The organism is Enorma phocaeensis, from assembly GCF_016901575.1.
GTDB classification, from domain to species: domain Bacteria; phylum Actinomycetota; class Coriobacteriia; order Coriobacteriales; family Coriobacteriaceae; genus Limicola; species Limicola phocaeensis_A.
The window spans coordinates 115,344-173,014 of record NZ_JACJKQ010000001.1 but is presented as its reverse complement, the minus strand read 5'-3'; the positions used below and the strand labels follow the sequence as shown (position 1 = coordinate 173,014).

The following is a 57,671-nucleotide window of genomic DNA, read 5'->3' as shown; positions in this document are numbered from 1 at the left end:
GTCGTCGGTAAAGCTGAGCTCGTTGTCCTCCGATGCATAGCGATCGATGATCGACGGCGCATCCTCTCCCTCGGACGAGCCGGTTCCCTCAAGGGGCACCGAGCTGTAGGCAGAAGAGGACTCCATGGCCTCGAGCACTTCGTCGACCGAAGCGTCAAGATAGTCTGCGACCTCTTCGATGGTCGGAGAGCGCTGCAGCTGGGTCGTAAGCGTGTCGGTAGCCTGGTTCACCTTCGCGGAAAGCTCCTGAAGGCGTCTCGGCACTCGCACGCTCCACCCCTTGTCACGGAAGTGGCGCTTGATCTCGCCCAAGATGGTCGGCGTGGCATACGTGGTGAACTCAAGGCCCCTGCTCGGGTCAAAGCGATCGATCGCCTTGAGCAGGCCCAGATAGCCGACCTGAACCAAATCGTCGATCGGCTCGCCGCGATTCTTAAACTTGTTTGCCAAAAACCGCACCAGGTTAAGGTGGGACATGACGAGCTTCTCGCGCGCGTCCATGTCTCCCTCTTCCTTATACCTGCGGAAGAGCTCTCGCGTCTTCTCCTTGTCCCAGGCGGTTTTCGTGGACTGTGTTCGTTCAGCCATATCACACATCCGCCTTGAGTTCGAGGTGCAATCTCGTGGGATTCTCATCTTTCGCATACGAGTCGCACACGGCAGTAAGGATAAGGTCGGCGTAAGCGGCCTCGGGGGCCCCGTCTACAGAGGCCAGGTCGACCTCACCGAGATCGAAATCCATCGAGACGTGCTCGGCATCAACGTCAAAGGCTATGCGAATAGCCTCGTCGGGCTCAACCGTGCAAGCATAGATGAAAGCCTCTTCCGCAGCCATGCGGAGGTCCTCGATGCGATCGACCGACATGGACGAAAGTGCCGCGACATTCGCCGCCGTCATGCGCACAAGGCGAGCGAGGCGCGGCTCGCAGCGGACCTCAAGCTGAATGCGCTCCGCAGAAGCATTAGGCATGGGAGTTCTCCTTTACATCGGCGGTCGGCTCGGCGCCGGTCGCAGGGGCGTCATCGGTGGCAGCATAGGTGAAATATCGATCCGGTTGCGACGGCTTTGGCGTCTCAGAAGGCTCAACTGAAACCTCCCGTGGCCCCGCGGGGGCATGCGATGCGGCGGGAGCAGGGTTAATTGGCTCCTCGAGAGCGGGCGTCTCTTCATCACGCGGCTTGAACTTGCCGATAATACGGTTCACCACGCCCGTGGCGGAGTCGGTAATGCCCGAAACGGCATTTCCAGCACTCGCCGCGGCGCCCGTCACCGCAGAGACGTCCCGTACAACGCCTTCGACCTCAACAAGATTTGCGGAGAGGGCGTCGACAGCGACGGTGGCGGACTTGAGCAAGGGCTCAAGCTGCGCAGCAGCAGGCTGCAGCTCGCCAGCCGCATCATCAAGATGGGCGATGACGGGACGCGCCTCGACGATGGCCTCGTCAAGGTGCCTCAGCACGGGCTGGGCATCGGCGGCGACCTGCTTGAGCTCGACCACCACATCATCGACGCCGTCCATGGTCTTATCCATGCGACCGACGGCACGGTCGACCTCGTCAAAGGTGCCGCGCGACCGGCGAACCGTGAGCGCCACTTCAATAACCGCCCAGATGGCGACAAGCGCCAGGACAATGAGAGCGATCTGCAGCGGATCCATGCTGCCTCCCCTACAAAAAGCGGCGATTCATCGCCGCGACCTCAACACAACTGAGCTAATACTACCCCATGCGTCGACTTTGAGTCGTTCGGGCAAGCTCGCCCATGCCTTCCGCAGACCATACCACTCGACCGAATAGTCATCCTCCGCCTTTTGAGATCCGGCATGTCTACCGATGTCTACCGTGAAGGGGCTCCCTTCCCCCGAGGCGCCTGCTCGAAGCGCCACTGCTCCCAGCCGCGCCCCGCTGGCTTCCAAAACGCCCCACGCTCCAAACCCTCTGGAAGATAACGCTGCTCGACCCATCCCTCGGGATAATCGTGCGGATAGAGGTAGTCGCCATACTCCTCCGAGCCGGGACGGTGCCGGTCACGCAGATAGCTCGGGACCTCGCGCTGCCCGCTCGTACGCACGTCTTCGAGCGCAGCGTCTATGGCCGCCTCGCAGGCATTGGACTTGGGTGCGAGCGCATTGTAGATCGCCGCCTGGGCAAGGTTGATGCGGCATTCGGGGTATCCGATCACCTCGGCCGCCTTGAATGCGGCCTCAGCAACGAGAAGGGCCTGGGGGTCGGCGTTGCCGATATCCTCTGATGCCTGGATCATGATGCGTCGCGCGATGAACTTTGGATCCTCACCTGCATCGATCATGCGTGCAAGCCAATATACCGCGGCATCCGGGTCGCTGCCACGCATGGACTTTATGAACGCGGAGATGATGTCGTAATGCATATCCCCGGCCTTGTCATATGAGAGTCCTCGGCGCGGATTCGCGGTCGTCACGTCATCGAGTAAGATCGGCACCGCCTCGCCGGCTTCGCGAAGCGCATCCGACTCAGGACGCAGAATGGCGACCTCGCTTGCAAGCTCGAGCGTGGTCAGAGCGCTGCGTGCATCTCCTGCAGCAAGGCGGCAGATTGCAGAGACGACCTCTTCGTCAGCGCAAAACGCCCCCGCAAGACCGCGCTCGTCCGCGAGCGCCCTCCGAACGAGCACCGCAACGTCATCATCTGACAGATAGCCCAGCTCCACCACGCGGCTGCGCGAGAGCAGCGCCGAGTTAACCTCGAAGTACGGGTTTTCGGTCGTCGCGCCGATCATGACGACGGTGCGGTTCTCGACGGCATGAAGCAATGCATCCTGTTGCGAGCGAGAAAACCGATGGATCTCGTCAATGAAGAGAATGGTTCTCCGGTCGAAGGCCATAAGGCGGCGCTGCGCCTCGTCGATTTCGCGGCGCAGATCTTTCACCGTACCGGTCACGGCTGAGACCTCGACAAACTCGCTGCGCGTATGCTGGGCGATGATATGCGCAAGCGTCGTCTTTCCGGTTCCGGCTGGGCCATAGAGTATCACGCTCGACAATACATCGTGTTCGATTGCCCGCCGGAGCCATGACTCGGGTCCGACCGCTTTCTTCTGACCAACGTATTCGTCGAGCGATTCAGGACGCATGCGCACGGCGAGCGGGGCATATCGGTTGCGCTTCTCCTGCTCGCCAGCGCTGAACAAGGTTTCCATGTACGACGGTCCACTCTCTTTCTCAACACTACGGTCTGCACCGCGATATCAACGCTCGTTGATATAGGTGCGACGCGGGAATCTGATCTCAGGGAACAGCTTTGTCGCAAGCTCGGCAAAATATCCGTCGCTCATGCTTGCGATATAGTCCACCACGGTCTGGTGGGGATCTCGTTCCCACTCATAGGTTCTCCCGTAGTGCGCAAGATGCTGCTCGATGCGAAGAATATGGTGCCGATAGATATAACTCGACTCGTCACGATCGAGAAGGTCGGCGAGGCAGCGCTCATACATGAGCTCGAATGCACGTGCCAAAACCGCCGCGCTCTCCCCTTCTATGCCGCTTGCCCGATAGATTTTTGCATAGTTTTCCGCTTTGGCGCGACGAATCTCCTCAAACAGCTCCTCGCTCATCTCGATGCGATCGCGCCCATAGCTATGCTCGATGATATCCGCCGAGGCATGGGAGAGAATCCAGGAGTTATAGGCCCCGCCGAGGCCATCTTCAAAAGCGTCCTCGTCAAGCAGGCCTGCAGCGATCGCATCCTGCCGATCGCGCCCCACATAGGCGATGATGTCGGAGATGCGCACCACGCAGCCCTCGAGCGTCATGGGCCTCAGGTGGCCGACGGCGATGTCTCCATCTCGATAACACGCCTCGACCGTACGATCGAATTCGTCAAAGCCCGATAGGCCCGACAGCTCGAACACGCGCTGCTCGTACTCCCCGTTATGGGTGAGCGCCCCGTCAAGCGTCTGAAGGGTCAGGTTGCGTCCGTACAGGACGTCGAGAACCCTGACCGAGTGGACGTTGTGGAAGAACCAACGACCCGTATGCGCATGGTAGACGTCGTTCAGGCAACGCTCCCCCGCATGTCCAAACGGCGTATGGCCAAGATCGTGCCCAAGGCCGATCGCCTCGATCAAGTCACAGTTCAAGCCGAGTGCGTATCCGATGTCGCGGGCGATGCGGGCAACGAGCTGAACATGGAGGCCCCGTCGCGAGAGGTCGTCATTGCTGCGAAAGCTGAACACCTGCGTCTTGCCTGCATAGCGATTATAGGCAGGGGTGTGGAGGATCTTCTCGACGTCGCGCACGTAGGCGGGCCGCCATATGCTGGCCCGGTCGCCCTCACGATCCTCACGCCGTATGGCATCGGCGTCTTCTGCCCTAAAGGGGTTGACCCAACCATGGGCGCGATCGTGAGCCATTCGCTCGACAAGCTCGTCAGACAAGACTTCAGGAATGCGCGCCATGCGGCCACGCAGCTCCGTGCGGGATACATGAGAATCAGATGACATGGCAGCTCCTTCCTGTCGTCACGACCCATCTTCGCATATCGTACGGACAACAGCCCCGGCGGCGCGGGAAACGCCGGCCTTTTTGCCGCAGTCGGCAGGACGCTCCGGCCTGCCGCCGCTATGGATAAACACCCGCCGCCTAGCCCATAGCACCCATGACCATCCAGACGATGAAGATGAATGGCAGAAGCGGAAGCGCGCGTCGTCCCATGATCACGCCTGAGACCGCCATCGCAAACAGCGAGAAGGCAAAGGTGAAGAGACCGCCCCATGGGTCGAGCAGCATAAGGGAAAACAGCGCCTTGAGGTCGCCCATGCCCAGGCCCGCCTCATGGTTTGCCCGTCTCCAACCAAGCTCAAAACCGAAAAGCGCGCCACAGACTGCAAGCGCCATGAGCGCATGCACGAGGAGCGTCTGCCACCCCGCCGTCAAATAGGAGAGCGCTGCAGCCGCGCAAGCAATGACAGCCGCAAGTGCGTTCGGCAGGCGGCGCTCTCGAAGATCTAGCAACGCGGCGACCGCGAGGGGCACCGCGAGAACGGCCCAAGCCGGCACACCCAAGGCTACGGCTGCGTCCATGTCAGTCAACCACGAGACAGCCCATGTTGAGCCGCCCGGCGAACTCGCCGATGACGGCCGCCTGCCCGCACCGCGTGAACACGCCGCCAAACCGGTTGCGGAACAAGAAGAGCCCTTCCATGTCCATATAGGGTTCGGCCCGTCTCCCCACACCAGCGACGCCGCCCTCGACGTTGGGCGTCGCGAAAGGCGTCACATACTCCTGCACCGTGCCGCCCGTCGCCGCCATCTCGTGCAAGACGTCCGACCACTCGGCGTCCGTGCAATCCTGTCCAGCTCGAACGCCAACGCTGTTGTATCCGTCACGCGGCTTGGCGATCCACAGCTCGCGCTCGGAAAACCGTGAAAGATCGCTCGACTCGTCAAGCATATACGTAGCAGGAACGTGTTCACGAACGAACGCGAGCTCATCGGCAGAAAGGAAGCGTTCTGCGATGGGGTCATGCAGGACGGCAAACACCGTCTTGGTGGCGCAGGGCCACGTTCGAAATCCGCCGACGACAGGAACGGCGCCCTCGCGCACGCATGTCATGAAGGCGTCAGCGCCGGCGCAGGGCTTCTCAAGCATCTCTGAAATCACCACGCGACGCCACACGCCGTCGAGAGGGCCCTGCGCGTCATACAAGACGCCGTCCACATAGCGCAAGTCGCGGATGTCGGCAAATCGAAGCGTTGCCCCGCGCTCGGCAAAGACGCGTTTGAATTCCTCTATCTCTTCCGCCACGATGCTCTCGGAATAATCGACAGCCGCAACGACCGGAGCCTCCTTCTCGCCTGATGCCTCGGCAATGCACCCGAGCACCGCATCGGCACATCCCCCATAGACATCAAAGGTCGCTACGTCATGGCGAGCCGCAAATCGCCTACCCGTCTCGGTCAGCAGGTTGGCACGGGTCACCTCCTCGGTCACCAGCATGCCCGAGGAGCCATCGGTGTTCAGCTCGCAAAACGTAAAGGCGCCTGTCCGCTCGTCAAGGAATATGTCGACACGCGCGATGGGGATATCCGTCGAATACGGTACGGGGCAGCATGCCAGCTCTTCGACGCGGGGGTCGAACCCGAATCTCTGCCGAAGCTCCGCATCCTCGATGAACTGGCGGGTGAGCTTCTGCATGATGTCGCCCATGGTCTCGGCAATCCAAGATAGGTAGGTCAGGTCACGCCTTGAGAACACTTTCGGCACGAAGCTCCATTGGACCGGCCCGCCGTGATAGAGCGCGTTCGTGCCAGCAAGGTAGGCATCCCCTGCCTCATGAGAGGCGTCGTCACCCGAAAGACCTTCGGCAAGCTCGAGATATTCCGCCTCGAGCGACAACGAATCGAGCGGGACGGCAATGGGTCCGCCGGAAGACAAGCTGTCAGAAACCGTCAAGCGTGCGTTGGTATCCATGCAACCTCCATGTCAGAGTATCGGCGTCGAAACGATAGCGCCGGCGTCATAACACCTTGATACTACCCACAGAGGAGCCCCTAGCTTCGCGCCCCATCGAAGAACGTGTGAGACCGGCACAATCCGACGAAGGCCGCCTGAGGGTCGACCATGGTATGATGGGCCGAAGCATTCGGCACCAGGGCTTCAATGCCCACCATCACGCACGACTCAAGAACAAGGACTGGCATGAGCAATCAAACCGACAGCTCCATCGTGAGCCAACAGCCAACTCGCCCCGTCGAGAGCGCGAGCGCCTCGACGGCATGCCAGACCAATGATTCCAAGTTCTGCTATGTGGTGACTGGCATCGTGCTCGGCGTGGTAGCCCTCATCGCCCTAGCAGCCACCCTCCTTGTGTTTGGTGCGCTCGGATATATGGGGACGCTGGCATCAAGCGGCTATGACTATGGCGATGTATACGTTGACCCCCATGACGGCTACGCATGGGGCGACCTCGACGATGCCTGGAGCGGCTACGAAGGCTTCGGCGCGCCGGACGGAGATACCTGGGCGTAGCGGATGCGCCCATACGGCGCAGCACGGCCCCGCCTATACGCATCCCTTATTTTGCGCCGTCAATGACCTGGTCAAGGGTGACCGAGACATTGTGGGGCGTAGGCACCCAGTCGACCTTCAAGAACAACGCCGCGACCGTCAGGGGAATATAGGAGAACATAAAGAATGGGAAGGTGAGCAAGTTCGTCAGCACGCGCCAACGCTGTGGGGAGTGAATGTGCTTTCGCTCGAGAATCGTCGTCGTGAAACCCATGAGGAAAAACGTCGAATACATGGACACAAACGTCATGATGAGCGACGCCGCACACGTCTCGAGCTCATAATTTGTCGCCAAGAACCCGTGGCTCAACATGCCGACGATCATAAAGGTGCCGTTTGCAAGAAGAGAGAGCAGCGACAGCAGCATGCCGGGCGCGATGGTCATAAGTAGATCGTAGGCGGCAAAGCGACGATATACCGTCATCGATTTCACCAACTGTTTGCCATAGGTGAAAAAGACCTGGTAAAACCCTTTGGTCCAACGCATGCGCTGACGCCAGGAAGCGACAAAGGTCACGGGCTGCTCGTCGTAAAACTCAGCCGGAGCGTACGCGATGCGCACGCCATGGACCGCACAGAAGGTAGAGAACTGGATGTCTTCGGTGAGGGTATGGAAATGCCATCCCTGCATCCCTTCGACGATCTTGGATGAGATGAGGTATCCCGAACCAGAGACGGCGCAGGAGGTGCCGCAGAACATGCGCGCATTGTTAAGGAAGCGCGCCTCGCGCAAGAACCAGATGGCGTTTGCGGAAGAGATCCACGAGCTGCCGAAGTTTTTCGAGTTGCGATAGCTGGTTACCGCCATGTAGCCCTGGTCAAAGGCATCATTCATGATGCGCACGTAGTCGGGAGAGATGAGGTTGTCGGCATCGAAGATGAAGAATCCTTCGTAAACGCCGGGATACTCATTCAAAATTCGCTTGAAGCCATAGTCCATGACCCAGCTCTTGCCTTTGCGTGCGAGGTCGTTGCGCTCATAGACGATAGCTCCGGCATCACGCGCCGCGTTGGCGGTGTTGTCGGTGCACGCATCGGCGACGACGAAGACGTCGATGAGCTCGGAGGGATACCTCTGGCTCTTGATCGAGGTCACAAGGTTGGCGATGACCGCCTCCTCGTTATGAGCCGCAATGAAGAACGCGTAGCGATGCAGCTTCTTCGCCTTGGGATAGCGATACTCGCCGCGCAGGAACCCCACGAGAAAAAAGATGAACTGGTAGAAGAAGCAGCAGGAAAAAAGCACCATGATGATGAGGTTGAACACCACCATCGGGGTGATTTGCCCAGGAAGCCAGAAGTCGAGGTTGAGCATGCATGCGCTCCGGTCTAGACGGGAAATACAGGCTTATGCCGCACAGAAGTGTACCGTAGCGCACGGCCCCCGCCTGCGGCGTCCACGTGGTCTGCGCAGGCTTTCCACGGTAGAGGGCTCAGCCCTCCCAAAGGCCGAGTTGCGGAACGATCTCGTCGCCGACCTCGGTGCGGCCGAGCGATGCCGGAGCAAGCTCTTCGAGCACGGCGGAAAGATCCCAGGGAAGCTCGTCGCGGCACTCAATGGTCTCCCCCGTCACCGGGTGATCGAATCGAACGCGCCAAGAGTGCAGGAATTGGCGCGTAAGCCCCCGGTCAGCCCGCTCGTTGCCCCGTCCGTAGAGGGGGTCGCCCACGCAAGGATGGTTGATGTGGCGCATATGCACGCGGATCTGATGGGTTCGCCCGGTGTAGAGATGGCACTCGAGCAGCGTATAGCCGTCGTCTCCGCGAGAAGCGTCGAAGCGCTCGAGTACGCGGAAGGTGGTGATGGCCTGGCGGGCAAAGGGGTCATCGGATACCGCCATCTTGACGCGGTCGCGCGTCGAGCGGGCAATGCCCGTATTGATAGTCCCCTCGTCATGGGCAACATATCCATGGACGAGCGTGATGTAGCGTCGATCGAGCGTGCGGAGACGGATGAGGTCCTGCAGGGCGCGCTGCGTGTCGTCATCCTTCGCGGCGAGCATGAGCCCAGAGGTATCGCGGTCGAGTCGGTGGACGATGCCGGGGCGGTCCTCCCCCTGCAGGGTCCCGAGATGGTCCGCACCGCAATGGTAGACGAGCGCGTTCGCAAGCGTACCGGAAGCATGGCCATGGGCAGGATGGCACACGAGTCCGCGCTGCTTGGAAAGAACGATCAGATAGTCGTCTTCATAGCGGATATCGAGCGGGATGTTCTGAGGAACCACGACGCCTGGCTCTTCCTCTTCCGGAAGCTCGATCGAAATGCGATCCCCGACGGAGACGATCTGCTTCTTGGAAAGGCAGGTCTCCCCGTTCAGCGCCACCGCACCCGCCTCGATGAGATGGGCGCATGCGGAGCGAGACGGGCAGCCATCCAGGCTGCCCAGCAGGGCGTCGAGACGTTTTCCCGCCTGGGCGTCGGACACAAGAATATGAATGTCGCCCGCCATCGATCAGCGCCCCTTGCGCGTGTCGTCGACCTTTTTGGAGTCGGAGCGCCGAGCAAGCCGCTCAGCTCGGTCTTCCTCGGCGCGACGCTTTGCCTCGGCGTTTGCCGGAGAGAACAGAAAACCGACGAATGCGATGACGACGCCGACTGTGATCCCGATATCGGCAACATTGAACACTGGGAAGTTGATGAACTCGGTCGCGATGAAATCGGTCACGAATCCAAACACAAGGCGATCGACGGCATTGCCGATGGCGCCGCCCGCGAGCATGCCGAGGCCGACGGCCTCGAGCCTTGAAATGAGGGGGGCACGCCACAGGTAGGCGATGCTCACGACGACGACCACGGCGGCGAGCAACACAAAGGTATAGCCATAGCCGCTCGCCATGCCAAAGGCGACGCCGGTGTTCTCGACGTACTCAAAACCGATGATGCCGGGGATCAGCTGGACGCCCACCGTGCCAGATCCAAGCGTTGCACGAACAAGCACCTTGGTTAGCTGGTCCACCGCAAGAAAGGCGACCGCGAAAGCGGCGGCGACGGCAAGGCGCCACGCGCGAGGCGGCTTCACATCCTGGGTTTTCCTATCCACTGGGCATCCTTTCCCCGGCATCACGTTGCTATTCTCTCCTACTGCCCGAGGGCCTCTGCACAGCGAGCGCAAACATGCTCATGCTCGCCATGGACGCCGGTGCTCTCGCGATAGTTCCAGCAGCGCTCGCAGCACTCGCCATGCGCGGCCTCGACCTCGACGGAGAAGTCGTCACCTTCGTGGAGCTCAACCTCGGAAACAATGAAGAACTCCGCAAGGTCACAGGCTTTCTCGCCGGTCAACAGGGCAAAGCTCTCGTGCGGCACGGTCGCCACGACGCGGGTCTGCTGGCTCTTGGTGAAGGTTCCGTCGGCACGCGCGTCCTCGAGCGCCTTGGTCACCACGCCGCGAAGCTCGAGGGCGGCCTCGAGGACCGGCCGATACTCGTCGGCGACCTCGACCGAGATGGGCGAGCGATACCAGTCGAGCAGCGCGGCATACGTCTGGTGGTCGCGGCATCCAGCGGGAGCATACGCCATGACCTCGTCGCAGGTATAGGCAAGAATGGGCTGGAGGTCGCGCAGGAGCATCGACAGCAGCTCGGAGGTCACCGTCTGGGCGCTGCGACGGGCAAGGGAGCCGGGCTTCTCGCAGTACAGGCGATCCTTCAGGGCATCGAGGTAGACGTTCGAGAGCTCCGTCACCACGAAGTCGTAGAGCACGCGATACACGCGGTTGAACTCGTATGCGGCATAGGCCTCGTCAACCTCAGCCTGCACCTGGGTGAGGCGGGCAAGCATGAGCTTGTCGAGCGGAAGCAGCTCATCAAAGGCAACGGCCTCCGTCTCAGGGTCAAACTGGCCCTCAAGCTCGCCCAGCAGGAAGCGGAAGATGTTGCGGAAGCGACGATACGCATCAGAGGTGCGCGCCAGAATCTCATGGTCGATGGCAACGTCCGAAGACGTATCGACCGAAGACACCCACAGGCGGATGATGTCTGCACCCATCTCGTCGCAGACCTTGTTGGGATCGATCACGTTGCCGAGCGACTTGGACATCTTGCGGCCCTGGCCGTCAAGCGTGAAGCCCTGAGAGACGACCGCCTTGTACGGAGCGATGCCGTTGGCGCCGACGCTCGTCAGCAGCGAGCTCTGGAACCATCCGCGGTGCTGGTCGGAGCCCTCGAGATAGACATCGGCGGGATACTCGAGGTTTTCGCGAGCCTCGCACACGGCCTTCCAAGACACGCCGGAATCCCACCACACGTCGAGGATGTCGCGATCGGCCTTGAGGTGATGGCCGCCGCACTTGGGGCAAACGCACGCATCGCCCAGGTAGTCCTCAGGCGCGTCGGTAAACCAGGCGTCGGAGCCCTTCTCGTGGAAGAGCTTGATCACGGCATCGAGCGTATCGTCGTTCATGACCTTCTCGCCGCAGTCCGCGCAGGTGTAGCTGGGGATGGGGACGCCCCAGTTGCGCTGGCGCGAGATGCACCAGTCAGGACGGCCCTCCACCATCGCTCCGATACGGTTGGCGGCGCGCTCGGGATACCAGCGCACATTATTGCGAATCTGGTCGAGCGCCTGCTCGCGAAGGCCCGTCTCATCCATGGAGACAAACCATTGGTCGGTCGCGCGGAAGATGGTCGGGTTCTTGCAACGCCAGCAGTGCGGATAGCTGTGGTTGATCTTCTTCTCCGCAAGAAGCGTCCCGCGCTCACGCAGCCAAGCGATGATCTTGGGGTTCGCCTCATCGGTATCGAGGCCAGAGAAGGGGCCGCCCGTCCCATACTCCTCGCCCACATAGAAACGGCCATCGTCATCGACAGGCATGATGATGGGCAGGCCGCAGCGCATGCCGGTGTAGTAGTCGTCGACACCGTGGCCGGGAGCGGTATGGACGCACCCGGTACCGTCCTCGAGGGTGACGTAGTCCGCAGTCACCACTTTGCCGGTGACGCCCTCAAAGATCGGCTGCTTGTACGTGATGCCAACGAGGTCCTCGCCGTGCACGCACCAAGGCTCAGACTCGCCCGCGGGAACGAACAGGCGGGCGTCCTCGAGCTTCGCTGCGCCATGGAACACCTTTTCCCAAAGCGCCTTCGCCATGATGCCCAAGCGACCCTCGGCCTCGACCGCGACGTAATCGGCCTCGGCGGAAAGCGCGACACCGGAGTTCGCCGGCAGCGTCCAAGGGGTGGTGGTCCAAATGACGACGTCGACGGGCATGCCGGAGGCAGTGAGCGCCTCGGGGACATCGATGAGCTCGAAACGCACGAAGACAGACGGGCTCACCTCGTCGGCGTATTCAATCTCGGCCTCGGCGAGCGCCGTGTGGCAGTGCTTGCACCAGTGCACCGGCTTGCGGCCGCGGTAGATCATGCCCTTATCGAACATGGCCTTGAAGACCTCGATGTCGGCGGCATCGTGAACGTGATAGAGCGTGAGATAGGGATTGTCCCAGTCGCCGAGAACGCCCAGGCGACGGAAACCGGCCTTCTGAAGCTCGATATTCTCGACGGCAAACTCGTGGCACATCTCACGAATCTTGTCCGTCGGCGTATCGTTGAACTTCTTTGTACCGAGCTTCTCCTCGACCTTATGCTCGATAGGCTGGCCGTGGCAATCCCAACCGGGGACGTAAACGACCTCTTTCCCCTGCATCATCTGATAGCGGTTGATCATGTCTTTCGCGATCTTGTTCATCGCGTGACCGATATGGATGGGGCCGTTTGCATACGGAGGGCCATCATGCAGGACAAACTTGTCGTGTCCCTCGTTCTTCTTCAGCACCTGCTCATAGACATGGTTTTCGTTCCAGTCTGCCAGGCGCTTGGGCTCGGACTTCGCGAGCCCGGCGCGCATGGGGAACCCGGTCTTCGGCAGGTTCATAGTGCTGTTGTACTTGCTCTTCTCTTTCGCCATCTGCCCCTCCTTGGTGGCTGGGGCGCCTAGGCGTCGCGCCCCTCTGTCGCTGAGGCGCCCTATGAAAAAAGCGCCCGTCCCTCGAAGCTGGGACGAAGCGCTCTCGATGTCGCCAAGATTCTGACCTGGCGAACGGAAGCTCTCCGCTATACCACCCAGCTTAGGTGCCTGGGACACAGCCGGGAAAGATTTCCAACATCTGCATCCACACACCCGTACTCGGCCGACCACATCACGGCGGTCGTCCCGGCGACGCCTACTGGAACAACCATGGTTGGGACAAAACGGTATCGATCATCCCACAGCCGTTCGTTCGGGCCGCGGCTCCGGGGTGATATTCGCCAGGTGCGCTCGCAAGCTTCTCAGCAACGCCCGCTCTCTGTAGGGCGCATAGGCTGGCTACTCGTCCCCTTCACAGCCATTGCGCGGTATTGTAGCACACAACGCTACAAGCAAAACCCTACATGGAATCCCCCAAACAAGCTGTTTGAAGTAGAGATGGCCGACGTCTGTCAGGTGTGATTCACGGCACCCGACCAATCACCTCCCCGCCGTCACGATTGCGCGGGGGCGAGAACGGCCCCGCCTTACCTCAAACAGGTAAACGAAGAATCGCGGCATCCCACCGACGCATTCGGGGCATACGGTACTTGACGATGTCGGTCTAGGCTGCCGACAAAAGCATGAAAGGACGCCTATGGATATCCTTGCCATCGTGGGATCGCTGCGCGACGGCAGCATGAACCGAAAGCTCGCCGAGACGGCGAAACGCGAGATCGCATCGCTCGACCCCACCGCAACGTTTACCATCCTCGACTGGGCAGATGTTCCGCTCTTCAACGAAGACATCGAGCGCCCGGCGCCAAGCGCGGTGCAGCGTGTTCGCGAGCAGGTTCTCGCCGCCGACGGCATCTGGTTCTTTACGCCTGAATACAACCATTACTTCCCCGGGACGCTCAAGAACCTGCTCGACTGGCTCTCTCGCCCCGTCGACGCGCAGCAAGGCCAGGTGCTTGACAGAAAGCCCTGCGCCATCAGCGGCGTTTCTGCGGGAGGGTCCGGCACCGTTGTCGCGCAGGACCACCTCGTGACCCTCGTTTCACTTTTAAACATGAACATCATGAACAAGCCCCGCCTCACCATCCCCTTCGGATTCTCAAAGATGAAAGACGGGGCGCTCGAGCTGGGTGACTCCCTCCCCTACCTGCAGAGACAAGCGGAGGCGTTCCTCGCGTTCATTTCTTAGCGTTCAAGGTTCCACGCAAGGGACTTGCCATCCGGCGCGGCCGGCGTGCGGCGACACGGTCGCGCCAGGCGTCTCGAGGGAGGGGCACGGCACGCCATGGGCAGGGGTGTCGTGCGGGCGCCCTGAACAACACGCTCCGCTTTTCCGACATTTCGGGACAGTGCGGCGAGCAGGCAACGCTTCTGTCGCAATGAAGCCGCAGGTAGACGTGTCAGCGATTTCAGGTCTACTCGAGAGGTGCGCCCAAAATGTCGGAAAAGTGGAGCGAAAAACATCGCGACAAGACGCCGGAGAGCGTATGAGGACCTACAGACGCCTACGCGCCTCTTCCGGAGACAAGATCGTGACGCCCCGTTCCTCCAACAGAGCGGCAAAGACGCCCGAGCCGGCCACGAGGCGGCCCGAAAAGGTGCCATCGTAGACCTGCCCCGCGCCACACGATGGGCTTCGGGGCTGAAGCACGGCGACGTCGCAGCCCCCGGCATCATCGATTGCTTCAAGGGACATCCGCGCGCCAAGACGAAACGCAGCGTCCACGCTCTCCCCTGTTGCAGTGCGCACCTCGCCGCCAACGATCTCGGCAGGCGGACGAGGACATGGCAGGCCGCCCGCGACCTCGGGGCAGACGGGGATGACCTCGTGGCATCCTGCACGAAGCACATCGACAAGCTCCTCGCTCAAGTTGTCGCCGCCGTTGTATTTACACGCTTCACCTAACAGGCACGCACTCACCGCGATGCGCATGTCTAGTCCTGGTCGCGCACGCGCAGATAGATCTGGCGCTGGCCCGATGTGCCGTCGGGCTCGTCGAACTCATAGACGCCGAGAGACTTCAGGAACGGGCGGAGCTTCTTGAAGCCATAGTTGCGCACATCGAAGTCGGGCAGACGCTTTGGGAGCTCGTTGCCGATGCGGCCCAGGGAGACCCAGCCCTCGTCATCGGAGAACTTGTCCAAGATCGCGTTCACCGTCGAGCGGATCTTCTTCATATGGCGGCGCCTGTCCGCCTTGCTCATCTCACCGAACTCGACCTCGGATGCATCCACCTCGTCAAAGAGGTCCTCCGCGGCCACAAGGCGAGCCTCCCCGCCGGCGTCGCCAGGACGGCGGCCCGTGCGGTGGGACGTGTCTGCAACCTGCCTCTCGACGCTGGCGGGCTCGGCGGCGCCGGCGGCGTCAACATCAAGCGCCGGAGCGTCATCGTCGGACGAGCTGGAGCCCTTGCCCTTCGCAGCCGCCTTCTGCCCCTTCTTCTGCGCCTTCTTGCGGCGCTTCGGGCGAGGATCGGGATCCTCGACATCGGCGTCATCCTCGTCGACCTCTTCCGCCTTTCGTGCGGCGTAGAGCAGGTCGAGGTATTTGAACTGATTGCATGCCGAGATGAAGGGCTGAGGGGTCTTCTGCTCCCCCATGCCGATCACCTGCATCCCGCTTTCGCGCAGGCGCGCCGCGAGCCTCGTGAAATCCGAGTCAGAGCTCACGATGGCGAATCCGTCGACGTTTCCCGAATACAGAATGTCCATGGCATCGATGATCATGGCAGAGTCGGTAGAGCTCTTGCCGTAGGTGTAGCTGTATTGCTGCATGGGAATGATTGAATTCTCGAGCAGGACGCCTTTCCAAGAAGCCAAGCGCTGGCTCGTCCAGTCGCCATAGATGCGCTTGTACGTCGCAACGCCGGAGTTTGCGACCTCATCGAGAATAATCTTCATGTATTTATCCGAGATGTTGTCCGCATCGATGAGGATGGCGAACCGCAAATCGGAGGAATATGAGCTGGCCATAGGTGCCTTTCAATATAGATTGTTACTGTGTAATGGTACCCCGTTCAATGATAGGCATGCGCAGTCGGCATGCAATCCATGAGCCCCTCTGAAGCCGACAAATAATGGCGCTGGCCGGTGTTCCCCTCGGTGAATCCAGATATACGCTCGGGCATATCGCAGCGAACTCGCCACCCCATAGAGGTACAAGAATGCGCCCCGCATCACGACGGATGCGGGGCGCATTCACCATTAAGATCAGGGCATGTCAAGCAGGCTGAATGCCTCACACGCTACTACGCCTGGGGCTTCGGCGGCATAAGGGGGTTCTCGCGCTTGAGCAGCGTCATGAACTCCTCGCCGGTGATGGTCTCCTTCTTATACAGGTAGCGCGCAAGCTCATGGAGCTTGAACTTGTTCTCTTTGAGCACCTGAAGGGCGCGGGCGTGAGCGTCCTCGATGACCTTCTTTACCGCCTCGTCCACACGCTCAGCAGTGCCGGGGGCACAGGTGAGCGAAGCGTCTTGGTTGAGATAGGCGTTCTGAACCGTGCCGAGCGCCATCATGCCAAACTCGTCAGACATGCCAAAACGCGTGATCATATTGCGCGCGAGCTTGGTCGCCTGCTCGATATCGTTGGCGGCACCGGTGGTCATCTCTCCAAAGATGAGCTCCTCCGCGGCGCGTCCACCACAGTAGACCGCCAGCTTGTCGAGCACCTCCTGCTTGGTGGTAAGGAACTTCTCGTCCTCCTCGACCTGCATGGTGTAGCCAAGGGCGCCAGACGTGCGCGGCACGATGGTGATCTTCGTGACCGGGGCACCGCCCTTCATGTTCGCGGCAACGATGGCATGGCCGATCTCGTGATAGGAAACCACCTGCTTCTCGTGGTCGGAAAGCACAGTGGACTTACGCTTCTGTCCCGCGATAACGACCTCGACGGACTCCTCGAAATCCTCCTGTGTGGCACGCTTGCGCCCCATGCGAACAGCGCGCAGGGCACCCTCGTTGATGATGTTGGAGAGGTCTGCGCCCGAAGCACCGGGCGTGGCACGCGCGATCGCCGTCAGATCGATAGGAGGCTCGACCTTGACGTCTTTCGCGTGCAGCTCAAGAATCGCCTTGCGGCCTGTGAGGTCGGGCAGCTCGACGGGAATACGGCGATCGAAGCGGCCGGGACGCAGCAGCGCCGGATCGAGCGAATCGGGGCGGTTGGTCGCAGCGAGCACCACGATACCCTTATGGTTGTCAAAGCCGTCCATCTCGGTGAGCAGCTGGTTCAGCGTCTGCTCGCGCTCGTCATTAGAGGAAAGGCCCTGATCGCGACGCTTGCCAACCGCGTCGATCTCGTCGATAAAGACGATGCAGGGAGCCTTCTCGTTTGCCTGCTTGAACAGGTCGCGAACCTTGGCGGCACCGCGTCCCACGAACATCTCGACAAACTCCGAACCGGAGATGGAGAAGAACGGGACGCCTGCTTCTCCGGCGACCGCCTTGGCGAGAAGCGTCTTACCCGTGCCAGGAGGGCCGACGAGCAGGGCGCCGCGCGGCAGGCGAGCACCGATGTCTTCATAACGCTTGGGGTTCTCCAAGAAGTCGACGACCTCTTTGAGAGACTCCTTGGCCTCCTCCTGACCGGCGACATCCTTAAAGGTGACGCCGACATCTTTGGAAGCGACGATACGGGCACCGCTCTTGCCAAGGCCGCCTCCCATGCCTCCGAAGCCGCCACCGCCAAAGTTCATCGACGGGCCATCGTCGCCTGCAGCCTTCTTCATGCGTCGATTGAGCCAGACACCCAGAGCAAAGAAGATGATGAGGGGCAGGCCGTACATGAGCAGCATGTAGGTCCACAGGCTGTTGTCCTGCTGGACGCTGTTGGTCTGCTTAGCTCCGGACTCGCGAATGGCGGCCTCCAGGCTTTGCTGGGCACCAGACATCGCGGTCGTGGTGTAGACGGTGTTGTCCTCGCCCTTCTTAGAGTACGAGACGTCGAGCGAGCTGTTATCATATTTGATCTCGTTGACCTCTTCGTTCTCAAGGTCATCGAGAAGCTGCGTGTACGATACATCGACCACCTGCTGGCGCTGCGCTATGTTTGGAAACAGCAGCGTATTGAGCACGAGGTAGATCACGCACGCGATGAGCACGTAGAGGATCATATTCCTTCTACGCTTGTGGTCGTCCATCTCCATGGTGTGCATACTCCGTTTCGTCCATCGGCCGCGCGACACGCAGCCGCAATGGTAGAAGGATACCCAAAGCCCTGCTCGATAATCCTCCTTTGTTCCGTGAAACATACGTCGGCGCCTGCAAGCAGTGCATGCAGGCGCCGACGCAAGATGGTTCAGAACCGCTCTGAGTGGATGCTCAAACGCTACGCTCCCTCAATCCAGCGCATCATGATGGCAGCCGCCTGAGCGCGGGTGAGCAGGCCCGTTGGATCAAGCTCCCCTGTATTGTCGTAACCAGATAGCAGGCCCTCGCCCACTGCCCACTGCATGCCCTCAGCTGCCCAAGCGCTCGTCTCCCAGCCATCAGGGAACGAAGCGAGGTCTCCGGAACCGTCCGGCTCGCCGTTATTGCGCCAAATGACAACCGCCATCTGCTCGCGAGTAATCTTGTCGTTCGGGCCGAAGCGTCCCGTACCATCAGAGTAGCCGGCGAAAACGCCTGATTGTGCCGTCCAGGTCACCGCGGCATCGTACCACTCGCCCGCATGGCAATCGCTAAACAGCTTCGAGGATTCCGGAACTACATCAGGTTTGCCCGCCATGTTGTATAGAATCTGCGCCGCCTGCGCACGCGTGAGGTTGCCGTTCGGATCGAAACGACCGGAGCCGTCGGAGTAGCCGCCCATCACGTCGTGCTCATAAGCCCAACGCACGGCATCGATATACCAAGCGCTCTGGTCGATGTCCACAAACGGAAGGGGCTCCTCATCAGAAGCTTTATCGATTACACCGTCAACACTGATCTTGCCCTCAGGCATTATGAACGTCCAGGTATTATTACCCGCTGGCGTTAACGACAGCTTCCTCCCATCTTCGTCAACAACTGCAATTTCCTTCACTTCATAGCCTTTATCAACGGCAACGGTTAGCGTAACCTGCTCGCCAGGCATTGCGCTTGGCTTATTAATGTGTGCGGATCCGTTTGAAAAAAGCTTAACCTCATAGTCAACATTTGAATATGCCGAACACTCAAGAGAAACAGGACTATCAGGCATGGTGAAGTAATAGTAATCATTCCCGTCTGTGGTTAACGAGATGTCGGACCCATCTTTGGCGTATGCACGTACAGAGCTACTTCTGAAATAGTATCCGTTCTTGGGACGGGCAAAGAAACTGACCGTCTCACCTGGCTCAGCTTGGTTTGGAGCCAGAACATCACAATTGCTCGATGTAAATTCTATCGGTTGAGCCGTTGCAGTCGGTCCAACCGTAATGTCAATAGCCACATCAGAAGCGGGCATCACGAACGACCATCTAAGCCCATCAGGAATAATCTCAGGTCCAGAAAGATCAACCGAACCAAAGGCGCTCGAAGCTTTAATTGAGGTAACCGAGTAGCCTCTCTCACAATCAACGGTAACCGTGGGATTTGAACCTTCAGCCCATTTATAGAAGTAGTAGACCTCCGCGTGTTCGGGCTTATTTGCACTCACGCGGTACTCGTTGTTTTTAATAAATGTTGCCGAAACCGTGACATCGCTGTCAGGCATATACAATTCCCATGTTGTGTTCGCTGTCTGGGCAAGCTCCCAAGTGCGTCCGTAGCCATCTGTTGCAGAAACAGAATCAACTCGATAGCCTTGATAGGGCGTTGCGTAGATTTTGACCATCTCTCCCTTTTGTGCCCGATTACTTGAAGCCGATAGCGTGCCGCCCCCATTTGGCTTCAACAAAGTGACATACCAAGACCGCTCAGCAGCATCTTCCTCTATCACCTCAAGCTTCGCCGAGACAGTGACCGTTCCCTCAGGCATTGTAAAGGTCATTGTTTTCGAAGACCCTATCACTGACTTAATCAAGAAACCGTTCCTCAATACGCTAATAGAGGCCACCTGAAATCCCTCATCAGGCGAAACGGTTACCGTCACCGTTTCACCAGAGGCAGCTAAACTTGGGCTGACCGATATCTCACCGTGATCTGGCTTATCAATCTTCACCTGAAACTTCTCTGGCTCAGGATTTCCCGATGCATAACGAGTTATTCCATACGTAAAACCATTCTGGACGCTCGACCATGACAAGGTACGTCCCCAATAAATCGAGCTATTGATATTGCCTTCGGCAACCGTGACGCCCGAACTCCTGACGTTGAGGACCACGACCGAATGCGAATCGTTATTGATGCGCAGGATATCGCCCACGCGGACCGTCGATTCATTCGCTTGATAGTATCGGGTCGCAGGGTTGTTGCCAAACGCGGCGTCGGAGAGGATGTAGGAGAACCCCGCGCATCCATATCCTCCACCGAGTACCGGAGAGTAATAGTATTGGTCGTTCGTCCACCGCATACCATTGGGATACTGCGACTTGAGCGCAACGATCTTAGAATATGCTTGCGTTTCGGAAACATTGGTCGCCAGCGTCTCCACCAAAGCTTCCTGCACAGGTTCTGCGTAGGACATCTTTGCAGGAGCAAGCGCAACCATCGTCGCAGCAGCGACGACCACGGCGCCGCGCAGCAGGGCACGTATCTTCATCGGTCCTCCCATTCCTCCGAACAACACGTCACGCCAAACGTTACCTTGCAGGCAAGTGAAAGAGTTGCGCAACTAATCCGCAGCAGGAGGAAGAAGACAGGCCGAAAGACCACGACAGACCTAAACCGGCAACCGAAGACGGCCCTTGCGTCTTCTACGAATACAGACCAGGTCGATAACGATAGCTATTCGACGCATGGGGACAGAGCTGCCAGAAGGCGACCGCCGAAGCCGCGGCGACGTTGAGCGAATCAACCCCGTGCGCCATGGGAATACGAACCGCAAGGTCGCAGCCCTTGATGGTCTTATGGGTGAGGCCCGCGCCCTCGGTACCCATAAAAAGCGCCAGGCGCTCGATGTTGCCGAGCTCCGGCTCGTCAAGCGAGACGGAGTCGTCGGCCAAGGCCATGGCAGCGCAGGTAAAGCCGGCATCATGCAGCACGTCGAGACCGTCATGCGGCCAGAGGCGAGCCTCGCTGCCGATGCGACACCACGGCACCTGGAACACCGTCCCCATGGATACCCGAATGGCCCTACGATAGAGGGGGTCGCAGCACGTGGGGCTCACCAGGATGCCGTCGACATTGAGCGCGGCGGCGGAACGAAAAATCGCGCCGACGTTGGTGTGGTCGACGATGCCCTCGAGGACGCACACCCTCGCAGGTCCTCCGTCTGCGTGCTCCACGATGTCCCTTAGGAAGCGGGCAGGCTCCGGAAGCCGCGGCCTTCGGCATGCGCACAGGGCGCCGCGGGTGACGGAAAAGCCCGTCAAGCTCTCCATGAGCTCCATTGATGCCACGAATACCGGAACTGGCTCGGGAGTATCGATGCGCGCAAGCAGGGGCGAGAGCATCTCGAGCCATCGCTCAGCCATGAGGAAGCTCACCGGCTGCATCCCCGCTTCGAGAGCCCGCTCGATCACCTTGGCGCTCTCGGCTATAAAAATGCCTTTCTCGGGCTCCAAGACGCAGCGCAGCTCCCGCTCGGTAAGGCGTGTGTAGGCGTCGAGGCGTTGATCCTCGAGCGTTTCGATTCGAATGACCTCGGGACTCATAGCGGCGACCGGCTAGCGCGTGAACTTGTTGAAGATCTTGTTGACCGTACGCTTGATGAGCATCAGCAGGCCGCCACGATGGATCTGCGCCTCCTGGGCGCGACGCTTGGCACGCTTTTGGAACTCGACCTCGATAGGCTCACCGTAGTCCTCGACCAGCTGGTCATAAAACGCAAGGGCGCCCTGGACCTCTTCGTCAGTCGGGTGGCCTTTTGCGACGCCGCCGCCGATCTTGAACGGACCCCAGGTGTCCCAGCCCGGGCAGCCATAGATGCGCAGCAGAACCGCCTGCTTCATACGGCAGATGCTGTCCAGGTCCTTGCCATACCATTTGTTCTGGCTTCCGTATGTCATGAGCGCGAAAACCATGTCGCCCTGCGTCAGGGCATTGGCAGCGACGCGCGTGAGGGCACGGTCGAACTCCGAATAATAGATGCCGGACGCAAGGCCGATCAGACGGTAGTCGGACAAGTCTGGCGTCTCGTCTTTGCCAAGTGCAGTGACGTCGATCAGGTCGACGTCATCGTGGGCGGCAGCGATCGCATCGACAAGACGCTTGGTGTTGCCGTGATGCTTGGAAACATAGAGGATAGCGGTCTTCATGATGACCTTTCCAGATACAAACCCTTGCCCGACGTCCGGGCTGTACATGAGACGTAATGATACCGCAGCGCATCGTTCTCGGCACGACCAGGCAGCCTTGAGACGGCAGGCCCCTAATCGTTGCGCACGTACGTCACAAAGGAGTAGACAACCCCCTCGTCGCCCTCCCCCGCCTCGATCGCCGCCTCGGGCGTGGCGACATCCACCCTCCAGGTCGGGTCGTCGTCAAGGTCGGGAAAGAAGGTGTCGGCAGGGCGGACACAGCGGTTTTTCGTCACGACGGCACGTGTGCAGTACGGAAGCATCTGACGATACACCTCAGCGCCGCCGACGACCCACGCCTCCTCATCGGGAGCAAGCATGGAGAGCGCATCTTCGACGGAACTCGCCGTCTCCACCCCGTCGCGGACAAAGGCGGCGTCGCGCGTCAGGACAATGTTGCGACGATCCTTCAGGGGGCGGCCGCCCGGAAAGCTATCCAAGGTCTTTCTTCCCATGATGACCGTATGCCCTTTCGTGCACGCCACAAAATGGCGCATGTCGGCACGATTGGAGACCACCATGTCTCCACCGAGCCCTATGCCCCAATCGTCACAGACCGCAACGATGGCGGCAATGTTCCCAGATGCCTTGTCCACGCGTCCACCCATCTCTTCGAAACCTTTGTATCTAAACGGCGATAGGAATGTTTTTCACCTGCGGCCCGTGCTCATAGCCCTCGACGATGAGGTCGTCGGTGGTGAAGTCATAGAAGTTGGTGACGTCGGGGTTGAGGGAGACCCTTGGAGCAGGATACTGCGGGCGAGAGATGAGCTCGCGGACGATATCCACATGGCGATCGTAGATATGGGCGTCCACAATAACATGAAGAAGCTCGCCTGCGACCATGCCGACCGACTGTGCGACCATCATGAGCAAGATGGCGTACTGGCACACATTCCAGTTGTTTGCCGCAAGGATATCCTGGCTGCGCTGCATGAGGCACATGTTGAGCGTGGGCCGCTCGTCTCCCGCCGCGTGCGTGACGTTGTACGTCACGCTGTAGGCGCACGGATACAGATGCATCTCAGAGAGGTCTGCAAAGGTGTACATGTTCGTCATGATGCGACGGGAATAGGGCGTATGGGTGAGGTCGTAGAGAACGCGATCCATCTGGTCGAAATCGCCCTCTGGATAATGCGACTTCTGCGCAATCTGATAACCGTACGCCTTGCCGATCGAGCCGGTCTCGTCGGCCCACTCGTCCCATATATGGCTCTTGAGGTCATGGATGTTGTTGGACTTCTTCTGGTAGATCCACAACACCTCGTCCATTGCAGACTTGAGAGCCGTTCGACGCAACGTGAGAGCCGGAAACTCCTCACGCAGGTCATAGCGAGCGGTGACGCCGAAGTTCTTGATGGTATATGCCGGCGTACCATCCTCCCAGCGGGGACGCACCTTCTCGCCCTCGGTAGTGGTGCCGTGGTCGAGAATGTCGGTGCACATCTTCACAAACAGCTGATCCGCCTTGCTCATATGGACGCCTCCCTGGCAACGGTGTACGAGTCCACCCATTGTAGGCCAAGCGGGACGGCGTCCGGCTTATCCCATGAAAGGGGCATGCAACCTACCCGCTCGCTAGACGCGGCCGTCCGCCGTCACATTGGATGCGGTCTCATCCCGATCGGAGCGCCCGAATCCCACGACGAAGTCGATAAGCGGCGATGAGACGAACACGGTGACGAGCGAGAACACGATATTGGCTGCAGGGATATAGCTGAGCGACAGCACGAGCACGGAGAGGTCCGTAAACAGGTAGCAACGAGCCAGCCGCCAGCCCGTCAACTTGTTGATGGAGAGCGCGAGCGCGTCGTCTCCACCGGCAGAGGCGCCGCAGCGCACCACAAGTCCGGCGCCCAGACCCACAAACACGCCTCCGAGGAGCGCGGCCACGAGCGGGAGGGCGGACAAGTCGGGAAGCATGTGCGGCAGGCTCTCCCACAAGGCATAAAAGAGCGCCAGAAACGCGCTGGCGACAGCCGACCATCCCAAAAAGCCCGCTCCGAGCAACACGAGGCCCACGGCGTAGCAGGCCATGTCAAGAAGGGGCGAGACGATCGACGTCGGGATGCCGAACCAATGGTTCAAAAGCAAAAGCCCGCCGATTACGCCGCCTTCCGTTATCCCGACGACCTGGTGGATGTTATGGATTCCGAACGTCATGATCCCTGCGCCGAGGGCAATCAACGCGACGCGACGTGCGTTTCGCACATTGGCAAGCCCGCGCATGCGTCCGCACACGTCCGCCGAGATGCCGCGAATCCCCTGCAACATCTTGCCGAAATCCATACCTATCCCCTACATTCCCTTCATTTCGTCCTCATGTCTACAAAGACGATAAACTTTGGTATGGTGCCAAGGTCAAGCAACGACGCGGAGGCCGCCATGAAATCTGCACGTCACAAGAGGCGCTACACCATAGGGGAGGTTTCCGAGCTGTTTGGAATCGGAACCGATTCGCTCAGATATTACGAGCGTCTCGGCGTCCTCACCCCGAAACGTGCCTCCAACGGCTACCGCCTGTTCGATTTGGAGGACATGTACAAGCTCTCCCTCATCAAAGGCCTTCGCTCTCTCGACGTCCCCCTTGCAGACATAAAAGAGCATTTCCGGGAACGCGATCTTCAAAAGACCGTCGACCTGCTCAACGATGAGGCGCGACGCATTCAACTGCGTATAGACGAGCTCGAGCAGACGCGGCGCGACCTGTTAGAGCGGGCAGCCAAGCTGCAGGCGGCCAAGGGGGCGGCCGTGGGAGAGCCAACGGTCGAACAGCGTGAGGAGCGCCGCTGCGTCGAGCTTGCCGCACGGATCGAGCTCGACGCCGAGATGGATCTCCTCATGCAGCGGCTCCACCGCTCGCATGAGGGCGAGCTCCCCGATTTGGGGATGCTCGAGGTAGGAGGCGCGCTCAACGTCGAGTCGCTCGCCGCAGGCCACGCAAACGTGTATGACGCCGTATTCTTTGTCCTGCGCAACCCTGCCGTCCCCTGCGACTTTGTGCTTCCCGCCGGGTACTACCTCACCCTGCGCTATCGAGGACCGTACGAGCAGAACGGAAAGCTATACCGTAGCATGGTCGAGTATGCGCAGGGAAAAGGGCTCGCCATCCATGACAAGCCCTTCGAGATCTTCGAGGTGGACAACAGGACCACCGACGACGAGCGCGAATTCCTCACGCGCATCGAGCTGCACGTGCGCCCCTAAGCGGGCGGGACCCCGCTAGAACTTATTGCCGCCCTTCATTTGGCGCTCCATCGCGCGCAGCATGTCCATGTCGCTTGAAGCGCCCGAGCCCATCCCGGCAAACGGGTTGCCTCCGCCCATGCCAGGCATGCCGCCCATACCGGGCATTCCGGGCATGCCAGGCATGCGCATCCGCTTGCCCTTCTTCCCCTTCTTGCCCTTCTTTCCGCCCATCTGCTGCGACATGGAGCGCATCTTACCCATCATCTTGTTCATCTCGCCCCACTGGCGCATGAGGTTGTTCACATCGGTGGGCGTCGTACCGGAACCGCGGGCGATGCGGGCGCGGCGCTGGCCGTTGATGATGGAGGGTTTCAAACGTTCTTCAGCGGTCATGGACATGATCATGGCCTCGATCTTGTCCATGACAGACTCGTCTATGTTGCCACCCATCTGGTTCAAGAGCTTCTGGCCTCCAGGCAACATGCCCAAGATGGACTTCATGCCGCCCATCTTCTTAAGCGCACGCATCTGTTCGAGCATGTCGTTCATGGTCAGGCCCTCGCGCAGCATGCGCTCGGCAGCCTCCATCTGCTCCTCGTCGGCGAGCTCCTGGGCCTTCTCGATGATGCCGACAACGTCGCCCATGCCGAGGATGCGCTTGGCCATGCGTTCGGGGCTGAAGACCTCGAGCGAATCGGGCTTCTCGCCCATGGAGACGAACTTGATGGGCTTGCCCGTGACCTCGCGAACCGAGAGGGCGCCGCCGCCTCGCGCGTCGCCGTCGAGCTTCGAGATGATCACGCCGTCGAAATCGGTGCGCTCGGCAAAGGTGGACACCACGTTGACGATGTCCTGGCCGGTCATGGCATCGACAACCATGAGCACCTGGTCGGGTTTCACCGCGCGCTTGATGTCCACGGCCTCCTGCATCATCTGCTCATCGATCTGCAGGCGTCCCGCCGTGTCGACGATCACGACGTCACGAAGGTGGTCGATGGCCTCGCGGACGGCCCCGGTTGCGATGTCGATGGGATGCTGCCCGTCACCCCTGAAGACCGGAACGCCGATCTCCCCGCCGAGAGTGGCAAGCTGGTCGGCGGCCGCGGGGCGATACACGTCACAGGCTGCAAGCAGCGGAGAGCGCCCCTGCTTCTTCAACATGTATGCGAGCTTCACCGCCGCGGTGGTCTTGCCCGATCCCTGAAGGCCCACAAGCATGATCACGTTGGGAATGCGGTTGGAGAGAACGAGCTTGCTCTCGGTTGAGCCCAAAAGCTCGATGAGCTCGTCAAGGACGATCTTGACGACGTTCTGCGCCGGGGTGAGCGAGTCCATCACCTCGGCCGTGAGGCAGCGCTCGCGCGTGCGGGCGACGAAGTCCTTGACGACTCGATAGTTGACGTCCGCCTCGAGCAGCGCCATGCGGATCTCGCGCATGGCGGCAGTGATATCAGCCTCGGTAAGCTTGCCTTTGCCGCGAAGGCGGTCGAACGTATCGGTGAGACGATCGGAAAGGCTGTTAAACATGAAGTCTCCTATCGTGGTGCTGCTCCCAGAGGGGATCTCGCTCATGAAGCACCCTCAACGAGCCATCCTTGCTCGCATTGTTCGCAATGGAGCCCGCAATGGGCCCTTTGTAAGGAATCCCGCGCTGCGACCGCATGCTCGCAAAGGTTATGAACGAAAAGGCTGCTCAGCAGAAACCATTACGTACCAATAACTCTACCACGCGGACGCGGGCAGATATATGCGGGGCACTGGCGCCGCTACTCCTCCCCCACAAGGGCTCGGCAGAAATCGTGCGCATCGAAGGGCTGGAGGTCTTCGATGTGCTCGCCTACGCCGACGCGGTAGATGGGGAGCTTGAGCTTCGAGGCGACCGCCATGGCGATGCCTCCCTTTGCCGTGCCGTCGAGCTTGGTCATGATGATGCCGTCGAGGCCGAGGGCATCGTTGAACTCGAGCGCCTGGTTCAGGCCGTTCTGCCCGGTCGCTGCGTCGATCACCAGGACAACGTAGACCGGCATAGCCCCCGCGCGGCACTTGGAGGCGCGCTTGCGCGTCACGTTGACGACCTTGGCGAGCTCGCGCATAAGCTCGGGCGACGTATGAAGTCGGCCCGCGGTGTCGATGAGGACAAGGTCGGAGGTCCGGCGATCGGCTTCGTCGAGCACGTCGTAGCAGACGCTCGCGGGATCGCTGCCGCGGTCGCGCTTCACCACGGGCACGCCAGCGCGCTGGCCCCAAACATCAAGCTGCTCGATGGCGGCGGCGCGGAAGGTGTCGGCAGACCCGATGACGACGTTTTTGCCCGCCTCGTGCGCGGCGCAGGCGATCTTGCCAACCGTGGTGGTCTTTCCCGCCCCGTTGATTCCCACGAACAGCACGCACGACGGCGTCTCGTCAAAGGGGTCATGCTCGGGCTTCACGAAGTTCTCGGCAAGCCGGTCGGCGAGCGCGGCGCGCAGCTGCGGAGCGGTCTTGAGGTTTTGCCGGGCGGCGAGGTCGCGCAGGTCATCGGTTACCTGCATGGAGATCTCGGCGCCCATGTCACCCATAACCAAGGTGTCCTCAAGATCCTCCCAGAAATCTTCCGTGACCTCTCCGCCGAAGTAGAAGATCTCATTCAAAGCCTCGCGGCTGCGCTTAAGCCCTCGCGAGAGAGCGTCGAAGAGTCCCATTATGCATTCACAACCTTTCCTGTCGTGCGATCAAGCCGCTGGCTCACGACGCGGCTCACGCCGTCAGCCTGCATGGATACGCCATATAGCACGTCTGCGTCCTCCATGGTACGGCGCTGGTGCGAGACCACCAGCAGCTGCGTGGACTTTCGCAAGACATCGATGGCGTCGAGCAGCTTCGAGAGATTCGAATCGTCGAGCGCCGCCTCGACCTCGTCGAGCACATAGAACGGAACCGTGCGCGTGCGGTAGACGGCAAACAGCAGCGCAAGCGCCGTCAAGCTCTTCTCCCCGCCGCTCATGAGCATCATCTTAGTGATGCGCTTGCCGCGCGGCTGAGCGACCACCTCGATGCCGGTCTCAGCGGGATGCTCGGGGTCGGTCATCTCAAGATGGGCCTGGCCGCCTGGGAAGAGCATGCCAAAGACCTCTCGGAAGTTGGCGTCGACCTTGTCGAAGGTGGTCAAGAAGGCATTGCGCATCTTGCGGTCGATGGCGGCAGTGATCTTAGTCAGCGCCTTGCGGGCCGCCTCGAGGTCGGCAAGCTGCGCGGCGATATAGTCGGCACGCTCGCGCAGCCGCTCGTACTCCTCCATGGCAACCTGGTTGACGGGGCCGAGGTTGTTGATTTGGCGCACCAAGTCGTTGAGCTCCCGCTCGGCGGCATCGCGGTCCTCAGGAGCGGGAAGCGCGAGTGCCTCCTCAAGAACCGTCTTGCCGTCAGCGGTGATCGCCTTGATGGCGTTCTCGACCTTGACCTCGAGCTTGCCGCGTTCGACCTGAAACGCATTCTGGGCGAGAGAGGCCTCGTCGACCTCGCGCTTCGCGGCGGCGACGTGAGATTTGGCTTCTTCGATGGTCGCCTTGAGGCTTGCGGAGTCGGCCTCCTCAAGTGAGGCCTGGTCGCGCAGGCGCGCCGCCCAATCCATCGCGCGCTCAAGCAAAGCGGAATAGCGGTCATGCAGCGGGTCGACGCGAAGACGAAGCACCTCGAGCGAGCGGGCCGCTTGGGTGGTGGCTCGAATACGGCGTTCGATGCCCTCAAGGCGGCGCTCAAGCTCGGGAATTCGACGATCAAGGCTCCGCTGGCGCTCGGATGCCTGCGCGCGGCGGACCTTCGCATCGCCCAGGCGCCCTGCCGCCTCGGCGTCCTCGCGACGCAGGCGGTCAAACTCATCGTTACGCTCGGCAAGCTCGGCAGCAATCTCGCCCACACGAGCACGGGCCTCGTCACGCGTGCGCGACAGCTCGTCCACCTGGGGCTGAGCCGCCCTAACCTGCTCTGCGGCCTTCTCGCGACGGCGCGAGAGCTGAGACTGGTCTGCCAGAGAAGACGACAGAGACTGCTCGAGTCGACCGATCTCGGCAAGGACCGAAGTCCGTTCACCTTCAAGGCGGGCGATCTCGCCTGCGACGTCGCCTTCAGAGGAACGCGCCTGCATCAATGCCGCGCGAGCCTCATCGACCTGCTGGCCTGCATGCTCAAAGGTGGCGGAGAGGTCGGGCTCAAGACCCGCGAGCTCACGGATGCGGCGCTTGCGCTCAAGCGCGCCCTGGGCGGCGTCGGCGCCCGTGCCCAGGCGAACCACGCCGCCGTCGCGCACGCGCGCGCCATCAGGGGTCACGTACAAGACGCCCGGGATCGCGGGCGCGGCGAGCGCCTCCTCCAAGCTGTCGACAAGCTGGATGCGGCCAAGAAGCGCGGCAACGACGGGGCCGAAGCCCTCGCGCACCTGCAGGCGCTCGACCAGGCGCTCGCCGGCAGCGCCTGACGCGGCATCCACGGGCAGCACGTTGCGCGAAACAAGGAGGGCCTCGCCTGACGCGTCCTCGGCATGCGCGGCGGCGCCTGCCGAGGCGAGGGCGGCGGTATCCGACACCACCAAAGCATCGATATCATCAGAAAGCAGGCGTTCTACCAGCGATTCGAGCTCCTTCGGCGCCTCGATAACATCGCCGAGGCGGGCCTCGACGCTGCCGGCGCACGCCGAGGCGAGACGCGCGGCGAGCGGCGATGAGGATGCCAGGCGCTCATCGAGCTTGCGCAGGCTCGAGAGCTCCGTACGCACCTCGCCCAAGCGATCGCGGGCCTGCGCCTCCTTGCCGGACAGCTCTGACAGAGCGGCTTCGGCAACGCTGATGGCACCCTCGGCGTCCTCTTTGGCACGACGCGCCTCGAGGAGGGCGGCCTCGAGCTCCTCGGCACGTCCCCGGCGGCTCTCCAACGACGCCTGCACCGTATCGATCGACTCAGCAAGCTGTTCCAGACGCGATGCAAAAAGGTCGTCCTCGATCTCTGCGTTGGCAAGGGTCTCCTTCACCTTGGCCAGCGCGAGCGCCGCCTCATCGGCCCGACGCTGCTCCTCGCGCTGCTCCCTGCCGAGGGCGCCGATCTCTTCATCAAGCTCGACGCGGCGAGCATGAATCCGGTCGGCGGCGGGCTCGAGCTCGGCCACGTCCGACTCGGCGACAGAAAGCTCGGCCCGGACCTCGTCCAGCTGCCCGCGAACCTGCTCGAGCTCTTCAGAAACACGCTTGCGCTGGTGCTCGGACCCCGAGAGGGTGCCGCGCATCTCTGAGAGGCGGGTCACCATGTTGTGACCCTTTTCCTCCAGAAGACGCATGTCGGAGCCCATGCGGCCGACCACATCCTGCACGCGGCGGCGTTGCTCGCCAAGGTCCCCGACGAAGAGGCCTTTTTCTTCAAGCATCACCTGGAGCTTTTCCAGCTCGCGCTCTTTCTCCGCAAGCCGATAACGCGCCACCTCGAGCGTGGCTTCCCCCTCTTTGGACCGGCTCTCGAGCTCGGACCACTCGGCCTGAAGACGACGGAGCTCGTCCACCGCGAGAATCTGCGTGAGACGGGTGGCCCGCGCCGAGAGGTCGCGATACTTCCGCGCACGGTCTACCTGGCGCTCGAGAGGGCGGAGCTGGCGAGTGACCTCGCGGCTCACGTCTCGGGCGCGGACGAGGTGCTCGTCCATGGACTTGATCTTCTTGGCGGCGCGCTCCTTGCGACGCTTGTGCTTGGAGATGCCCGCCGCCTCTTCGATGAGGGCGCGACGCTCCTCGGGACGGCTCTGCAAGATGGCGTCGAGCTTGCCCTGCGAGATGATGGAATGCGTATCCTTGCCCAGACCCGAATCATGCAGGATGTCCTGAATGTCCATAAGACGGCAGGGGCTCTGGTTGATGAGGTATTCGCTCTCGCCCGAACGATACATGCGTCGCGTGATGGCGACTTCGTCGAAGTCTACCGGCAACACATGGTCGGCGTTGTCGAGCACGAGCGTGACTTCGGCAACGCCGACGGGTTTTCGTGCGGAAGACCCGGAGAAGATGACATCCTCCATGGCCTGGCCGCGCAGCTGTTTGGCGCTCTGCTCGCCGAGGACCCACAAGATGGCGTCGGAGATATTAGATTTGCCCGAGCCGTTGGGGCCCACGATGACGGTGAGCCCCGGCTCGAACGTCATGTGGGCACGATCCGCAAACGACTTGAACCCCTTGAGGGTCAACGACTTCAGATACACGGCGCCCCCTACCCCAGCTTCTTCTGAAGAATCACGCCGCCCGTGGTGTATCCCAGGCGCTCGAGCGCGTCGAGCGCGGCAGCGGCCTCAGCCTCCTTCTTCGAAGAGCCGGTTCCACGGCCCATGCGAGCGCCTCCCACGATCACCACTGCGGTAAAGGTGGGCTCATGGGCAGGGCCGCTGGTGTCCACGAGCTTGTATACGGGCGGATCGCCGTGATCGCCCTGCACGCATTCCTGCAAGTACGATTTAGGATTCGTTGGATGCTCTGCGCGATCGGCAGCGAGATGGGGCTTGAGGGTGCGCGTGACGAAACGCTCCGCCACGTCCCAGCCCCCGTCGAGATAGAGGGCGCCCACGAGCGACTCATACACGTTCTCAAGCGCCGAGTGAAGCCCGCGTGCACCGGTACCCGTCTCAGAGGCACCGAAGATGATGCAGGAGTCGATGCCGAGCTCGAGGCCGACATCGGAAAGCGTCATGCCCGAGACGAGCGACACTTTGAGCCGGGTGAGCTTTCCCTCATCAAACGTGGGGTAATTTCGATACAGGGAGAGCGCGACGATGGAGCCCAAGATGGAATCGCCAAGGAACTCCAGACGCTCGTAGGATGCAGAAACAGGCTGCCCCTCGACCGCTGACGGATGCGTGATGGCGCAGCGGAGCAGTTTTTTGTCATGGAACTCGTATTCGCAGATCTCCTCGACCCGGGCGAGCTTTTCGGATACGGGCACGGACGTTAAGCCTCCTGAGTTGCCTCGATGGCATCGATGGCATCAGCGACGGAGCTGATGGACATGAGACGCTCTTCCTCGATCTCGATGTCGAACTCGTCCTCGAAAGCGGTGACGAGCTGCAGGCGATCGAGAGAGTCGGCGTCAAGATCGTCAAAGGTGGTCTGTTCGGTAATCTCATCGGGACTGATGCCCAACACGTCGCTGGCAACGTCAACGACCTTGTCAAAAATCTCGGTGCGCTCCATGGTTGACTCCTTTCGCGTGCCGGCAAGCGGCGACAATGAACCGTAACGATTCTACCCGCAAAGGCGGGGGCGCTCAACGACGCGTGGCGCGGGCGGCAGATTTGCCCGCACGAACGCCAGAGAAGCGAGAACCCCGAGCCGAAATCGGGGCATGGCATGTCACCAAAAAGGCTATTCCACCAAGCCGTCCATAGAGGCCGCCACCTTCTCGACGAGGCCTGCACGGATGGCGCGGGCGGTCGCGAGCGTGCCGTTCTTCACCGCCTCGACAGAGGTGGCGCCATGACCGATAAGCACCACGCCCTTGAGACCCAAAAGAATGGCGCCGCCGACGGCGTCGCCGGAAAGCTTCTCCTTAAGAGCGCTGAGCTTGCTCTTGATGAGCAGAGCCGCGATCTTTCCAGACAACGAGCTCAGAAGAGCGCCCTTGAGCTCGCTCATGATCATCTTGGCGGCACCTTCGGTGGCCTTCAGGGCAACGTTGCCGGCAAAGCCATCCGTCACCACCACGTCGACCGTTCCCGCAAGCAGGTCGGTGCCCTCGCAATTGCCGACAAAGCCCGGAACCGCGTCGCGCATCGCAGGGAAGCACGCCTTGGTAAAGTGGGAACCCTTCGTGTCCTCGGTGCCGTTTGACAGCAACCCGACCCGCGGGTGGGCAACGCCGCACACCAGCTGGGAGTACACGGCCCCCATCTGGCCAAAGCGCACCATGTCCTCGACCTCGACGTCTGGATTCGCGCCCATGTCGCACAGAACGGTCAAACCGCCCGCACGGTTGGGAACTGCCGTGGTGATGCAGGGACGAATCGGCTCTCGCTTACCGTCCGCCTCATAGCGAAACGGCGTGACATACGCGGTCGCCGCCGCGGTGATCGCGCCGGTAGCACCCGCCGAGAAGAAACCTTGGGCAGTACCCTTCTTGACGGCGCGGCAAGCGATGACGATGGATGACTTGCGCTTGGTCATGACGGCCTTGATGGGGTCGTCCTCCATGGTGATGACATCAGGGGCGACGAGCGCTTCGACGCGATCGCGCGAGGCGGCAAAAGGTTCGACCAGCTCGGCTGGACCGACCGCAAGCACTTCGAGCTCGCTATCGGCAGCGAGCGCTGCATCGATGCCGTCGAGAACGACCTGGGGCTCTTCGTCTCCGCCCATAACGTCAACACAGACACGGACCTTGCTCATGATTCATCACCTCAATAGCGAAATGGCCGACTCATGGAGCCGGCCATATATTCCCTAAGAATGTGCGGCGAGCGCACATGATAGTTTATCACCTTCAACGGGCATCATGCAGCGAGGGAAACCCCGCGAAAATGGCTACTCGGTGACGATGACCTCGCGGTCCTTGTAGAAACCGCAGTTGGGGCAAACGTGATGGGGAAGCTTCACGGCACCGCAACGAGGGCAAACGGAACGTGCGGGAGCCTCGATCTTCATGTTGGCGGAACGGCGGGAATGGGTTGCTCCGCGGCCCTTCTTTTGCTTTGGTACTGGCATGATGACCTTCCTTATGACCTAATGAACAGGCGTGAATACGCGCAAGTAGCGATACTACCACACAGAACTGCCGCGTGTACAGCAATTATTATCGCTCGTCACCGCTTGCCCACATTGTTTACGCGACGCATGCGATGGCCGTAGAATCGATGCGGAAAGCGAAACCTCAATGTCTACAAGCTAGTCGTCGAGCTTGAGGTTCTTGAGGGCGGCGAAGGGATTCTCGTCGCTCGTGACGTACTCCTCCTCGGCTCGGGCAGCGCAGTCGCACTGCTCGCGGTTGAGATTGCAGCCACACGTCGGGCACAGACCGGCGCAATCGGGGCGGCAGAGCACCACGAATGGCGTATCCATGACTACCGCGTCAGCGATGGGACCCGCAAGGTCTACCGAGCGATTCTCCCCCACCAACTCGAAGCCGTCCTCATATGTTTCGGCGTCCTCGGGCTCATGGAACAGGAAATACTCTTCGATCTCACCGGCGACGTCGAAATGGGCGGGATCCAGGCAGCGGTCGCACTCGCCTACCGCATGGGCGCGAACCAGCCCTGACACCAAGATCCCGTCGCCGGCGTTGGTGAGAACCACGTCGTAGGAGATGCCCCCGTCGAGCGCGAACTCCTTGTCGCCCACCTCATAGCTGGGGATATCGACCGTGCCCGAGACGGGCAAGCTCTCGCCCGGCGCTTCGAGACGGCCTTCGAGCTCGATAACGATAGGGTCGATGAACGCCATTACCAGCCACCGTTCTGAGCGTTGTTAGAGCTCTCGTTGAGCTGCTGGCGGCAGCGCGCCACGGTGGAGGTGAGGCTCTTGAGGTTCTCCTCGAGGTGCGTGAACACCTGCTCGGCATAATCCTCCGCAGCATAGCGGGTCTCGCGCTCATATTGCTGCGCGCGGTCGCGGATGTCATCGGCCTGCTGCTGGGCAAGGCGCACGATCTCCTGCTCGCCGGCAATGGTGAGAGCCTGCTGCTGCGCGTCAGCGATGATGGAGTCGGCCTGGGCGGTCGCCGAAGCGATGAGCTCGTCGCGCTCCTTCAAGATGCGACGAGACTTCTGCCACTCCTCGGGATAGCTCATGCGGATCTCATCGAGAATGTTGAAGAAGACGTCGGTCTCGATGACCTTGAACTGCGCATTCTTGCCGAAAGGCGGCTTGGCTTCTTCGATGATGCCCTCGAGCTCATCGACCAAGCTCTCGATCCTCTCGCCAGGGAAGTTGTCGCCCGGCATCCCGGTCTCCTTTCAACGGTTACATCTCATCTGGTCATAGTATCACATACGACAATACACAAATCAGCACTTGAAGCGTTCTTTGAGCGCCTTCACCACATTGTCGGGCACGAATTCCGAAACGTCCCCGCCGAAGGATGCGATCTGGCGAACGACCGACGAGGAAAGGTACCCGTATTCTGGCGAACTCATGACGAAGATGGACTCCACACCCGGGTCGAGGCGGTAGTTGAGGTCGGCCTGCTGCAGCTCGTATTCAAAATCGGTCATCGCGCGCAAGCCCTTGACCACGGCTCCAGCGCCGACCTCGTTAGCAAAGTCGACGAGCAGGCCCGTGAAGGGACGAACCTCGACGCCATCGATATCGCCCAGCGCCTCGCGCGCAAGCGACACGCGGTCTTGCAGCGAGAACGTGGGGCCTGTCCCGTTCTTGCCGAGCGACTCCGCCACGGCCACGGTGACATGCGGGAACAGCCGGCGAGCCCTTCGGACGACGTCGATGTGTCCGAACGTGATGGGATCAAACGTACCCGGCACCAGCACGTGCGTGATGGTCTGGTCGGTAAGGACATCGTGCATGATGTGCCTCCTTGGAAATCATGAGCCTGATAGGCGAAAGCGATATACCTATATGAGCCGCAAGAGGTCGACGGCGATCTTGCCATAGCTCTTCTCGCGAAGGACCTCGAAGCCCTCGGGTCGGGCACCCGGAGCATGCGCGTCATGCTCGTAGAGGGCCAGCGCCCCCGGCGCAAGAACCCCCGACGTGTCGAGGTTGTGCAGCAGTTCCTCCACCGTTTCTACCCCGAAGGCATACGGAGGGTCGAGCACCACGAGGTCGAAAGGGCCGCCCGGCACCCTGCCGCGACCGGCAGATAGCAGCACGTCGCCGGTGACCACCTTGTAACGCCCGCCTTTGCCAGCGAGAGACTCGACGTTGCTTCGCACGAGCGCCGAGGCCTTGCGATCGATCTCGAAGAAGGTGGCATGAGCCGCCCCTCGAGAAAGCATCTCGAGCCCCATCGCCCCCGATCCGGCAAATGCGTCGAGAACGCGAATGCCTTCGATGCCCTCTGGCAGGGCGGAGTCGACCATGGAGGCGCAGGCTTCGCGAACGCGATCGGTGGTGGGCCGGGTGGTGTCTCTGCCTTGGGGCTCGCCGATCTTTCTGCCGCGCCACTCGCCGCCTACGATCCTCATCCGCCGCTCACCTCTTTGAACACGTCGCCATATCTCTTGACGACCTCCTGCCGCATGGGAAGGGTCGCCACCGATTGCAATGTGGAAGCATAGCGCAAAAGCTCCTGCGCGTCCTCGTGAGCATCCTCGATGAGCTCCACATCGGCATCTAGGTCCACAAAACGCAAGGAAACGCCTCCGTGTTGGCGCAGACCCAGGATCTCGCCCTCATGACGGAGCCGAAGGTCCATCTCAGCAAGGGAGAATCCGTCGTCGGTGCGCTCGAGCGCCTCGAGGCGATCTTGAGCCGGGCTGCGCCGGCCGCCCGCCCCTGCATGCGTCATGACATAGCAGAGGCCGGCGTGGCCGCCGCGGCCCACTCGGCCGCGCAGCTGATGCAAGGTTGCAAGGCCAAACCGCTCGCCGTCTTCGATAATCATGACCGTGGCGTCGGGAACGTCCACGCCGACCTCCACCACTGTCGTCGACACCAGGACATCGGTCTCCCCCGCCCTGAACCGTGCAATCGCCCGGTCCTTCTCTTGTGCAGGCATGCGGCCGTGAAGCATGTCGATCCGGGCGTCCCTGAAGACCGTCTTCAAGCGTTCGGTCTCCTCCACCACGTTGTGCAGGCGAACGTGCTGTTGGTCGTCCTCGCCACCAATGCCGGGCACATCCTCAAGGTCCTCTGCATGGTCGGTGGGTTCGACCATGGGGCAGATGACATAGGCGCTCCTGCCCGCAGCGAGCGCCTCGCGGACCGCGCCGTAGGCGACATCGCGATTGGCCTCGGTGAGAACGTGCGTGGCAACGCCGGCACCGGCGACGGGGCGCTTGCGGATTATGCTCACATCAAGATCGCCGTATACGGACAACGCAAGCGTGCGCGGGATGGGCGTAGCGGTCATCACGAGCAGGTCGGCACCCGGCCCTTTGGCGCGCAGCGCGTTGCGCTGGTTCACGCCAAAGCGATGCTGCTCGTCGATGATCACAAGCGAGAGCTCCCGAAACACCACGTCATCCGACAGCACGGCATGGGTCCCGAACAACACCTGGAGCTCGCCCGATGCCAAGCGGTGCAACATGTCTTCACGCTCGGAGGCGGACGTGGCGCCGGTGAGCAGGGCCCACGTGATGCCCGCCCTTTCGAGAAGCGGGCCGCTCTTGTGGGCATACTGCTGCGCGAGGACGCCCGTCGGGGCCATGACGCAGCCCTGCGTCGCGCTGTCGGCAACGGCGGCAAGACCAAAACACGCGACGGCAGTCTTTCCCGTTCCCACGTCGCCCAGAAGCAGGCGATTCATGACACGCGAGCCGTCCTGCATGTCCCTCAAGATATCCGAGACGGCAGCATCTTGCTCGTCGGTGAGAGAAAACGGCAAGACGCGGCGGAACGCCTCGACATGAGCGCCGACAGCGTGCGCGTGGGGCGTCACGTCGAGAAGGTTGGCGTCGTTTCTCAGACGGAGGGCGAGCTGAAGATGCAGGAGCTCATCATAGGCAAGGCGGCGCCGGGCATGCTCGCGCTCCGCCCCGCTCAAAGGAAAATGAATCGAGCGCAGCGCTCGAGAAGCGCTCATGAGACCCCGCCGCGCCCTCAGGGGGGCAGGCAGGTGATCGGCGAAGGCGCCGACACGCTCCAGGGCCCCCGACACGATGCGACGCATCCACGCGACGGAGACGCCCTCGCTCACAGGATGCACAGGGATCATGGCGCCCGCGGAGGCATGGCCGTCAAGTCGCTCGAAATGAGGGGATGCCATCTGCTTGAAGCCATAGGAGAACTCGACCTTGCCCTGAACAGCCATGCGGTCTCCCCGGGACAGCTGCTTGGCGAGCCAAGGCTGCTTGAAAAATGCAAGCTGGAGCACGCCCGTGTCATCCACCAGAGACACCTCAACAACCGAGAGACGTGGCTTGGGATGCTTGAGCGAGACCCTGTCGACCGTGCCCACAATGGTTGCCACCTCGCCGAGTGGCGCCGCCTCGATGGTGTAGGCATGCGTGAAGTCTAGATAGCGGCGCGGGATATGAAGGAGGAGGTCCTCCACCGTCTCAATCCCCATACGGTGGAGGGCCTCCTCACGAGCACCGGATACATATTTGAGCCTGCTCACGTCCTCACCGAGCGAAAGCGTGCGAAGCAATCGGTCGGACGCGGGCGGCACCGAAGGAGTGCGTGCCGGCGCGGACACGGCTACTCGATCGAGAAGATCACCGGGTAGAGCGGCTGCTCGCCACGGTGCGAGTCAATCTCAAGGTCGGGCTGGGCCTCTTCGATGGCAGCGATGAGGTCCTCGAAGACCTCGTCGCTCATATCGGAGCCGGCAAGAATGGTGAGGGCGTCTCCCTCCTCCTCTTCCTGCATGCGATTGATGCAGTCAAGCGTGACCTGCTTGACATCGGAGCCGACCACATCGATCGAATCGTTGATGATGCCCATGACATCCCCTGCATGGATGGGGGTGCCGTCGGACGCCGCAGAATCGCGCACGGCGCAGGTGACCTCGCCGTCGCGGACCTCGGAGGCGGCCTCGGTCATGGCCTCGACGGCATCCTCGAGAGAGGAGTCGGGAAGCACGGCGAAGAGCGCTGAGAACGCCTGCGGCACGGTCTTGGTGGGCACCACCGCGACCTGCTTGTCAGAGCAGGCGTTCGCGGCGGCCTCGGCCGCCATGCGGATATTGGAGTTGTTGGGCAGAATGATCACAGCCTCGGCATTGACCTTCGAGACGGCATCAAGAAGGTCGGCGGTGGAGGGGTTCATGGTCTGGCCGCCAGAAACCACCACATCGACGCCGAGCGAGGTCAGAATCTCGGCCTCGCCCGAGCCAGCCGCGACGGCGACGTAGCCCAAAGGCTTGGCAGGCTCAGAGGCCTGCTCGGAAGCATCCTGGTCCTCATGGATCTTCGCGGTGCGCTCACGAGACTCCATATCCATGTTATGGATAAAGACCTCGTAGATCTGGCCCAAGTTGAGCATGTGCTCGAGAACAAGGTTGGGCGTGTTGGAATGAACGTGGATCTTATAGTCAGGATAGGCGCCCACGAGCAGCTCGCAATCGCCCATGGAGGCGAGGAACTGCAGGCACTCGTCCTCATCGAAGGGGGCATCCGCCTTGAAGAGGAACTCGTTGCAGTAGCGATACTCCGAGCCCTCCCAGTCGTCGTTCGCCTCGATCTTCACGCGGTCAAGAGCGCCCTCGCGAGCGGAGTCCGCCGTGCCCTCGAAGGTTGTGGAAATCTCCTCGACCTCGGTGGTGCGCCCGAGCGCGGCGGCGACGAAGTTCTCGAGGAAGATGGCGAAACCGAAGGCGCCGGAGTCGACCACGCCGTTCTCCTTGAGCACGGGCAGCAGGTCGGGCGTGCGGGCGACGGACTCATAGGCCTCGACGACGATCGCGTCAAGGGTGTCCTCATAGGAGTCCTTGGCCTTCGCGCAGGCGTCTGCACGGGTGGAGATGTCACGAAGAACCGTGAGGATGGTACCCTCCACCGGCTTGCGCACGGCCTTAAAGGCGACCTTCACCGAATTGCGCAGGGCCGCCGCGATGTCGGCAGAGGTAATGGGGTCCTCGGCGCCAACAAAGCCCTCGGCGGCGCCGCGCAGAATCTGCGAGGTGATGACGCCGGAGTTGCCGCGAGCGCCCATGAGCGAGCCATGGGTGATGGCGGCGGCGATGGCCTCCATATCGGCGTCAGCGGGAAGGCTGCTGAGCTCCTTCACCACCGAGCCCAGGGTGAGCGACATGTTGGTGCCGGTATCGCCGTCAGGCACCGGGAAGACGTTGAGCTTGTTGATCTCCTCGGCCTTATCGGATACCGCGGCAGCGGCGATGGGAAAGCAGGTTCGAATGGTCTTCGCAATCATCGGCGTGTATCTCCAACTCCTTGGTGAGCGCTAGTACATGCGGCTCTTGAGGGCATCGACGTGGATGCCGATCTTGAGCTTTGCGGGATCGATCTCGGCGATCTCCTGCAGGGTGAACGTGACGGAGCTCGCCAGGTTCGCGCAGACGGACTTCATGTTCACGCCGTTTTCGAGCACCACGTGCAGGTCCACCTTGAGGCCCTCCTCGTTGCTCGAGACGAGAACGCCCTTGCGAAGGCGCTGGCCAGCGAGAAGTCGCACGCTCTCGGCGCCCTGGAGCTGCTCGGCCATGCCGACCACGCCGTAGCAGGACATGGCGGCGTAACCGGCGATATCGGCGATGACGTCATTCGAGACGCTGAGGCTTCCGGAAATTGTCTCAGTCACAGAAATCTCCTTTCGGATGCTCACCACGCATCGAGGGTGCGGGGATAATCTGCAATATGATACTACGCACCGCAAGCAGCGGAAGGGGAATTCGACATCCACATAGCTTGACCGCGCCAGATTCGCCGGCAACCGCGCATCCGACCCATGGAGTGAGCCGTGCCGCAACCATAAAGAGCGCCCCGTCTGCGAATCGAGGCAGACGGGGCGCCCTGGCTAAGGAGATGCACCTGAATCTTCTAGAATATGAAGCTCTTTCGGAAAACCTCGGCACCACACCATACGACTACCTGCTGCGCTACCGCATCACGCGCGCAAAGGAGCTGCTCGCCATGCGGACTTCGATGGGCAGCCCTGCGCGGCATTACGGCGCGAGCGGGAGGCGCGAATCCGCCCGGGCGGCCTCAGGCCCTGCCGGAGATCTCCGCATGAGGCCCCGCCGCCCGGACGATCGGGCTACTCCTCCGCCGGTCCTTCGGCGAACTGCGAATTATACAGGTCGGCATAGAATCCGCCCGCCGCGAGAAGCTCATCATGGGTGCCCTTCTCGACGATGTCGCCATCGCGAAGCACCAAGATGACGTCGGCGTTGCGAATCGTGCTCAGACGGTGGGCGATCACGAAGCTCGTGCGGCCCTGCATGAGGGCGTCCATGGCGCGCTGGATGCGCTCTTCGGTACGCGTGTCCACGTTGGATGTCGCCTCGTCGAGAATCAGGATGGGGCGATCGGCGATAAAGGCGCGCGCGATGGTGAGCAGCTGCTTTTGGCCTTGCGACACGTTTGAGGCGTCCTCGTTGAGCTCGAAATCGTAGCCGCCGGGAAGCGTGCGAATGAAGTGGTCTGCGAGCGCCGCGCGCGCGGCGGCATACACCTCGTCGTCGGAAGCGTCCTCGCGGCCATAGCGGATGTTCTCGCGAATCGAGCCCTTGAAGAGCCACGTGTCCTGCAGCACCATGGCAAAGTTCCGGCGCAGGTCGTCGCGCGCATAGTCCCGAAGGTCAACCCCGTCAACCTTGATCGAGCCGGCGTTCACGTCATAAAAACGCATGAGGAGCTTCATGAGCGTGGTCTTGCCTGCACCCGTCGGGCCGACGATGGCAACCGTCTGACCCGGTTCGACGTCGCATGAGAAGTCGTGGATGATGGTCTTGTTGGGAACATATCCAAACCGTACGTGGTCGAACTCTACCGCCCCGCTGCAGCGAGGAAGCTCAGGCGTCTGAGCATCGGCGGACTCTTCGGGCTCGTCGAGGAACTCAAAGACGCGCTCCGCGGCGGCCGATAGCATCTGCAGCATGTTCGACACCTGGGACAGCTGCGTGATGGGCTGCGTGAAGTTGCGCACATACTGCATGAATGCCTGGATGTCACCCAGATTGATGGACCCCGCGATGGCCAAAAACGCGCCCACGATAACCACTGCGACATAGGCGAGGTTCGCGACGAAGTTCATGATGGGCTGCATCAGGCCGCTGAAGAACTGCGCACGCCAGCCAGAGTCATAGAGGTTGCGGTTCTCCACGTCGAAATCGGCGACGGCGCGGTCCTCGCGGTTGAACACCTTGATGACGTTCTGACCCGAGAAGCTCTCCTCGATGATGCCGTCGACGCGGCCAAGAATGGTCTGCTGACGACGGAAGTAGCGTTGCGAGGAACGCACTACGACCACCACGAGAACGAGCGAGACGGGAACCGTGAGGAAGGTGAGCCCCGCAAGCACCATCGACACCGAGACCATCATGACCGCGACGCCGATGAGCTGGGTGACGGAGGTGATGAGCTGTGTGACGCTCTGGTTTAGGGACTGGCCCAGGGTATCGACGTCGTTCGTGACGCGGCTCATGACGTCGCCGACCGAATTGGTCTCAAAATACGATAGCGGCATCCGGTCGATCTTTTGCACGATCTCCTTGCGCATGCGATAGCACACGCGCTGGGTGATGCCCGTCATGAGCCAGCCCTGAACAAAGTTCATGAGGGCGGCGGTGATGTAGAGGCACAGCAGCCCCGCCAAGATATAGCCGATCTTGGCGAAGTCGATCGAGCCCGTGCCCATGACCTTCGCGGCAAGACCGTTGAACAGCTCGGTCGTCGCCTGGCCCAAGATGCGAGGGCCGAGGACGTTGAATACCACCGAGGCGATCGCGCAGACAATGGCTATGATGAGCGCGATGCGCTCATGGGCGATATAGATGACGAGCTTTCTGATGGTGCCCTTGAAGTCCTTGGCGCGCTCGGCAGCAGGCCCGCGGTTTCCCATAGCCGGCATCAGCGCTCACCCCCTTCCAGAATCGATGCATCCGAAGCGGCGCCCTCTGCCACGGCACCCTGCTCGGCGGGAGCATCCCCCTCAAGGCCGAGCTCGTCAGCCGAGAGCTGGCTCTTGGCAATCTCCAGGTATTCAGGGCAAGAGCGCAGAAGCTCTTCATGGGTGCCGCGCCCCACGATGCGCCCGTCGTCGAGCACGAGGATCTCGTCGGCGTGCATGATCGTCGCGATACGCTGGGCGACGATGATGAGCGCGGCGTCAGAGGCGCGCTCAGCCAGCTCGGCACGCAGCACCGAGTCGGTCTTGTAGTCAAGGGCCGAGAAGGAGTCGTCGAAGACAAGCACCTTCGGACGGCATGCCAGGGCGCGGGCGATGGACAGGCGCTGGTTCTGGCCGCCCGACACGTTCGAACCGCCCTGGGCGATGGGGCTTTGATAGCCGTCCGGCTTCGCATCGATAAACTCGGTCGCCTGCGCGATGCTCGCCGCTTCGACCATGTCGGCGTCGGGCATCGAGGGGTCCCCGTACTTGATGCTGCTCTCGATGGTCCCGCTGAAGAGCATGCGCTTTTGCGGGACATACCCGATCGAACGGCGGAGCTCCTTGAGTCCGATGGAGCGGATATCGACCCCGTCGAGCGTGATCGAGCCCTCCGTGACGTCATACAGGCGGGGCATGAGCTGAACGAGCGTGGACTTGCCGCAGCCCGTCGACCCGATGATGGCCGTCGTCTTGCCCGGACGCGCCGTGAAGCTGATGTGCTCGAGCGTGGGCTCGCTTGCATCCGGATAGGTGAACGAGACGTCGTTGTAGGCGATGGTTCCTCTCCAGCCCTCTCCGCGCTCACGCGAGACGCTCGTTTCGGGCGAGGGGTCTTCGATGCTCGAATAGGTTGCGAGAACCTCCTGGACGCGCTCGGCGGCGACGTCGGCTCGAGGCAGCATGACCGAAATCATGGTCAAGATCATGAAGCTCATGATGACCTGCATGACATAATTGATATAGGCCATGAGGTCGCCGACCATCAGGCCGCCGGCGTCCACGCCGTGACCGCCGAACCACACGATGCCGATGGTAGTGGCGTTCATCACGATGAGCATCGCCGGCATGAGGAAGGTCATGCAGCGGTTGGTGAAAATATAGGTGTTGGTGAGCTCGCGGTTCGCCTGGTCATAGCGATCCTGCTCGTAATCCTGGCGGCCAAAGGCACGGATGGGCATGATGCCCGTCACGATCTCGCGAGCGACGAGATTGTTGCGGTCAACAAGGCTCTGCATGCGGCGGAACTTGGGCATCGTGAGGCCCATGAGGATGCCGATGGTGATCGCGATGGCGACGATCGCCACGACAAGTATCCATTCGAGACCCGTCGGGGTGGTAAGCACCCGAACCACGGCCCCCAGGCCCATGCAAGGGGCAAAAAGCACAATGCGCAGGCACATCACGAGAACCATCTGGATCTGCTGGATGTCGTTCGTGGCGCGGGTGATAAGAGATGCCGCAGAGAACTTCTCCATCTCGGCAGGCGAGAAGGAGAGGACGCGCTCATACAGGTCGTGGCGAAGGTCTCGGGCGATGGCAGCCGACGTCTTGGACGCATTGAACGCGGCAAGGATCGCGCAGAGCGCCGAGAGCAAGGCATAGGCGAGCATGGTCATGCCCTCAGAGAACAGATAGCCTGTCTGGACGTCGTTGAGGTCGAGGCCCGCCTCGCGGTATGCGTCCTTCACAAACTCGATCGCACGGCTCTCGATAATGGCGTCACCGTTATCACCAAGCTGAGACACGAGCTGCTCACGCATGTCAGAGAGACTTCCCGGCCCCATGCTCACCGGGTGGCCCGCCTCGGCAGAAGCGAATGCCTCTGAAAGACTCACGAGCTCGGCAAGGTCGACGGTGTCCCCCACCTGAGCCCTGATGGCGTCGAGCGTCTCAGCCCCCTCGGCAGCCGCCCAATCCTCTACCGGGATGCCTTGATTGATCTGATAGACGAGCATCTCAGCCTCGGCCATCGGCTCTTCGAGCCTGCTGCGGACCTCGTCGTCGCCGGCAAAGCTTCTCACACCGTTCGCGTCCTTGCCCGAGTAGCTGGCCTCCATGAGCTCGGCGTCGTCGGCGTCCATAAACAGGGCGACTTGCTGAAGCTGGTCGGATGGAATCTCATCCGGAACAGCGCTCTCGATTCCACCTTGGCTGATGCCCACGTCGACGATGTTGCTCATGAGACCCGGCAGCGTCAGCTCACAGTTGGCCTGCGCAAACAGCAAGACCAGCGCTATGAGGAAGTTGATGCCGTGACCCTTCAAGAACTTGAAGATCTTCACGTGCGCCCCCTATCGTTTTCGAAACGTTCCCTCCCCGGCGACACCGAAGTGCATCCATAGGTTGGCCGCCGCTCCACGCGCGGCGTCCCAAGCCATACATATATAAGTGTCGTCAGGACCCGTGGCGTCCGCCCCAGACGCGCGTCGCGGGTCAGCGCTTAGTTCTACCCCGTCATTTCTCGGAGCGCGTGCTCGCCTTCCAAATGGTTGACTACTCATAGAAATTCCATTCCATCCGGTACCTAACTATGTTGACCGCACATTGCTCGCATGGTACACGTCTTCGGAAAACAGCTGCTGGGCGCTTGCATAATCACCTATGACCTGCAATAATGCAGAACGCACGCGTCAGCGCGCCGCACAACGATTCCCGCACGCGCCCACCGGGCACCTGCTCCCCCGGCGGTGGATGGGTATCCGTATGAAGATTGCACGCAGCGCGTAGGTATATGCTATAGTTCCTATCTGTTTGTTCAAGCGGCACAAAACCGCCCAAGGAGGGTCTAGAAATGTCCAAAGTTTGCGAGATCTGCGGTAAGCACCCCGTTGCTGGTCGCTCTATCAGCCACTCTCACCGCGTCACCAACCGCACGTTCCGTCCCAACATCCAGCGTGTCTACGTCGTGGTCGACGGTCACCGTCGCAAGATGAACGTGTGCACCAACTGCCTGAAGTCCGGCAAGGTTGCCCGCTCCTAACACGCATGGTGCCAAGCCCTCATTGGCGTGACAGATCTACCTGTTCAGGCGCTCCTCGGAGCGCCTTTTTTCTTATCTCAAGATCCCAGACGTGCACCGGACATCAAATCAGCCTGGACATCCTCAACGAGACCACAGAGCCCCGCGCCTCTTTTCGCAACGCTATGGTGCCGTTCTTCCATCCCATGATTCTCCTCCGGCCAAACCCTTCGCGCCGTCCAACGTCGCCGTGTCTTTCGTAACCCACCGTAGGTAGCCCTCCCCCATTCTGAATTGGTATTTACCTTCACTTGATAATTGAAACGTTCCAAAATAGTGAAGCGTTTTAATCTACCGTTTGCCGGAATTGCACCTTTTGCCAAGAAAAGTCTTGATATTATTTACGTTGTAGGGTAGGTCACCAGTCACAAGGAGAGACACATGGTGAAAAAACCAACGGCACCCGTCGCCCCTGAGGTCGTCGATACCGTCGACGCTCTCGAGGCAAAGCTCGCGTGCATGCGCGAGGCTCAGAAGGTCTTTGCCACCTACACTCAGGAGCAGGTAGACAAGATCTTCTACGAGGCCGCCATGGCGGCGAACAAGGCGCGCATCCCGCTCGCCAAGCTCGCAGTCGAGGATACCGGCCGAGGCATCGTCGAGGACAAGGTCATCAAGAACCACTACGCATCCGAGTACATCTACAACGCCTACAAGAACACCAAGACCTGCGGCGTCATCGAGCGCGACGAGGCCTATGGCGTCACCAAGGTTGCCGAACCGATCGGCATCGTTGGCGCCGTAATCCCCACCACCAACCCCACTTCCACCGCGATCTTCAAGTGCCTCATCAGCCTGAAGACCCGCAACGCCATCATCATCTCCCCTCACCCGGCTGCCGCCAAGTGCACCATCGCCGCCGCCAAGCTCGTGCTTGAGGCAGCGGTGAAGGCCGGCGCGCCCGAGGGCATCATCGGCTGGATCGACCAGCCCTCGCTCGAGCTCACCAACATGCTCATGCGCGAGGTCGACATCATTCTCGCCACCGGTGGCCCCGGCATGGTGAAGGCCGCCTACTCCTCCGGCAAGCCCGCCCTCGGCGTCGGCGCCGGCAACACCCCGGTCGTCATCGATGACACCGCCGACATCAAGCTCGCCGTCAACTCCATCATCCACTCCAAGACGTTCGACAACGGCATGATCTGCGCCTCCGAGCAATCCGTGACCGCGCTTGACTCCATCTACGACGAGGTCAAGCGCGAGTTCGAGTATCGCGGCTGCTACTTCGTGAAGAAAGGCAAGGAGCTCGAGGCGCTGCGCGAGGCCATGTTCAAGAACGGCGCCCTCGACCACCGCATCCCCGGCATGCCCGCCGCCAAGATCGCTGAGCTCGCCGGCATCGAGGTCCCCGCTAAGACCAAGATCCTCATCGCCGAGGTCACCTCGACCGATCCGGGCAAGGAGGAATTCTCCCACGAGAAGCTCTCCCCCGTCCTCGCCATGTACCACGCCAAGGACTTCCAGGAGGCCGTGGACAAGGCCGAGCACCTCGTGCTCGCCGGCGGCCCGGGCCACACCGCGTCGCTGTACGTGCACCCCGCCGAGAAGGAGAAGATCGCCCTCTTCGAGGACACCATGAAGGCCTGCCGCATCGTCATCAACACCCCGTCTTCGCAGGGTGGCATCGGCGACCTCTACAACTTCGCCATGAAGCCGTCCCTCACCCTGGGCTGCGGCTCCTGGGGTGGCAACTCCGTCTCCGAGAACGTTGGGGTGAAGCACTTGCTCAACATCAAGACCGTGGCCGAGCGCCGCGAGAACATGCTCTGGTTCAGGGCTCCCGAGAAGGTCTACTTCAAGAAGGGCTGCACCCCCGTCGCGCTCGACGAGATCGGCCGCGTCATGGGCAAGAAGCGCGCCTTCATCGTCACCGACTCCTTCCTGTACAAGAACGGCAACTGCCGCGCCATCGAGGCCAAGCTCGACGAGATGGGCGTCGCACACGACGCGTTCTATGACATCTGCCCCGATCCGCGCCTGCAGGACGCCCAGAAGGGCGCCGAGCGCATGCGCCTGTTCGAGCCCGACGTCATCATCGCCGTCGGCGGCGGCTCCGCCATGGACGCCGGCAAGATCATGTGGCTCATGTACGAACATCCCGAGGTCAACTTCGAAGACGCCGCCATGGACTTCATGGACATCCGCAAGCGCGTCTTCACCTTCCCGAAACTCGGCGAGAAGGCCTACTTCGTCGCCGTTCCGACCTCTTCGGGCACCGGCTCCGAGGTGACGCCGTTCGCCATCATCACCGACGCCGAGACCGGCATCAAGTGGCCCATCACCGACTACGCGCTGCTGCCGAACATGGCCATCGTCGACGTCGACAACGCCATGACCGCTCCCAAGGGCCTCACCTGCGCCTCCGGTATCGACGTCATGACTCACGCCATCGAGTCCTACGTCTCCATCATGAGCTCCGATTACACCCGTGGCCTGTCCATGCGTGCCGCCAAGCTCGTCTTCGAGAACCTCCCCGCGGCCTACGAGAAGGGCGCTGCCGACCCGCATGCTCGCGAGGAGATGCACAACGCCTCCTGCCTGGCCGGCATGGCCTTCGCCAACGCGTTCCTCGGCGTGAACCACTCCATGGCTCACAAGCTCGGCGCCTTCCATCACCTGCCGCACGGCCTCGCCAACGCCGTCATCCTGACCCGCGTCATGCGCTACAACGCCGCCGAGAAGCCCGTCAAGATGGGCACCTTCTCGCAGTATCAGTATCCGCATGCGCTCAAGGACTACGCCGACCTCGGTCGCTATTGCGGCTGCACCGGTGCTGACGACCGCGAGGTGTTCGAGAACTTCATCCAGAAGCTCGAGGACCTCATGGAGACCATTGGCATCAAGAAGACCATCAAGGACTACGGCGTCGACGAGCAGTACTTCCTCGACACCCTCGACGACATGACCGAGCAGGCCTTCAACGACCAGTGCACCGGCGCCAACCCGCGCTACCCGCTCATGAGCGAGATCAAGGAGCTGTACCTCGACGCGTACTACGGCCGCGAGCCGCAGTCCTACGAGGCATAATTGCCATAGGGTTTGACGCGCCGCGCCGGAGACGGCGGCCGCTGTTCGGCGCGGCGCATGTACGAGGCTCCTAGAAAGGATGAAGAGCTATGATTCTCCCCGATTCCAAGATCGAGCTTGCCCGCCGCGGCAACAAGGTCGTCTATGACCTGGGCGACAAGATCGCCAAGGTGTTCAACGACACCAAGCCGGTCTCCGACGTCTTCAACGAGGCACTGAACCTCGCCCGCATCAACGAGTGCGGCATCCGCTCCCCGAAGGCGCTCGAGGTAACCGAGGTCGAGGGCGACACCACCGGCTGGGCGCTCCTTACCTCGAAGGTCCCTGGCACCACGCTTGCCGAGAAGATGGAGGCCGAGCCCCAGCGCTTTGGCGAGTATCTTGAGCAGTTCGTAGACCTGCAGATCGAGATCCATCACTACACCTCTCCTCTGCTGAACCGCCAGCGCGACAAGTACGCTCGTATGATCGGCGGCCTCGAGGCCATCAATGCCACCCAGCGCTACAACCTGATGGAGCGCCTGGACGGCATGAAGAAGGAGTTCAAGGTCTGCCACGGCGACTTCAACCCGACCAACGTCATCGTCGGCGATGACGGCGAGCTCTATGTGTGCGACTGGGCGCACGCCACCCAGGGCGCCCCTGCCGCCGACGTCGCCATGACCTATCTGCTGTTCGCCCTTGGCTCCAAGGAGCAGGCCGAGGCCTATCTCGACCTGTACTGCGAGCGCGCCGACATGCCCAAGCAGGTCGTGCGCCAGTGGATGCCCATCGTTGCCGCATCCGAACTCGCCCGCAAGCGTGACCTTGAGGAGAGCTTCCTCATGAGCTGGATCGACGTGTTCGATTACCAGTAAGCAGGGACTCACCGCCCATCCGGGAGGCCCCGGAGGGTTCCCACGCCGACGTCCTCGCCGCTTCGCAGCTGCGGAATGTCGGCTTAGGGAATCCCTCCGGGGCCTCCCTGCGTTTGCACGTACTGCATAAATAACGAATACTGCAATGACGCACAGAAAACGCCCGTTCACCTCGCCATGTTCCTCGCATGCATGCCCTGCCCGAAAAAGCTCCTCGCGGCGCTCAGCTGCGAAAGACCCAGGCGACCACGAGGCCCTCATGGCAGGTGATCGATGCCCCGCCCGACTCGATGACGTTCGAAACGCCGAGATCGGACAACAGCGGGACGTGCTTATGGTCGAGCTCCCAGCGCATGGAGCGCTCGGAGACGACGGCCTCGCACGACAGCGGAACGAAGGTGAATCGCTCCCCTTCGTGTCCGGAAAGATCCCACACGTCGCCCGACTTTAAAAAGCGCTGGTCAAAACGGTCCTCTTTGACTTCCAGCTCCCCCGACCACGCAGAGAGCCTTCCGAGCACGGCGAGCTCATGGTCCGGGTTTCCTCCAGACATGCACGTCGCGACGACGCGCGCCTCGGGCCAGCGGCGCAGGACCTCGCCCAACGCGAGGCCAAGGTCGGTGTCGTCTTTATGCGGGTTGTAGCGCACGACCTCGAATGCGGGGTCGAGAGACTCTTCGGCCGAGCGTACGAGGGCAGCCCCCTTCTCGCTCACCGAGTCGGCGTCGCCACAAAACAGGTCGCAGGAAAGGCCTGAAGCCAGCAGGGCGTCAAGTCCGCGATCGACCGCGACGACGGCGTCGCACCCACGCGCCGCGGCACGAACCGTCTCAGCAGATGATGGCTCGGGAGAGCCGCCCACCACCAAGACGCGCCTCACACATCCCATCGATCGCTAGCCCCCATAGGAATAGATGGCGTCGAGGGTGAGCTCTGGATACTCGTCGATAAAGATGTCGGAGAGGCGCTCGACCTCATCACGGGTCGTCCGCCCCGCAGGGTCGAAGATGCCCACGCGGCGATATCCCGCCTCCCCCGAGCTCATAAGTCCGAAGGCGGCGTCTTCGAAGACCCATACATCGCCATGGTCCACCTCACCGAGGTCGCGATCCTTCGAGAGGCGCGCGAGGGCGAGGTTGTACACATCGGGATGCTGCTTGGAACGGCCAGCCTCGCCAGTGGTGGTGATGTTTGAGAAATAGCTTGCCAGGCCATGATGCTCAAGCCCCGAGCGCACCAGAAAATCGGGCGTCGAGGTGGCGATGGCCATGGGGATGCCCGCCTCGTGGGCGGCTGCGAGAAACTCCGCAGCTCCAACCCTTGCCGGAATAACGTTTGCGTATTCCTCGCGCAGCATGTCCATGAGACGGCCGTAGATCTCATCGCCCGACGCAGAAAGGCCCCACTTCACGCGATAGGCGGCGCACTCGTCCTCGACGGAGAGATGCTCGAACTCGGCGAAGTCGTCCGAGGTGAGCCCTTGTATGCCATAGGTCTCAAGCAGCTTCGGCTGAATGCTCAGCCATGTACCCATGGAATCGAGGAGCGTTCCGTCGCAATCGAAGATGAACGCGCGGGGCATCCGCTTGCAAGAGGTTGCAGAACTGGACATCGAGTTCCCTTCTCATAATCGCTGGTGCCAAGAATATGGTGCCAAAAGACCGCTGAGGTCCAGCGTCGCAGCGCGCCGATAGAAGCGCCCAGACGACGCTGCCGTAGTTTCTCACAGGGCAATGCCAATGCTATCAAAACAGCGTGAGCAAATCGTAAGCATTCGGCCAAAGACGCGCTTCTTTGCGTGCCCGCGACTACGCCCACGAAACGATATCTACCGTCTCTCGGCTTCCGGGATAGACAAAAGTTGGACAATGGTATTCTCGTGAATGAACGTCTAGGCAGCGCACATGCATGCCGATGCATACATCGGCATCGCACAACCACGCCACGCCCCAGACAAGGTATCTATCGGACAGCGGCAGCGCCGCCTGATCGATTGGATGAGTCATATGAAGAAGAACGCTCCAGCACCCGCCCCGTCGGCGAAAACCGCTGCCAGCAAGGCAGCCGACGCCGCAGAGAAGCCCGTCCTCATCATGACCGATGACGACATCTACATGTTCGCCAACGGTACATGGCAGCGTAGCTGGGAAAAGATGGGCGCGCACCCCGACGTCCAGGACGGCGTCGAGGGCTGGCACTTCTGCATCTGGGCACCCGATGTCAAGAGTGTTCATGTTGTCGGCGACTTCAACGAGTGGGACCCTGAAGCCAACGAGCTCTATCCCATCGCGAAGAGCGGCATGTGGCAGGGATTCGTCGCCGGACTTGCCCAGGGAGACCTCTACAAGTTCGTGCTCGAGACCGACTCGGGCGACCTGCTGTACAAGGCGGACCCGTATGCGTTCTACGCCGAGCAGGCCCCCGGAACCGCATCGCGCCTCATGGACATCACGGGCTACGCGTGGGGCGACGGCGCGTGGCTCGAGCACCGTCGCACGCACGACCACATGAAGGAACCTCTGAACATCTATGAGGTGCATCTCGGCTCATGGAAGCGCCACGGCGACGAGCCGCAGGGCGAGCCCGACGAGAATGGCAACTATCCGGGTCCCGGCGACCCCTTCCCCGCGCAGCGCGGCGAGGTCTATACCTACGACGACCTCTCTGTCGAGCTTGTAGACTACGTCAAGGAGATGGGCTACTCGCACATCGAGGTCCTGCCCGTCATGGAGCACCCCTTTGACGGCTCGTGGGGCTACCAGCCCACCGGCTACTACGCCGCGACCTCGCGGTATGGCGAGCCCAAGCAGCTCATGCACTTCGTCGACGCCTGCCACCAGGCTGGCATCGGCGTCATCCTCGACTGGGTTCCGGGCGGTTTCTGCGCCAACGAGGAGGGCCTCGCGACCTTCAACGGGCACATGCTCTTCGAGCGCGAGATTCACCCCAACTGGGGCACCCACAAATTCGATTTCGGGCGCGGGGAGGTCCGCAGCTTCCTCGTCTCGAACGCGCTGTTCTGGATCGAGATGTTCCATGCGGACGGCATCCGTATGGACGGCGTCTCGAGCATGCTCTACCTCAACTTCGGCGTGGATGACCCCGGCCAGAAGAAGTTCAACAAGTACGGCACCGAGGAAGACCTCGACGCCTCGGCATTCATCCGCCAGGTCAACGCTGCCGTCGGTCGCGAGTTCCCCGACGTCATGATGATCGCCGAAGAGTCTACCGCGTGGCCGCTCGTGACCTATCCGCCCGAGGAGGGTGGCCTGGGATTCCACTACAAGTGGGATATGGGCTGGATGAACGACACCCTGCACTACATGCAGACCGACTTCCCGTGGCGTCCCGGCGCGCACCGCCTGCTCACCTTCTCGATCATGTACGCCTTCAACGAGAACTTCGTGCTGCCGCTCAGCCATGACGAGGTCGTGAACGGCAAGTGCTCGCTCATGGGCCGCATGCCGGGAGACTGGTGGCGCCAGTTCGCAGGCCTGCGCACGCTCGTGTTCTATCAGATCACCCATCCGGGCGCGCAGCTCTCCTTTATGGGCAACGAGATCGCCCAGTTCATCGAGTGGCGCTACTACGAGTCCATCCAGTGGTTCCTGGTCGATGAATATGAGACGCATCGCCATCACCAGCAGTTCGTCAAGGCGCTCAACAAGCTCTACCTGTCCGAGCCCGCCTTCTGGCAGCGCGGCTACACCGAGGACGGCTTCACCTGGATCGACGCGAACAACTCTCAGCAGTCGATCATCTCGTTCGTGCGCCATGGCGAGGACCCCGATGACGACCTCGTCGTGCTCATCAACTTCGATCCGGCGTCCTACGAGACCTTCCGCATGGGCGTCCCGCGCGAGGGCGATTGGAAGGTCATCTTCGATTCTGACAACCCTGAGTTCGGCGGAAGCGGATACGAGATCGACAACCTCGAGGGCAAGGTGTTCCCGAGCGAGCCCTATCCTTGGAACGGCTGCGACGAATCCGTCACGATCAGCGTGCCCGGGCTTGCCGGCGTGGTGTTGAAGCGCGTGGGTCCGAGCTCCTATGTGCCTCCGAAGCCCAAGCGCACCACCAAGCGCACGACGAAGCGCACCGCCGCCAAGAAGAGCACCAAGACCGCCGCAAAGGCGACCGACGGCGCTTCCAAGACGACGGCGAAAAAGACCACGAGGTCCGCAGCCGCGAAGACGAGCGCCACGAAGACCGCGAAATCCACGGCGACAAAGGCGGCAACGACGAAGGCAGCAGCCGCCGACGCGCCTGCTGCCACCGAGGCCGCACCTGCCACGAAGACGACCAAACGGTCGACGTCCACCGCGAAGAAGGCGGCAAGCACATCCACAAAGACTTCGACCCGAAAAACCTCATCAACGACAAAAAAGACATCGACATCCAAGTGAGCATCGCGACAGCCATATAATACGGGGTGGCTGAATCTGTAGACGTCCCGGGAACACCCCGGTGGAAAGGAAGCCATGAATCAGATCTTCAAAGACAAGCAGGACTTCATCACGCAGTACCGTGCGATGGTCCGCGCCAACACCGGCAAGGAGTTCGAGCTCTGCGGCTCGCACGACCGCTTCTATGCCCTCGCCGAGCTCATTGCCACTCGCGCCCGTCGCATTGCGAGCGAAAACGAGCTTGAGATCGAGAATACCGGCCAGAAGCGCGTGTACTACTTCTCCCTCGAGTTCCTTATCGGCCGCCTGCTCGACAACTACCTGCTGAACTTCGGCATCCGCGACATGGTGTCCGACGCCCTCAAGGAGATGGGAACCACCCTCGAGGAGCTCGAGATCCGCGAGCCCGACGCAGCGCTCGGCAACGGCGGCCTGGGCCGCCTCGCCGCCTGCTTCCTCGCATCTGCCGCGCACGAGGGCATCGCCTTCTACGGCAACGGCATGCGCTATGAGTACGGCCTGTTCAAGCAGGAGATCGTCGACGGCCGCCAGGTCGAGCTTGCGGACAACTGGCTCAAGCACGACTACCCCTGGGAGTCCCGTCGTCCCGAGAGCGCCGTCGAGGTTGTCTTTGGTGGCACGAGCGTGTCCTACGAGAAGGACGGCCGCACCATGTGGCGCATCGACGGCGGGCAGAAGATCCTTGCTGTCCCCTACGACATCCCCGTGGTCGCCTATGGCGGCAAGCTGGTAAACAAGCTGCGCGTCTGGAAGGCAGAGCCCAACGAGGACCTCTTCGACCTGGACGCCTTCAACCGCGGCGACTACGCGCAGGCCAACGCCGGCCGCGCCGAGGCGGAGGCCATCTCCACGATCCTCTACCCCGCCGACGCCGGTGAGCATGGTAAAATCTTGCGTCTCAAGCAGGAGTACCTGTTTGTTGCCGCCGGCATCAACTCCATTCTGCGCACCTTCCGCAAGGAGCATGGCTCCGATTGGAAGCTCCTTCCGGAGTATGTGGCCATTCACACCAACGATACCCATCCGGCCATGTGCGGCCCCGAGCTCATGCGCGTCCTCATGGACGAGGAGGGCCTGGAGTGGGACGAGGCCTGGGACATCGTCACCAAGACCGTGTCTTTCACCAACCACACCGTTCTCCCCGAAGCGCTCGAGAAGTGGCCCATCACCACGTTCAAGCCGCTGCTTCCGCGCCTCTACCAGATCATCGACGAGATCGCCCGCCGTTTCCGCGAGAGCTTCCCGTCGGACAATCCCGAGTGGCGCGAGATGTTCCAGAAGACCGCCATCCTCTGGGATGGAGAGGTACGCATGGCGAACCTCTCCATCGTATGCAGCCACTCCGTCAACGGCGTCGCCGAGCTCCATACCAAGATCCTGAAGGAGCAGGTCTTCAAGGAGTTCTACGAGCTCACGCCCGAGAAGTTCAACAACAAGACCAACGGCGTCACCCACCGTCGCTTCCTCGCCGAGGCCAACCCCTCCTATTCGAAGCTCATCACCTCGAAGATCGGTACCGGCTGGCTCGATGACGCCATGGAGCTCAAGAAGCTCGAGGACTACGTCGATGACGAGGACTTCCTGCTCGCCATGGCGGCCTCGAAGCGAGAGAACAAAGAGCGCCTCGCCCGCTACATCAAGGAGACGACCGGCATCGTGGTCGACCCCAGCTCGGTCTTCGACGTTCAGGTCAAGCGCTTCCACGCGTACAAGCGCCAGCTTCTGAACATCTTCAAGGTCATGGACATCTATAACCGCCTGCTCGACGACCCCGACTTCACGGTTCGCCCGACGACTTTCATCTTCTCCGGCAAGGCAGCCCAGAGCTATTACTTCGCCAAGGAGGTCATCCGCCTCATCAACTCGGTCGCCGACGTCGTGAACTCCGACGAGCGCGTGAACGACCGCATCAAGGTCGTGTTCATCCCCAACTTCCGAGTCTCGAACGCCCAGCTCATCTACTCCGCCGCCGAGATCTCCGAGCAGATCTCCACTGCCGGCCAGGAGGCCTCGGGCACCTCGAACATGAAGCTCATGATGAACGGCGCGATCACGCTCGGAACCCTCGACGGCGCGAACATCGAGATCGCCGACCTCGCAGGTCGCGAGAACGTCAAGATCTTCGGCCTCACCGAGCCCGAGGTCGTGGCGCTGCAGAAGAGCGGTCACTACTTCTCCTGGGATGAGTACAACGCAGACCGCGACCGTCTCGGCCGCTGCGTGGACGAGCTGACCGACAGCACGTTCTCGCGCCTCTCGGGCACGTTCGACTCCATCCGTCGCGAGCTCATGGACAACAACGACCATGACCTCGTGCTCAAGGACTTCCACTCCTATGTCCAGGCGTGGGAGGAGCTCACGGAGGCTTATGGCGACACCCTCGCGTGGAACCGTATGGCGCTCCACAACACGGCCAACTCGGGTCATTTCTCGAGCGACCGCACCATTCGAGAGTATCGCGACGAGATCTGGCACGCATAGCGCGCGCCTCCTCTCGTGGACTCCGCCCCATTTGGCATCCAGGCGCGCCGTAAGGCGCTTTGCGGCGCGCCTTCGATAGCAAGGTCAAACTATCGGAACGGGTTTTGAAGGAGAACATCGATGAGCAAAAAAGAATGCATCGCCATGCTCCTCGCAGGAGGACAGGGCAGTAGGTTGGGGGCGCTCACATCTAAGATTGCCAAACCAGCCGTCTCATTCGGAGGCAAGTACAGGATCATCGACTTCACGTTGTCGAACTGCTCGAATTCAGGCATCGACACCGTGGGCGTGCTGACCCAGTACCGTCCCTATCGCCTGCATGCCTACCTGGGCTCCGGCTCTGCGTGGGATCTTGACGAGCGCGGCGGTGGCGTTTCCATCCTTCCCCCCTATGCCACCCAGGATGGCGGCGCCTGGTACGCCGGAACCGCCGACGCGGTGACGCAGAACCTCGACTACATCAAGTCGCACGACCCCGAGTACGTGCTCATCCTGTCCGGCGACGCCCTGTATCGCATGGACTATCGCGAAATGCTTCACACCCATATCAGCAACAATGCCGATCTGACCGTCGCCGTCATGCCCGTGCCGTGGGAGGACGCAAGCCGCTTCG

The 57,671-nt window shown here is 61.3% G+C and carries 47 protein-coding genes (2 of these 47 cut by a window edge); 9 read left to right on the top strand and 38 right to left on the bottom strand.

The features are described from left to right. From H6A15_RS00685 to H6A15_RS00655, 7 genes are all read right to left on the bottom strand, one after another. On the bottom strand, positions 1 to 588 hold the 5' portion of the coding sequence (locus tag H6A15_RS00685) for an RNA polymerase sigma factor SigF (RefSeq protein ID WP_204671331.1). 204 nt of this gene lie to the left of the window's left edge; the window shows 588 of its 792 coding nt (coding positions 1-588); the start codon lies at positions 586 to 588; its stop codon lies beyond the left edge, outside the window. Position 589: 1 nt separating this feature from the next. After that, positions 590 to 970, bottom strand: a complete 381-nt coding sequence (locus H6A15_RS00680) for an ATP-binding protein (RefSeq protein WP_204671329.1) — start codon at positions 968 to 970, stop codon at positions 590 to 592. Then, a complete protein-coding gene (locus H6A15_RS00675) occupies positions 963 to 1,658 on the bottom strand; it encodes a hypothetical protein (RefSeq protein ID WP_204671327.1) in 696 nt (231 codons plus the stop codon). The genes H6A15_RS00680 and H6A15_RS00675 overlap by 8 nt, the downstream gene beginning before the upstream one ends. 179 nt (positions 1,659 to 1,837) lie before the next feature. Then, positions 1,838 to 3,178, bottom strand: a complete 1,341-nt coding sequence (locus H6A15_RS00670) for a replication-associated recombination protein A (RefSeq protein WP_204671325.1) — start codon at positions 3,176 to 3,178, stop codon at positions 1,838 to 1,840. 48 nt (positions 3,179 to 3,226) lie between these two features. Then, the gene (locus tag H6A15_RS00665) at positions 3,227 to 4,480 is read right to left on the bottom strand and encodes a deoxyguanosinetriphosphate triphosphohydrolase family protein (RefSeq protein WP_204671323.1); all 1,254 of its coding nucleotides are present in this window, start codon (positions 4,478 to 4,480) and stop codon (positions 3,227 to 3,229) included. Positions 4,481 to 4,619: 139 nt separating this feature from the next. Further along, complete coding sequence (locus tag H6A15_RS00660; RefSeq protein WP_204671321.1) at positions 4,620 to 5,060, bottom strand: prepilin peptidase; 441 nt, start codon at positions 5,058 to 5,060, stop codon at positions 4,620 to 4,622. Between the two features lies 1 nt (position 5,061). Further along, positions 5,062 to 6,450: a hypothetical protein gene (locus tag H6A15_RS00655; RefSeq protein WP_204671319.1), complete on the bottom strand. Its 1,389-nt coding sequence runs from the start codon at positions 6,448 to 6,450 to the stop codon at positions 5,062 to 5,064. A gap of 228 nt (positions 6,451 to 6,678) precedes the next feature. Here H6A15_RS00655 and H6A15_RS00650 point away from each other — a divergent pair, with 228 nt between their 5' ends. Continuing rightward, on the top strand, positions 6,679 to 7,008 hold the full coding sequence (locus H6A15_RS00650; protein WP_204671317.1) for a hypothetical protein: 330 nt from the start codon (positions 6,679 to 6,681) through the stop codon (positions 7,006 to 7,008). A 46-nt stretch (positions 7,009 to 7,054) separates the two neighbouring features. Here the strand turns inward: H6A15_RS00650 and H6A15_RS00645 are convergent, their stop codons facing one another. The 4 genes from H6A15_RS00645 to ileS form a co-directional block, all read right to left on the bottom strand. After that, complete coding sequence (locus H6A15_RS00645) at positions 7,055 to 8,362, bottom strand: glycosyltransferase family 2 protein (protein ID WP_204671315.1); 1,308 nt, start codon at positions 8,360 to 8,362, stop codon at positions 7,055 to 7,057. Positions 8,363 to 8,480: 118 nt separating this feature from the next. Next, positions 8,481 to 9,497: an RluA family pseudouridine synthase gene (locus tag H6A15_RS00640; RefSeq protein WP_204671313.1), complete on the bottom strand. Its 1,017-nt coding sequence runs from the start codon at positions 9,495 to 9,497 to the stop codon at positions 8,481 to 8,483. 3 nt (positions 9,498 to 9,500) lie between these two features. Continuing rightward, positions 9,501 to 10,088, bottom strand: a complete 588-nt coding sequence (lspA, locus tag H6A15_RS00635; RefSeq protein WP_342635774.1) for a signal peptidase II — start codon at positions 10,086 to 10,088, stop codon at positions 9,501 to 9,503. Between the two features lie 38 nt (positions 10,089 to 10,126). After that, positions 10,127 to 12,952, bottom strand: coding sequence for an isoleucine--tRNA ligase (gene ileS, locus H6A15_RS00630; protein ID WP_204671309.1), 2,826 nt, complete (start codon positions 12,950 to 12,952; stop codon positions 10,127 to 10,129). Between the two features lie 697 nt (positions 12,953 to 13,649). On the opposite strand from ileS, the gene H6A15_RS00625 reads away from it, so the two are divergent. Next, positions 13,650 to 14,198 (top strand): NADPH-dependent FMN reductase, encoded by a 549-nt coding sequence (locus tag H6A15_RS00625; RefSeq protein WP_204671301.1) that lies wholly within the window; start codon positions 13,650 to 13,652, stop codon positions 14,196 to 14,198. A gap of 306 nt (positions 14,199 to 14,504) precedes the next feature. On the opposite strand, the gene H6A15_RS00620 is transcribed toward H6A15_RS00625, so the two are convergent. From H6A15_RS00620 to H6A15_RS00580, 9 genes are all read right to left on the bottom strand, one after another. Then, positions 14,505 to 14,942 carry a DUF523 domain-containing protein gene (locus tag H6A15_RS00620; protein ID WP_204671299.1) on the bottom strand — a complete coding sequence of 146 codons (438 nt, stop codon included), beginning with the start codon at positions 14,940 to 14,942 and terminating at the stop codon, positions 14,505 to 14,507. Between the two features lie 2 nt (positions 14,943 to 14,944). Next, positions 14,945 to 15,982, bottom strand: a complete 1,038-nt coding sequence (locus H6A15_RS00615) for an NYN domain-containing protein (RefSeq protein ID WP_204671297.1) — start codon at positions 15,980 to 15,982, stop codon at positions 14,945 to 14,947. 275 nt (positions 15,983 to 16,257) lie between these two features. Further along, positions 16,258 to 18,156, bottom strand: a complete 1,899-nt coding sequence (gene ftsH, locus H6A15_RS00610) for an ATP-dependent zinc metalloprotease FtsH (RefSeq protein WP_204671842.1) — start codon at positions 18,154 to 18,156, stop codon at positions 16,258 to 16,260. Positions 18,157 to 18,338: 182 nt separating this feature from the next. Then, positions 18,339 to 20,672 carry an S-layer homology domain-containing protein gene (locus H6A15_RS00605; protein WP_204671295.1) on the bottom strand — a complete coding sequence of 778 codons (2,334 nt, stop codon included), beginning with the start codon at positions 20,670 to 20,672 and terminating at the stop codon, positions 18,339 to 18,341. 154 nt (positions 20,673 to 20,826) lie between these two features. Continuing rightward, on the bottom strand, positions 20,827 to 21,726 hold the full coding sequence (locus H6A15_RS00600; RefSeq protein WP_204671293.1) for a TrmH family RNA methyltransferase: 900 nt from the start codon (positions 21,724 to 21,726) through the stop codon (positions 20,827 to 20,829). 12 nt (positions 21,727 to 21,738) lie between these two features. Next, positions 21,739 to 22,329: a flavodoxin domain-containing protein gene (locus H6A15_RS00595; RefSeq protein WP_204671291.1), complete on the bottom strand. Its 591-nt coding sequence runs from the start codon at positions 22,327 to 22,329 to the stop codon at positions 21,739 to 21,741. Between the two features lie 113 nt (positions 22,330 to 22,442). Next, positions 22,443 to 22,967 (bottom strand): dihydrofolate reductase, encoded by a 525-nt coding sequence (locus H6A15_RS00590; protein WP_342635773.1) that lies wholly within the window; start codon positions 22,965 to 22,967, stop codon positions 22,443 to 22,445. 31 nt (positions 22,968 to 22,998) lie between these two features. Further along, entirely contained in the window at positions 22,999 to 23,847 is an 849-nt protein-coding gene (gene thyA, locus H6A15_RS00585) for a thymidylate synthase (protein ID WP_204671287.1), read from the bottom strand. Positions 23,848 to 23,949: 102 nt separating this feature from the next. Further along, positions 23,950 to 24,660, bottom strand: coding sequence for a YitT family protein (locus H6A15_RS00580; RefSeq protein ID WP_239462228.1), 711 nt, complete (start codon positions 24,658 to 24,660; stop codon positions 23,950 to 23,952). A gap of 96 nt (positions 24,661 to 24,756) precedes the next feature. Between H6A15_RS00580 and H6A15_RS00575 the strand changes: the two genes are divergently transcribed. Then, entirely contained in the window at positions 24,757 to 25,578 is an 822-nt protein-coding gene (locus H6A15_RS00575) for a MerR family transcriptional regulator (protein ID WP_204671285.1), read from the top strand. Between the two features lie 15 nt (positions 25,579 to 25,593). On the opposite strand, the gene ffh is transcribed toward H6A15_RS00575, so the two are convergent. From ffh to H6A15_RS00495, 16 genes are all read right to left on the bottom strand, one after another. Further along, positions 25,594 to 27,087: a signal recognition particle protein gene (gene ffh / locus H6A15_RS00570; protein WP_204671833.1), complete on the bottom strand. Its 1,494-nt coding sequence runs from the start codon at positions 27,085 to 27,087 to the stop codon at positions 25,594 to 25,596. A 239-nt stretch (positions 27,088 to 27,326) separates the two neighbouring features. Further along, positions 27,327 to 28,241 (bottom strand): signal recognition particle-docking protein FtsY, encoded by a 915-nt coding sequence (ftsY, locus tag H6A15_RS00565; protein WP_204671283.1) that lies wholly within the window; start codon positions 28,239 to 28,241, stop codon positions 27,327 to 27,329. Beyond that, entirely contained in the window at positions 28,241 to 31,774 is a 3,534-nt protein-coding gene (smc, locus tag H6A15_RS00560; protein ID WP_204671281.1) for a chromosome segregation protein SMC, read from the bottom strand. The genes ftsY and smc overlap by 1 nt, the downstream gene beginning before the upstream one ends. A gap of 8 nt (positions 31,775 to 31,782) precedes the next feature. Then, positions 31,783 to 32,508, bottom strand: a complete 726-nt coding sequence (gene rnc / locus H6A15_RS00555) for a ribonuclease III (RefSeq protein WP_204671273.1) — start codon at positions 32,506 to 32,508, stop codon at positions 31,783 to 31,785. 5 nt (positions 32,509 to 32,513) lie between these two features. After that, positions 32,514 to 32,756, bottom strand: a complete 243-nt coding sequence (locus tag H6A15_RS00550; RefSeq protein WP_204671271.1) for an acyl carrier protein — start codon at positions 32,754 to 32,756, stop codon at positions 32,514 to 32,516. Between the two features lie 171 nt (positions 32,757 to 32,927). Then, positions 32,928 to 33,947: a phosphate acyltransferase PlsX gene (plsX, locus tag H6A15_RS00545; RefSeq protein WP_204671269.1), complete on the bottom strand. Its 1,020-nt coding sequence runs from the start codon at positions 33,945 to 33,947 to the stop codon at positions 32,928 to 32,930. 135 nt (positions 33,948 to 34,082) lie between these two features. Next, the gene (gene rpmF, locus H6A15_RS00540; RefSeq protein WP_204671262.1) at positions 34,083 to 34,262 is read right to left on the bottom strand and encodes a 50S ribosomal protein L32; all 180 of its coding nucleotides are present in this window, start codon (positions 34,260 to 34,262) and stop codon (positions 34,083 to 34,085) included. 180 nt (positions 34,263 to 34,442) lie between these two features. Continuing rightward, positions 34,443 to 34,997, bottom strand: a complete 555-nt coding sequence (locus H6A15_RS00535) for a YceD family protein (protein ID WP_204671260.1) — start codon at positions 34,995 to 34,997, stop codon at positions 34,443 to 34,445. Next, the gene (locus H6A15_RS00530; RefSeq protein WP_204671258.1) at positions 34,997 to 35,497 is read right to left on the bottom strand and encodes an ATPase; all 501 of its coding nucleotides are present in this window, start codon (positions 35,495 to 35,497) and stop codon (positions 34,997 to 34,999) included. The genes H6A15_RS00535 and H6A15_RS00530 overlap by 1 nt, the downstream gene beginning before the upstream one ends. Positions 35,498 to 35,560: 63 nt before the next feature. After that, entirely contained in the window at positions 35,561 to 36,076 is a 516-nt protein-coding gene (gene coaD / locus H6A15_RS00525; protein WP_204671256.1) for a pantetheine-phosphate adenylyltransferase, read from the bottom strand. 48 nt (positions 36,077 to 36,124) lie between these two features. Beyond that, entirely contained in the window at positions 36,125 to 36,697 is a 573-nt protein-coding gene (gene rsmD, locus H6A15_RS00520; RefSeq protein ID WP_204671246.1) for a 16S rRNA (guanine(966)-N(2))-methyltransferase RsmD, read from the bottom strand. Continuing rightward, positions 36,694 to 38,871 (bottom strand): ATP-dependent DNA helicase RecG, encoded by a 2,178-nt coding sequence (recG, locus tag H6A15_RS00515; protein WP_204671236.1) that lies wholly within the window; start codon positions 38,869 to 38,871, stop codon positions 36,694 to 36,696. The genes rsmD and recG overlap by 4 nt, the downstream gene beginning before the upstream one ends. Before the next feature lie 2 nt (positions 38,872 to 38,873). Continuing rightward, a complete protein-coding gene (locus tag H6A15_RS00510; protein WP_204671234.1) occupies positions 38,874 to 40,547 on the bottom strand; it encodes a DAK2 domain-containing protein in 1,674 nt (557 codons plus the stop codon). Between the two features lie 30 nt (positions 40,548 to 40,577). Then, entirely contained in the window at positions 40,578 to 40,934 is a 357-nt protein-coding gene (locus H6A15_RS00505; protein ID WP_204671232.1) for an Asp23/Gls24 family envelope stress response protein, read from the bottom strand. A 456-nt stretch (positions 40,935 to 41,390) separates the two neighbouring features. Beyond that, positions 41,391 to 43,196 carry an ABC transporter ATP-binding protein gene (locus tag H6A15_RS00500; protein WP_204671831.1) on the bottom strand — a complete coding sequence of 602 codons (1,806 nt, stop codon included), beginning with the start codon at positions 43,194 to 43,196 and terminating at the stop codon, positions 41,391 to 41,393. Positions 43,197 to 43,204: 8 nt separating this feature from the next. Further along, positions 43,205 to 45,529, bottom strand: coding sequence for an ABC transporter transmembrane domain-containing protein (locus tag H6A15_RS00495; protein WP_204671224.1), 2,325 nt, complete (start codon positions 45,527 to 45,529; stop codon positions 43,205 to 43,207). Positions 45,530 to 46,038: 509 nt separating this feature from the next. On the opposite strand from H6A15_RS00495, the gene rpmB reads away from it, so the two are divergent. The 3 genes from rpmB (at position 46,039) to H6A15_RS00480 (ending at position 50,150) form a co-directional block, all read left to right on the top strand. Continuing rightward, on the top strand, positions 46,039 to 46,227 hold the full coding sequence (rpmB, locus tag H6A15_RS00490) for a 50S ribosomal protein L28 (RefSeq protein ID WP_204671222.1): 189 nt from the start codon (positions 46,039 to 46,041) through the stop codon (positions 46,225 to 46,227). A gap of 420 nt (positions 46,228 to 46,647) precedes the next feature. Then, entirely contained in the window at positions 46,648 to 49,293 is a 2,646-nt protein-coding gene (gene adhE, locus H6A15_RS00485) for a bifunctional acetaldehyde-CoA/alcohol dehydrogenase (RefSeq protein ID WP_204671220.1), read from the top strand. An 89-nt stretch (positions 49,294 to 49,382) separates the two neighbouring features. Continuing rightward, a complete protein-coding gene (locus H6A15_RS00480) occupies positions 49,383 to 50,150 on the top strand; it encodes a phosphotransferase family protein (RefSeq protein ID WP_204671218.1) in 768 nt (255 codons plus the stop codon). Between the two features lie 223 nt (positions 50,151 to 50,373). On the opposite strand, the gene H6A15_RS00475 is transcribed toward H6A15_RS00480, so the two are convergent. Both H6A15_RS00475 and H6A15_RS00470 read right to left on the bottom strand, forming a co-directional pair. Next, on the bottom strand, positions 50,374 to 51,039 hold the full coding sequence (locus H6A15_RS00475; protein ID WP_204671210.1) for a thiamine diphosphokinase: 666 nt from the start codon (positions 51,037 to 51,039) through the stop codon (positions 50,374 to 50,376). A gap of 6 nt (positions 51,040 to 51,045) precedes the next feature. Further along, a complete protein-coding gene (locus H6A15_RS00470) occupies positions 51,046 to 51,762 on the bottom strand; it encodes an HAD family hydrolase (protein ID WP_239462226.1) in 717 nt (238 codons plus the stop codon). Positions 51,763 to 52,243: 481 nt separating this feature from the next. Between H6A15_RS00470 and glgB the strand changes: the two genes are divergently transcribed. The 3 genes from glgB to H6A15_RS00455 form a co-directional block, all read left to right on the top strand. Beyond that, entirely contained in the window at positions 52,244 to 54,556 is a 2,313-nt protein-coding gene (gene glgB / locus H6A15_RS00465; protein ID WP_239462248.1) for a 1,4-alpha-glucan branching protein GlgB, read from the top strand. A 75-nt stretch (positions 54,557 to 54,631) separates the two neighbouring features. Further along, a complete protein-coding gene (locus tag H6A15_RS00460) occupies positions 54,632 to 57,058 on the top strand; it encodes a glycogen/starch/alpha-glucan phosphorylase (RefSeq protein WP_204671206.1) in 2,427 nt (808 codons plus the stop codon). Positions 57,059 to 57,178: 120 nt separating this feature from the next. Then, positions 57,179 to 57,671, top strand: partial view of a glucose-1-phosphate adenylyltransferase gene (locus H6A15_RS00455; RefSeq protein ID WP_204671204.1) — the start only. 653 nt of this gene lie beyond the right edge of the window; 493 of the gene's 1,146 nt are visible here — the first part of the coding sequence; its start codon is at positions 57,179 to 57,181; its stop codon lies beyond the right edge, outside the window.

Coding starts and splice junctions, on each gene's coding strand:
- plsX (WP_204671269.1), bottom strand. CDS start 33,947: ATGAGCAAGGTCCGTGTCTGTGTTGACGTTATGGGCGGAGACGAAGAG.
- coaD (WP_204671256.1), bottom strand. CDS start 36,076: ATGCACGATGTCCTTACCGACCAGACCATCACGCACGTGCTGGTGCCG.
- H6A15_RS00575 (WP_204671285.1), top strand. CDS start 24,757: ATGAAATCTGCACGTCACAAGAGGCGCTACACCATAGGGGAGGTTTCC.
- rpmB (WP_204671222.1), top strand. CDS start 46,039: ATGTCCAAAGTTTGCGAGATCTGCGGTAAGCACCCCGTTGCTGGTCGC.
- H6A15_RS00655 (WP_204671319.1), bottom strand. CDS start 6,450: ATGGATACCAACGCACGCTTGACGGTTTCTGACAGCTTGTCTTCCGGC.
- glgB (WP_239462248.1), top strand. CDS start 52,244: ATGACCGATGACGACATCTACATGTTCGCCAACGGTACATGGCAGCGT.
- H6A15_RS00605 (WP_204671295.1), bottom strand. CDS start 20,672: ATGAAGATACGTGCCCTGCTGCGCGGCGCCGTGGTCGTCGCTGCTGCG.
- H6A15_RS00675 (WP_204671327.1), bottom strand. CDS start 1,658: ATGGATCCGCTGCAGATCGCTCTCATTGTCCTGGCGCTTGTCGCCATC.
- ffh (WP_204671833.1), bottom strand. CDS start 27,087: ATGTTTAACAGCCTTTCCGATCGTCTCACCGATACGTTCGACCGCCTT.
- adhE (WP_204671220.1), top strand. CDS start 46,648: ATGGTGAAAAAACCAACGGCACCCGTCGCCCCTGAGGTCGTCGATACC.
- H6A15_RS00625 (WP_204671301.1), top strand. CDS start 13,650: ATGGATATCCTTGCCATCGTGGGATCGCTGCGCGACGGCAGCATGAAC.
- rpmF (WP_204671262.1), bottom strand. CDS start 34,262: ATGCCAGTACCAAAGCAAAAGAAGGGCCGCGGAGCAACCCATTCCCGC.
- H6A15_RS00620 (WP_204671299.1), bottom strand. CDS start 14,942: ATGCGCATCGCGGTGAGTGCGTGCCTGTTAGGTGAAGCGTGTAAATAC.
- H6A15_RS00665 (WP_204671323.1), bottom strand. CDS start 4,480: ATGTCATCTGATTCTCATGTATCCCGCACGGAGCTGCGTGGCCGCATG.
- H6A15_RS00615 (WP_204671297.1), bottom strand. CDS start 15,982: ATGGCCAGCTCATATTCCTCCGATTTGCGGTTCGCCATCCTCATCGAT.
- ftsH (WP_204671842.1), bottom strand. CDS start 18,156: ATGGAGATGGACGACCACAAGCGTAGAAGGAATATGATCCTCTACGTG.
- H6A15_RS00510 (WP_204671234.1), bottom strand. CDS start 40,547: ATGATTGCGAAGACCATTCGAACCTGCTTTCCCATCGCCGCTGCCGCG.
- H6A15_RS00550 (WP_204671271.1), bottom strand. CDS start 32,756: ATGGAGCGCACCGAGATTTTTGACAAGGTCGTTGACGTTGCCAGCGAC.
- H6A15_RS00460 (WP_204671206.1), top strand. CDS start 54,632: ATGAATCAGATCTTCAAAGACAAGCAGGACTTCATCACGCAGTACCGT.
- ileS (WP_204671309.1), bottom strand. CDS start 12,952: ATGGCGAAAGAGAAGAGCAAGTACAACAGCACTATGAACCTGCCGAAG.
- H6A15_RS00480 (WP_204671218.1), top strand. CDS start 49,383: ATGATTCTCCCCGATTCCAAGATCGAGCTTGCCCGCCGCGGCAACAAG.
- H6A15_RS00535 (WP_204671260.1), bottom strand. CDS start 34,997: ATGGCGTTCATCGACCCTATCGTTATCGAGCTCGAAGGCCGTCTCGAA.
- H6A15_RS00680 (WP_204671329.1), bottom strand. CDS start 970: ATGCCTAATGCTTCTGCGGAGCGCATTCAGCTTGAGGTCCGCTGCGAG.
- H6A15_RS00640 (WP_204671313.1), bottom strand. CDS start 9,497: ATGGCGGGCGACATTCATATTCTTGTGTCCGACGCCCAGGCGGGAAAA.
- H6A15_RS00600 (WP_204671293.1), bottom strand. CDS start 21,726: ATGAGTCCCGAGGTCATTCGAATCGAAACGCTCGAGGATCAACGCCTC.
- rsmD (WP_204671246.1), bottom strand. CDS start 36,697: ATGAGGATCGTAGGCGGCGAGTGGCGCGGCAGAAAGATCGGCGAGCCC.
- H6A15_RS00670 (WP_204671325.1), bottom strand. CDS start 3,178: ATGGAAACCTTGTTCAGCGCTGGCGAGCAGGAGAAGCGCAACCGATAT.
- H6A15_RS00645 (WP_204671315.1), bottom strand. CDS start 8,362: ATGCTCAACCTCGACTTCTGGCTTCCTGGGCAAATCACCCCGATGGTG.
- ftsY (WP_204671283.1), bottom strand. CDS start 28,241: ATGGGACTCTTCGACGCTCTCTCGCGAGGGCTTAAGCGCAGCCGCGAG.
- H6A15_RS00580 (WP_239462228.1), bottom strand. CDS start 24,660: ATGGATTTCGGCAAGATGTTGCAGGGGATTCGCGGCATCTCGGCGGAC.
- H6A15_RS00595 (WP_204671291.1), bottom strand. CDS start 22,329: ATGAAGACCGCTATCCTCTATGTTTCCAAGCATCACGGCAACACCAAG.
- H6A15_RS00475 (WP_204671210.1), bottom strand. CDS start 51,039: ATGGGATGTGTGAGGCGCGTCTTGGTGGTGGGCGGCTCTCCCGAGCCA.
- H6A15_RS00530 (WP_204671258.1), bottom strand. CDS start 35,497: ATGCCGGGCGACAACTTCCCTGGCGAGAGGATCGAGAGCTTGGTCGAT.
- H6A15_RS00500 (WP_204671831.1), bottom strand. CDS start 43,196: ATGGGAAACCGCGGGCCTGCTGCCGAGCGCGCCAAGGACTTCAAGGGC.
- H6A15_RS00660 (WP_204671321.1), bottom strand. CDS start 5,060: ATGGACGCAGCCGTAGCCTTGGGTGTGCCGGCTTGGGCCGTTCTCGCG.
- H6A15_RS00470 (WP_239462226.1), bottom strand. CDS start 51,762: ATGTCCAGTTCTGCAACCTCTTGCAAGCGGATGCCCCGCGCGTTCATC.
- H6A15_RS00650 (WP_204671317.1), top strand. CDS start 6,679: ATGAGCAATCAAACCGACAGCTCCATCGTGAGCCAACAGCCAACTCGC.
- thyA (WP_204671287.1), bottom strand. CDS start 23,847: ATGAGCAAGGCGGATCAGCTGTTTGTGAAGATGTGCACCGACATTCTC.